Here is a 57,159-nt window from a genome sequence, read left to right on the forward strand (position 1 = left end):
AGGTCTACGTTTCGCGATCCGCGAAGGTGGCCGTACAGTTGGTGCTGGTGTTGTTGCTAAGATCTTCGCTTAATTCTTATAGAATTATCTGAAGATTTGCACACTTCTTCATTTTTTGAAGAACGCACATCTGAGAAAGGGAAGCTTAGGCTTCCCTTTTTCTGTTTTGGTTATAAGCCAATGTCTTTCGGCGTTGTTGCTAAGCTATTGATAGAGTGCAGGAAAGATTTTACGTTTGATGCTTGGCTCAGTGACTCATCTGTAACGCTTTGAATTGTTGCTAGAGTCGTACCTGCGTTATAACGAAATGATCTTATCATTATGTCAATACAACTGGTAACGATAACAATTCTTGTTTATATTTATCTTCTATTAACGGTACTGGAAAGTTTAGATATGTATGTTTGTCTTTGTCATGGTGTTTCAGACAAGAAAATTAGACAGTTAGCCATTGATGAAGGGATCACTGATATCAAGGGGATAAAAAAATGTACGGCGCTGGGTTCGCAATGCGGTAAGTGCATCAAACCAGCCAAAGAAATCCTAGCAGAAACAGAATACCTACAACTCAAACAAGCCAGCTAAGCTATCGCTGAGTCTTTTTTGACAGTTTGCCATTTGGTTCTACATTTAAAAGAGCCAAAGAGGAGGGCTTATGTCATGAAAGGCGATCCAATCATTATCCAACATCTCAACAAAGTTCTCGGTAACGAGCTCATAGCGATCAATCAGTATTTTCTCCACGCTCGTATGTATAAAGACTGGGGACTCAAACATCTCGCGGAAAAGGAATACCACGAATCTATCGATGAAATGAAACATGCGGATCATCTGATAGAGCGCATTCTATTTTTAGAAGGTCTGCCTAACCTTCAGGATTTAGGCAAGCTCATGATCGGTGAAGATACTAAGGAAATGCTTGAATGCGACCTCAAACTAGAGATGGCCGCGATTCCTGATCTTAAAAACGCTATCGCCTACGCAGAAGATGTCCATGACTATGTTTCGAGGGATCTATTCCAAGATATTCTTGAAGATGAAGAAGAGCATGTCGATTGGCTGGAAACTCAATTGGGTCTAATTGATATGTCGGGTATTCAGAATTACCTGCAAGCTCAATATGTTGATGAAGATGACTAGACTCTAACTCGACCTTTTCGGTAGCGAAATATCACACGTGAGGTGTGGCTAATTTCGTTGCCGATCCCTATCACAATTTCTCTTGCTTAAACTGCTTTCTTTCTGTACTATGCGTGCTCCTTAAACTCGGTCAATTATCTTTAGTTCCTTGCTTCCTCTGGACGACCGGGCCATTTGTGGAAGCTGAATAATCCGTAAGGAGCAACCCATGCGTCATTACGAAATCGTATTCATGGTGCACCCAGATCAAAGCGAGCAAGTTGCTGGCATGATCGAGCGTTACACTGGTTCAATCACTGAAGCTGGCGGTACTATCCACCGTCTAGAAGACTGGGGTCGTCGTCAACTGGCTTACCCAATCAACAAGCTTCACAAAGCTCACTACGTTCTAATGAACGTTGAAGCTGACCAAGCTGTAATCGATGAGCTAGAAACTGCTTTCCGTTTCAACGATGCAGTTCTACGTAACATGATCATGCGTACTAAATCAGCGATCACTGAGCAATCTATCATGCTTAAGCAGAAAGAAGAGCGTGCTCCTCGTCGCGAAGAGCGTGCTGAATTCAAGCCAGAAGCAGCTGCTGAGTAATTCAACTTATGACCAATCGAATGGAGCTATCTGGCACCATTGCCAAACCGCCCATTCGTTCTAAAAGCCCTAGTGGTATTGAACACTGTCGATTTTGGTTAGAGCATCGCTCTACCGTTATCGAAGCTGACTTACCGAGACAAGTTTATTGTCGTATGCCGGTAGTAGTCAGCGGGCAAAGGTCACAAGCAGACACTCAGAATTTAGTACAAGGCAGTAGCATTAAGGTAAGTGGTTTTGTCGCTTACCAAACCAGCCGAAATGGCATTGGTAAATTAGTGCTTCATGCCGACAACATTACTCAAATTTAAGATCAGGAGATAGCCCATGGCTCGTTTCTTCCGTCGTCGTAAATTCTGCCGTTTCACTGCAGAAGGCGTACAAGAGATTGATTACAAAGACGTAGCAACTCTTAAAAACTACATCACTGAAGCTGGTAAAATCGTACCTAGCCGTATCACTGGTACAAGTGCTAAATACCAACGTCAACTAGCTCGCGCTATCAAGCGTTCACGCTACCTAGCTCTACTTCCGTACACTGACAAGCATCAGTAATCGGTTCGTTTTATAAAGAGGAATTAAACAATGCAAGTTATTCTACTTGATAAAATCGGTAACCTAGGTGGTCTTGGTGACACTGTAAACGTTAAATCTGGTTACGCTCGTAACTTCCTTATCCCTCAGGGTAAAGCAGTTATGGCTACTAAAGGCAACGTTGAAATGTTCGAATCTCGTCGCGCTGAACTAGAAGCTAAAGTTGCTGAGCAACTAACAGCTGCTCAAGCTCGTGCTGAGAAAGTTGAAGCACTAGAAGCAGTTGTTATTGCTTCTAAAGCTGGTGACGAAGGTAAACTGTTCGGTTCTATCGGTACTCGCGACATCGCTGATGCAATCACTGCAGCTGGCGTTGAAGTTGCTAAGAGCGAAGTTCGTCTTCCTGAAGGCGCACTACGTAACATCGGTGAGTTCGAGATCAGCGTTCAACTTCACTCTGAAGTTTTCGCTACAGTTACTCTACAAGTTGTTGCTGCTGAATAATTCAGTATCAAGACGTATTTTAAAAGCACCTCTTAGAGGTGCTTTTTTTATATCTAAATAAATCAATCCGGCTAAGAAGCTAAATACGGCTGTTTAGAAAATGAACAGTAAGTTGACGGAGAAAATACTGTCCGCCTTTTCTAAGCCTTCGGGAACTTTATCGTGATATTGACGAGAGTGAGAAAGCTTTAACGCGATGTCCTCAGTGATGTTGTTTGTCACGCTAATATCCGTATCTGTGCGGACATTGCTGTGACCAGCAACGGTGGTGATATCTGCTGAGACCGCTAAATTGTCGAGCGCTTGCCATTTGGTATTGATGTTACCGCGAAAAATGCCTTCGCGGACGGTCTCAGGAAAAATGATGTCATCGTCATCAATTTCGTCAAGATTGGGCTCTTGATAGCGAAAACCTGGACCGAACTCGAGCTCTAGCACGAAGGTGTCTGTATTAGAGAACTGATAACCTAGACCACCAGAAAGGGTGTAATCCTTGAAATACGCGCTATACCTAGAGTCGACGCCTTTAAAGCTGCCATAGAGATAGGTTTTGGGGCCTAACTTATAGTCACTTTGAGCGGTATAGGTAGACTGGCGCTTATCTTCCTCACCATTTTTATACAATAGGTAATATTTCCATTCCCCGTTAGTCCGGTGGCGTCCTTCAACGTATTCTGCACTGAGTCGAGAATTCAGCGAGCGCGAGTCAGAATTACCAGTGTGAGCCTGATAACCAAATTCCACCTCACTATTCCATGGTGAAGGAAGATCAATATCCGTTTTACTTAGTCCATTGTCATCGGCATAGACAAACATTGAGCTCATCAAACTTGCACTCATTAGCCAAATTTTAGACACGAACTACCTCGATATTGATGAAAAGAATGGCGCAATAGTAGTTTCAATTGCCCTGTTTACGGTCAGCAATAAGTTAATTCTACATTAGAACCCGACAAACTCACCCAAGGCTACAGACAAAGGCTTCATTCTCGTTATAATTAGCGGTCTATAGCAAGTTGTTGAGCAGACCCATGGCTGAAGCGAAAGTAGATAATCGAAATAAAAAGTTTAGCGACGCACAAGTTGATGCGATAAAAGTCCCTCCACATTCATTGGAGGCTGAACAGTCTGTCATTGGTGGCCTTCTTTTGGATAACGAACGTTGGGATACCGTTGCTGAACGTGTTGTCGCCAAGGATTTCTATAGTCGCCCACACCGATTGATCTTTGAAGCGGTAAAAGCCACGCTAGAAGATAATAAGCCACTCGATCTGATTACTTTATCTGAGTTCTTGGAGCTTCGTGAACAGCTTGAAGATGTTGGCGGCTTTGCTTACCTTGCTGATCTGGTAAAAAATACGCCAAGTGCGGCAAACATCAATGCTTACGCCGATATCGTCGCTGAGCGCGCTTTGGTGCGTGATCTGATTGGGGTGGCAAACGAAATTGCTGATGCTGGCTATGACCCTCAAGGGCGTAGCTCTGAAGACCTGCTTGATCTTGCTGAAAGTAAAGTGTTCGCTATTGCCGAAGCTCGCACCAATGAAAACGAAGGGCCGCAGAATGTTGATAGTATCCTCGAGAAAACGTTAGAACGAATCGAGCTGCTGTACAAATCTCCGCAAGATGGTGTAACGGGTGTTGATACGGGGTTTACTGACCTCAATAAGAAAACCGCTGGTCTTCAAGGTTCTGACTTGGTGATTGTCGCGGCGCGTCCATCGATGGGTAAAACCACGTTCGCGATGAACTTATGTGAAAACGCCGCAATGTCCCAAGAGAAGCCCGTACTTATCTTCTCACTAGAGATGCCCGCAGAGCAGATTATGATGCGTATGCTGGCGTCATTGTCGCGAGTCGACCAGACAAAAATTCGTACTGGTCAGCTAGACGATGAGGATTGGGCGCGTATTTCATCGACGATGGGTATTCTGATGCAGAAAAAGAATATGTACATCGATGACAGCTCGGGTCTAACACCAACGGAAGTGCGCTCTCGTGCTCGTCGTATCGCTCGTGATCATGGTGGTCTTTCTATGATCATGGTCGACTACTTGCAGTTGATGCGAGTCCCTGCCTTGTCAGATAACCGTACGTTGGAAATCGCTGAGATTTCTCGTTCACTTAAAGCGCTTGCTAAGGAACTTAACGTTCCTGTTGTTGCGCTATCACAGCTTAACCGTTCTCTAGAGCAACGTGCTGACAAACGCCCTGTAAACTCGGATCTGCGTGAATCAGGCTCTATCGAGCAGGATGCCGACTTAATCATGTTTATCTACCGTGATGAAGTCTACAATCCGGACAGTTCAATGAAGGGAACCGCGGAAATCATCCTAGGTAAGCAACGTAACGGCCCAATCGGCTCGGTGAGACTCACCTTCCAAGGTCAATGGTCTCGCTTCGATAACTACGCTGGCCCTGCATTTGATATGGATGATGAGTAACGCTATGAGCTACATGAAAGCAGCGACAGCCTATATTGATTTAGACGCGCTTCAACATAACCTGCAGCAGATTAAGCTTCAGGCTCCAAACAGTAAGATCATGGCGGTTGTAAAAGCGAACAGCTATGGTCATGGGCTGCGTCACATAGCGAAAAATGCACAGGGTGCCGATGCCTTTGGTGTAGCGCGAATTGAAGAGGCGCTTCAATTACGTGCGTGTGGTGTAGTAAAGCCCATCTTGTTGCTTGAAGGTTTTTACTCATCTGGTGATTTGCCGGTATTAGTAACAAATAACATTCAAACGGTTGTGCATTGTGAAGAGCAGTTAATCGCTTTAGAGCAGGCGGAGCTTGAAACACCGGTCGTTGTTTGGCTGAAAATTGATAGTGGGATGCACCGTTTGGGCGTGCGTCCTGAGCAGTATGATGAATTCGTCACTCGCCTAAAAGCGTGCAACAACGTCGCAAAACCTCTCCGCTATATGAGCCACTTTGGCTGTGCTGATGAGCTTGACCGTTCAACAACCAATGAGCAAACAGAATTGTTCATGGCTCTGACTGAAGGGTGTGAAGGTGAGCGTTCACTCGCGGCATCTGCGGGTTTACTGGCTTGGCCAGATAGTCAACTCGATTGGGTTCGCCCTGGAATTATCATGTATGGGGTCTCTCCATTTAATGACAAAACCGCTCAAGAGCTGGGGTACCAACCTGTAATGACTCTTAAATCACACTTAATTGCTGTTCGAGATGTTAAAGCTGGTGAAAGTGTCGGTTATGGTGGTGTATGGACCAGTGAGCGAGATACCAAAGTGGGTGTTATTGCCATTGGCTATGGTGATGGTTATCCAAGAACCGCACCGAATGGCACACCAGTCTTGGTTAATGGACGAAAAGTGCCTATTTCAGGTCGTGTCTCAATGGATATGCTGACGGTTGATTTAGGTCCAAATGCCCACGATCTCGTTGGTGATGAAGCTATATTGTGGGGACGAGATCTTCCTGCTGAAGAAGTGGCAAGTCATATCGGTACCATCGCCTATGAACTGGTGACCAAACTTACATCACGAGTTGATATGGAATTTTCGAAGTAGTCTAATGTTGCACAAATTATTGGTAAGACTGGCATTGACTGCCAGTCTTTTTGTTTCTGCCCACTCAATGAGTGCAGAGAAAGATTCCGCCTTCCTGCCTTTCTACTTTAGCACTGAAACTCTCGGTCATACCTTTGGTGTTGCAGGTGTCGCTAAAGGTGTTGGTCAGCCTCAGGCCGCCTTGTTTGGCATGGCGCTCTATTCAGAGAAAGAGAGCTATGTTGGCTTTGTGTCTGCGTTCAATTACGCGTTATCTGATCAGCTTCTTTTTAGCACTCAAATGTATCAGGCTCAATTTAATGATAACCCATACTACTTGGGTGATCAGGGAAGTAATGACTCACAAACAGGGCAAAAAACCATTACGAATGGTTTCGAACAAAACTACCAGTTTGAATTCAAGTACCTGCTGCCATGGGGCAATGTGAAGCAACATGGCTTAATGGGGGCGTTTCAACCGATTCGAGAGGTGAGTTTTGCATCTCCGATTCAATCTGGAGTGAGCTCGGTGACGTTGACTCCGTTTTATTCGTCACGAGAGTTGGATATCTATAACAAGGCTGACAAAGCTAGTGGTTTTAAGCTCAGTTTTGATTGGGACAACCGTGATAGCGTCAGAAACCCCACCAAAGGCTCACATACCTCATTGGATGTTACTGCCGGTGCTGAACGCTGGCAGAGCGAAGATATTTGGACTAAGTGGGAGTTTCAAAATAGCCAGTATTATGCGTTAGGCCCGCTCGGTGAGTGGTTTGATCAGCAAGTATTAGCGTTCGATTTCTATACTGCGGATACGCCAAGCTGGAGTAGCGTTAAACCACCAGAGCAAGATCAAATACGCTTGGGTGGCTTGTATCGTCTGCGAGGTTACACTAGCGGCCGTTATCATGGCCGTTCAGCGGTGCACTATTCTGCCGAGTACCGAGTGCTGCCTGATTGGCAACCCTTAGATGGTATTCCTTTGATTAACTATTACGATCTGCCTTGGTGGCAATGGGTGGTTTTTGCAGAGGTTGGTCGTGTTGCTGATGAATACGATGCCAAGACCTTACATAGCGACATGAAGTGGAACGTAGGCGGTGCTGTTCGTTTTCAAGTGGAAGGTATCGTTGTACGAGCAGAAGTGGCTCAAGGAGCTGATGAAGGCACTTTTCGCGTGATGATTAATCAACCTTTTTAGCTATAACAAGACTCTCTGATACAAATAGCACAGAGAGTCTTATCTTCCAGTATCCCAAGTCAATCGTGGTTTCCTTGAATAGTGGCAATGATGGTTCTTGAGCCACCATAGTCACGATGTTCGCCCAAATAGATCCCTTGCCAAGTTCCTAGCGCTAACCGCCCATTGGTTATTGGAATCATCACACTGCAACCGAGTGTCGACGCTTTAATGTGTGCGGGCATATCATCGTCACCTTCGTAAGTATGTTTGTAGTAAGGGGCTCGCTCAGGAACAAAGTGATTAAAGTGTTTCTCCATATCGTGTCTTACGGTTGGATCGGCGTTTTCATTGATGGTTAAACTCGCTGAAGTATGCTGGATAAATAACTGTAATAATCCGACGGAATAGTGTTTAAGTTGTGGTATTTGTTGTTCAATTTCATCGGTTATTAGATGAAATCCTCTCTTCTTCGCTGAGATTTGAATCGTTTTTTGTGTCCACATAAGCAGGCCTGTTGCAGATTGATGTTGCTCTAGTGTTAAGCTTAATCAAGGTTAGTGGTAGAATCTTACTTGCAATGAAGGTGTTTGTTTAAAGTTCAAGCAGGGAACGTGACCTAACTCAATGTGAGTGAGAAAGCCCTGCGTCATAATTAGCACCTGAAAAAAAATTACAAAGTCTTGTTTTGTGGCAATTTGCCCTAACATACCTAATATTATTATTTGCTAAATCGGGGATTCCACCAGTTTTCGCTAGGCTGTATGGAATAAAACCTACTGTAACATCGGGATAGTAACCATGTTGAAAAATATCAATCCAACGCAAACACAAGCTTGGAACGCGCTAACAGCGCACTTCGAATCTGCACAAGATATGGATCTAAAAGCATTATTTGCTCAAGACCCAGCTCGTTTTGAAAACTTCTCTGCTCGTTTTGGCAGCGACATTCTCGTTGATTACTCTAAAAACTTAATCAACGAAGAAACATTGAAGCACCTATTTGCTTTAGCAAACGAAACCGAGTTGAAAGCAGCGATCGAAGCGATGTTCAGTGGTGAAGCGATCAACAAAACAGAAGATCGCGCAGTGCTGCACACGGCTCTACGTAACCGTAGCAACAAACCAGTTATGGTCGACGGTGAAGACGTAATGCCAGCGGTGAACGCAGTGCTGGAAAAAATGAAGTCTTTCACTGAGCGTGTTATTGGTGGTGAGTGGAAAGGTTACACAGGTAAATCCATCACAGATATCGTTAATATCGGTATCGGTGGCTCTGACCTAGGTCCTTACATGGTGACAGAAGCACTCGCACCATACAAAAATCACCTAAATCTACACTTTGTTTCTAACGTTGATGGCACACACATCGTTGAAACATTGAAGAAGGTTAACCCTGAAACCACTCTATTTTTGATTGCGTCTAAGACATTTACTACTCAAGAAACAATGACTAACGCTCACTCGGCACGTGATTGGTTCCTTGAGTCTGCGGGCGATCAAGCTCATGTCGCTAAGCACTTCGCAGCACTGTCTACGAATGCAACTGCAGTATCTGAGTTTGGTATCGATACCGACAACATGTTCGAATTCTGGGATTGGGTTGGCGGTCGTTACTCACTATGGTCGGCAATCGGTCTGTCTATTGCTCTTGCAGTGGGTTATGACAACTTTGTTGAGTTGCTTGATGGTGCTCACGAGATGGATAACCATTTCTCGTCAACGGAACTTGAAAGCAATATTCCTGTGATTCTTGCTCTGATTGGCCTATGGTACAACAACTTCCACGGTGCAGAGTCTGAAGCGATTCTTCCATACGACCAATACATGCACCGTTTTGCTGCTTACTTCCAGCAAGGTAACATGGAATCTAACGGTAAATACGTTGACCGTGATGGTAATGCAGTGACTTACCAAACAGGCCCAATCATTTGGGGTGAACCAGGTACTAACGGTCAACACGCGTTCTATCAGTTGATTCACCAAGGGACTAAGCTAATTCCTTGTGATTTCATCGCTCCGGCAATCAGCCACAACCCAGCTGGTGATCACCATCAGAAACTGATGTCTAACTTCTTCGCACAAACAGAAGCGTTAGCGTTCGGTAAATCTGAAGAGACGGTAAAAGCTGAGTTTGCAAAAGCAGGTAAGAGTGAAGAGGAAGCGGCAACGCTAGCACCATTTAAAGTGTTTGAAGGTAACCGCCCAACGAACTCAATCTTAGTTAAGAAAATCACACCACGTACCCTAGGTAACCTGATTGCGATGTACGAACATAAAATCTTCGTACAAGGCGTTATCTGGAACATCTTTAGTTTCGATCAGTGGGGTGTTGAGCTAGGTAAACAACTCGCGAACCAAATCCTACCTGAGCTTGCAGATGATTCTGAAATCACGTCGCACGATAGCTCGACTAACGGTCTAATCAATGCGTTTAAGGCGTACAAAGCGTAGAGCGATCTGCGCCCTTCGAAAGAAGGGTATGTTTTGGTATTGATAGTTGCAAACAATGACGCTTTGTTCTGAAAGCTCATTGTTTGAAATATAAAAAGGGTTGGCATAGTTTGCCAACCCTTCAAATTTTCTCGCTTCTCGCTTCTCGCTTCTCGCTTCTCGCTTCTCGCTTCTCGCTTCTCGCTTCTCGCTTCTCGCTTCTCGCTATACCGTCGTATCCACTGTCGGCTGGATCTCTGTGCTGGCCGTAAATTTCTGGCTCAGTAACGCGACGACCTGATCATAGTACTGCATGTTAGGCTTGTTTCCGAGTAGCTTACAGAGCTCGTTTCCAGTAGGCGTAAAGCGATAATAGAGTAGTCGAACCCCTTTGCTATGAGCCTGTAACGAGAGTTGTTTACCTTGGTAGTTGAGTGGAAGAGGTGATTCGAGTTCAATTTCCCCTGATTCCAATTCGGTGCCATGCATGAGCCCTAGTTCAAACAGCACCAACAGACTGGAGTATGGGAGTTGGTAATTGCCAACGTTAATATTGCTGGTGGTATTGCGTTTACCAAAACTGAATATTCCCCCTTGGGCACGGTAGCCGACCAATAACTTTCGGCTGTTATCCCCGCCAAAACTGCAGGCCAATGAAGCGGCTCGCTGTAGAATCTGTGCTTCTTTTGGCGTCATGTCTTGGAGTACTTTCAGCGCTTTCATCGAGGTTGAGCCCGGATTCGTGACCTCGCGTTTGAGTACTTGAGCCCATAAGCGTTGCATAGAGTGGTTGTGAACTTCTTGTGCCATATCGAAGAAGCGGTAGAGCCAGTCTTGGTCGGGATCTCCGGCGGTTTCATCTTTACATGAGATATGTGCCAGTTTCAGGATCTGCTCTAGGTTTTTCTGTCTAAGTTCTTTGCGTTTCCTCTCGCGAATCAAGGCCCGCTCCAGCGTGCTTTTTTCTGGAGTCTCAGCCTGAAGTAACGCATCTAAGCCATAAAGCTGGGCGATATTGAGCACACGGCTCGCGCTGTCTTTGATGTAGCTGGATTTCTTTTCTTGGCGTTGAGTGTGCTCAGCTTGATGCTCTATGACAACGGGCTTATTGCTCTCAGACATGCTATTTCCTTAGCCATCATATGCTTAAAGTTAAGTATTAAATGTACCTCGGAACGGCTTTGCTCGCCAGAAAAAGACTGTGAGCCACTTTATAAAAATATCGCTACCATAAATGATAACAAGTTGTTAAAATTGTTATCGTTAGTTTTGAGGAGCTTATGAAGTATTTCAATGAAGATAAACTGAAGAAGCACCTGTCAATTGCCCTTTTATTACTAGTTTACCTAGCGGTGCTAGGTTATTTGTCTAGCTATTTGGCCTAATTAAAGGCAATTAACAGGCTGCGAATTTTTTTAACACTTACATATCATCGTACTCGGCGATCTCAGTGCCTTGTATGACATATCCTGTTTCTGCCAACTCATGGCTAATGGTTTCTGTTTTTAGTGTCCCAATCACGTAGATAACATCCCACAGTTGTTGAACTGGCGCGCCTTTAGGGAATTTCACATAGATGATTTGATTTGGTGGCGGTGGTGGCACGTGAATACATGCCCCGAAGTACGGGACGAGTAGAAACTCCGTCACCATGTTTTCATCCCCTTCCAGTGGAATGACAAAGCCCGGGATTTTAACCATGCTACCGTTTAGCTCTTGTCGAACTGTGCCAACCTTTGACTGTTTCATTACATCACCGTCATGGTCGACGGCGGGCATGCCATATGCGTCAAACTGGTTGCGCTCACTCTCCGGAATGAGGTCAATCCAGTCGAGAGTCAGAGTATCTTCTGCATGAGCAGTTATGCTTGTGAACGCCACGGAGATCAGCGTTAGAAATAAAATCGTTATCTTCTTCATTGTTAAACTCTAATCGTCATACCATCGCTAAGCGATTGTTTATAAGCTCTTAGTGCGGGAATAAATCCGACTAGGGTACCCGCAAGTTGTACTGCTCCCAGCAACGTCAGTTCATGTGATGAGAGGGCTAATATCTGTAGATTGATGCCGTAGTGTTGCTGGACGAGAGGCGCAGCGAAAGCAAGCGCCGCATAGAGCCCGATGATTCCGATGACTAAGCCGATGAATGTCAGGACACTGGCCTCAAGAATTAACAGACTAAACACATGTCTAGGTCGAGCACCCATCGCTCTTAAGATTGCCATTTCACGTCGCCTTTCTTGCAAGCTGGTGAGTAAGCTTGAAAGCATACCCAGTAGTCCCGCAATAACGACGAATACGGAAACGGCCATCAATGCCTGCTCCGCAACGGACATCATACCCCAAAGTTCATGTAATGCGACTCCAGGTAGGATGGCACTTAATGGTTCTTTGCCGTAGGTGTTAATTTGCCTCTGAAGAGCGAAAGTTTGAATTTTTGATTTCAGACCGATCAGCATTGCGGTGATCTGTTTGGGCTGGAAATCCATAGCATTTAACTGTTCAGCGGTCGGATTGTTGCCTAAATTGGCACCACTTTCCCAGCCAACGTGAATGGCTTCAATGGCTTGTAGAGAAACATGAATTGTTTTATCTACGGGCGTCCCTGTTGGCGCCAATATGCCTACAACTTTAAATGGCAATTTATCGTGGCGGCTGAATGCCACATCGCTTATCCCGTGTGCGATGACCATTTCACTACCGATTGTGTAGTTGAGGGAACGAGCGACCTCTGAGCCAATTACGGCTTCAAATAACCCATTAAACTCTTGCCCGTGTTGAAACGAGAGGTTCTGTTTCTTTCCATATTGGTAGTGAGAGAAATAGTCATGATTGGTCCCTAATACTCGGAATCCCTTATGAGAATCGCCAAGTGAGATTGGGATCGTCCATGCGACCGAGCGGTGCTGGCTAAACTCCTGAAAACTCTTCCAATCAATATTATTAGTGGCATTGCCTATGCGAAAAACGGAATAAAGCAATAGATTGACCTGTCCGGAGCGGCCTCCAACAATCAAATCGGTTCCTGAAATCGTGTTGGCGAAACTGCTTTTTGCTTCTGTCCGAATACGTTCAACTCCGAGTAAGAGAATGACCGAAATGGCTACGGTCAGGATAGACAGTATCGCAGTGACTTTGCGGTTTCGGACACTTTTCCACGCAAGGCTAACGGTTGGTGTCATGAATTCCCTCCTGCCTGATTAATTTGTTCTAGATTGATGGTTCGGTCGAACAGGGGCTCCAGTGTCGGATCATGGCTGACAAACAGAAGGGTCGAACCTGCTTGATTGACTTGCTCTAAAAGCAGTTCGATAAAAGCAGTGCGATTGTTGTAATCAAGCGAAGAGGTCGGCTCATCGGCAATAATAACTTCCGGTTTACCTATTAAGGCTCTTGCTGCGGCTACGCGTTGCTGCTGACCGATGCTGAGCTCGACCACGGGTTTGTTCAGTAGGTTCTCTGGTAAGCGAAGCTTTTTCAACAACTCTTGAGCGTGCAAGGTGATGTCACCTTCAACTTGCTGGCGACGTGAGGAAGAAAACTGACATGGTAGCATGACGTTTTCAATCACGCTTAAATATGGCAATAGATTAAATTGTTGAAAAATATAGCCAATATTATCAGCGCGAAACTTATCGCGTTGGCTACCTGATAGCGCTGAAAGATCTTTTCCCAATACGAGGATCTGACCTGAGGTAGCACAGTTGATGCCAGTCAGTAGCCCTAATAGGGTCGACTTTCCACAGCCACTGGGGCCTTTAATAAAAAGGTGCTCGCCACGCTTAATCGACAGTGAGGGAATACTTATTGTCGCGGCTCGGTTACCTGGCCAGATGAACTCGACTTGATTGAGTTCGACGACAGGCTGATGACTAAGGTTATCCATTCTGGTTTCCAATCATGGGAGTAAGGTGACTTGGCGGAAGCCAAGCCACTTTAGCATTAGAGTGAAATTGTGTTCTGACCTAGGCCAAGCTCCATTGCGGCTTGCTTGCTGTCAGTAAGTACATTCACTTTGATTGATTCTGTGCTTGGAAACTTAGTAAACCATGATGTTTCTATTTCACTGACTGCTGAAATGTTTTCACAGCTGTAGTGGTACTCCACCGTGAACTCCCCATGACCAGCGGCGCCATCTTGGTGATGCTCTTCATGATCGTGTTTGTCATGGTCGTGATGATTCTCATGGTCGTGATGATTCTCATGATCGTGTTTATCGTGATCATGATGCTCTTCATGATCGTGCTTATCATGGTCATGATGTTCTTCATGGCCATGTTGGTCGTGATCGCTGTCGCCTAAAGTGTGGGTGACTGATTGGTGGTTGACTTGACAGCCTGATGCCGAAGCAAAAGTAAAGATGTTATCTGCAAGGCTCAAGCTTGCTACTGCATTTTCAAGCTGCTGTTTTTCCTTATCGTTTGTCGGAGTATGCTCAAATCCAACAACATCCGCGCCCGGTGCCGTAATCTCGATCAGAAGTTCTTTGCCGTCTTGAGCAATATTAAATTCAACCTGACCATGGACATGGGCGCCATGTTGACGGAAACCTTCTTCTGCGTAAGCGAAGGAACTAGTGGCAATAGCGACACCGAGTGCGAGAGGAGTAATCTTGTTCATTATGATTCCTGAAATTATTTTATACAGTATGGTATCCACGCGAACGTGAACGACATTGAGTAGCATGCTTAAAATATAATCAAGAATATGGCGGGGAGCGGGGTTGATAGGCATAAAATTGGGCCTCACAGACTCGCTCTTCTAAGGTAATTTGTGGGCGCTCATGACCAGATTGGGACAATACGCTTGGAGCACTAGAGCTTGCTCCATGCAAACCACTCGCAAATAGCTGGCAGTGATGCTCACTATGGTGAGTGGAAGAAAGTTCGTATTGGTGTTCAATAAACGCAAAGTTTAGCCATAGCAACAGCGCAGCTGCTAGCAGAGCAACCGTTATTGAACGAACTGAAACTGGGCGAGATATCGACACGGCGAGAACAAACAAAAAATGGAATTGTTATACTATAACAATTCCATTCAAAAGGTGAAACCTAACTGCTCGATTGCTAGATGTTTTCTTTGACTAGCTTCAAGACTTGCTCAATCTCAGATTCATCGAGAGCGCCTTCTTTTACAAATAGCACTTTGCCTTGTTTGTCTTGAACAATGATCGCCGATGACTCTTTCGCTAAATCCCAATGACTTGCAACGGCTCCCTCTTCGTCTAGAACCATTGATGACCATGGAAATTCTTTTTTGCTGTCTTCCGCTGACGATTTGACAAACGATCCTGTTCCCCAGATAGCATCATCTTGGTTGATGATAGATGTCGTTTGGTAGCTTTGCTGAGGGAACTTCGCTGCAGTGATCGCTGCCATTAAAGGCGCATTGAGTTCTTTTGAACTGCTACGCCCAGCAATCGCTTGGATGACACGAACTTTACCGGTCATATCCTGCGTTGACCATGTCTGAAACGCAGTATCATCCCCTTGAAGAATGATTTCGCCGTAGCTTTTCACCTCAACCGTTGGAACGGCTTGGCCCAAGGCGATGTTGTGTGCAAAAGCCAAAGCTGGAGAGCATGCAATTGCTAGAGTAAGAAGGGTTTTATTTTTCATTATGTTATTCCTTTTGATTGTGCGAGAAAAAGTATATACCGAAAATTTTGCTTGGGTAGAGAATTGTGCTGAAGTGTGACGAAATGTGATCATTTTGTTAATAAACGCCTATCTATTCATGCCATATTAGGTATAATCCACACAGGTTCTAAGGAATGGAACCAAACCAAGGTTTATCTTGTGTTTAGTAGGAATAGGGGGGGGCTATGCTGCGTGAATTTACTACCTACCGTCCACATCAAGTTGCACGATTTGTTAAAACTTTGTTTAAAGGACAGTTTGTAATCTCAGGTGTGGGGAAATTTAAATTTGATAATGGCAAAGTTTTGTTACCAGACGTGAAAGATTCTCGAAAACTCATGACCTACAAAGAGATTAATCAGGCCATAGCGGCACTACCAGTATAGTGCGCACAGGTAAGTTACTGATTGCCAAATATTAAAAAGTCGCCCTTGTGGCGACTTTTTGCTTTTATTCTTACTGGGGAGGGAAACAGACTCCAGTACCACCCAAACCACAGTAGCCGTTTGGATTTTTAGCCAGATATTGCTGGTGATAGTTCTCTGCATAATAGTACTTACCCGCGGGCAGAATCTCAGTGGTGATCGATTGCACTTCGTCACCCAGTAGAGCTTGGTAAGCCTGTTTGGAAGCACTGGCGGTTTGATACTGTTCGTCACTATATACATAAATAGCAGATCGGTATTGAGTGCCGAGGTCATTACCTTGACGCATGCCTTGAGTAGGATTGTGTTTTTCCCAAAAAGCATGCAACAGTTGTTCAAAAGAGATCACTTGGGTATCAAAGACAACACGAACGACTTCAGTATGTCCTGTCTGACCACTACACACTTCTTCATAAGTTGGATTCGGTGTGAAACCACCAGAATAGCCAACCGATGTGCTGACTACGCCATCGAGTTGCCAAAAAAGTCGCTCTGCTCCCCAAAAACAGCCCATACCAAATAGAACTTGTTCGCAACCTTGTGGAGGTTCAGCGGTCAAACTGGATTGATTGACGAAATGACTATCGTCGATGGTGAGTGGTGTGTTTCTGCCTGGCAGCGCTTCTTGCGCGGTAATCATAGTTTGTTTGTTGAGCATCGTGAGTTTCCTTGCTGTGTATTATGAGATAGACCGCCTAGTTGACTGTTTTCATACAGACTTATTTTTTTTCAGGCGTTATTATTGCCTAACGTTATGGAGATAGATAATTAAGCATGATCATCAAACCTTTACCAGTCCTAATCACCCTAGCTTCACTCACTTTTCCAGTGTGGGCAAATGAGGTTGATCTCAAGATCAATGGTGTCGATGGCGCACTATTGGACAATGTAGAAGCTTATCTATCTTCGATTCCTGAACAAGACTATGAAGTCAGCCTTAGATTTAAAGCACGTTTAGAGCGTAACTTCACTGAATCACTCAATGCACTGGGTTACTACCATCCTAGTTACGACTTTAAAGTCTCTGATGATCAAAAACTGGTGACCGTTAATATTGATCCTGGCCCAGTTACGACCATAGAGCAGTTGGATATCCAGATAACAGGCGAAGCAGAAAATGATCCTGAGTTTCAAGCCTTGATTGAGAAAAGTGGTTTGCAGCAAGGGCGTGCTCTGCAACACAATCATTATGACTCACTCAAAAGTTCAATTCGTAACCTTGCCTTGCAGAGAGGGTATTTCGAAGGCGAGTTTACGCAGAGTCGTCTCGAAGTTGCCCCTAGCCTAAATCAGGCGTTTATCCGACTCCATTTTAATAGTGGTATTCGTTACCATTTTGGTGCGAATGGCATTACTGGAAGCCAAATCGAAGATGATCGCGTTGAGTCACTTTCACCGTACAAGCAGGGAGAACCCTACTTGGTGGCTAAGGTGGGCGAGTACAATCAAAACCTGTCCAATACAGACTGGTTTTCGTCAGTATTTGTGGAACCAGATTTGACTCAATTGGGCGAGGGAAGAGAACTGCCAATGAAAGTCTCTCTCGCGCCTCAGGCGAGAAACCAGCTTGAAACTGGTCTTGGCTATTCGACGGATGTGGGTGTCCGCGGGTCTTTAAAATGGAAGAAACCCTGGGTAAACAGCCGAGGTCATAGCTTTGACAGCAGTTTTTCTCTCTCTGCGCCTGAACAGACGATCACCGCCGGTTATCGCATTCCGCTAGACGACGTATTGAAAGAGTACTACCGAATTCAATATGGTATGAAAAACCTAGATAGCCGTGATACTAAAAGTCTGGAATCCAATCTTGCTTTGGAGAGGCACTGGGTGCTGGATAACGGCTGGCATAGAACACTCTACATAAGATACCTATTGGAGAACTATGAACAGGGCTTACAAGATGACAATGCGCAGTTCCTTTTACCTGGTATCTCCTTTTCACGTAGCCGAATTCGAGGCGGGGCTATGCCAATGTGGGGGGACCGACAGAGCTTAACCGTTGAGTATGGTGACCCTAGTATGTTGTCAGAGACGCGAGTAACGCGTTTGCTGGGTGCGATGACGTGGATTCGCGGTGCAGGTGAAAACCACCGAGGCATTTTCCGTATTGATGGTGGTGCTAACTTTGCTGAAGAGTTTGAGAAACTATCGCCATCTCTACGTTTCTTCGCTGGTGGTGACAACAATTTACGTGGTTATGGCTACGAATCTATCTCGCCAAAAGATGCCAGTGGCGCTTTGACAGGTGCTAAGTATTTAGCGACCAGCTCATTGGAGTATCAATACCGAGTTTATGGTAACTGGTGGGGTGACGTCTTCTATGATGTAGGTGACGCATTTAATGACACTCCGGATCTAAAACGAGGAACGGGCGTTGGTATTCGTTGGGCTTCACCCGTCGGACCAATTAGACTTGATTTTGCCTGGGGCTTAGATGCGGCAAAAGGCGATGAATTCAAGATCCACTTTACCTTAGGACCTGAACTATGACCCATGTTGTAATTAAGTGGTCAAAATGGATATCACTGATCTTTGTTGCATTAATGGTAGTGATCTTACTGGCATTGGGTGGATTGCTTTTTACCAATACCGGATTGAATCTAGCTTTATGGGGAGCTGAGAAATTTGTTCCCCAGCTAACGGTTTCTTCGACTCAGGGAGCGCTATTCCCTCGCTTTACTTTACATGGCGTCGTATTCAAAGATGACGACTTGCATGTAGACACAAAGATTACATCGCTTACTTTGGCCGTAACGCCAACGTGTCTCACTGAACCGAGAGTGTGTATCGATGAATTAGCCATTAAAGGTCTGAATTTTTCGATGCCGCAGTTGCCTCCTTCAACTCCCGATACAGAAACTGCGCCAGAAACGGCAACAACAAACATTACGTCACCCGTTCCAATAAAAGTGAGTTGGCTTAAGCTTGAAGATATTAATCTTGATGTGCTTGGAAACCAGATCTCTTGGCGTTTATTTACGTCGAGCGCTTCTTTTCAGGGTAATCGCTTACGCATTAACACGACCAAGTTTCTCGACCCATTAGTCAAGCTTGCCCCAAGCTCAGATGAAGAAAGTAAAAGTCCCCAAGAGCCGCCAGCATCTCCGGCGACTGAAGAGGCACAAGCGATCACTCTACCAGAGGTGAAATTGCCACTTCAGGTTGAACTGGTGCGTCTCGATGTTGAAAATTTCAAGCTTGATCAAGAGACGCCGATCGTTGTGAACCACCTTGGCCTTGGCGCCAAAGCGAAAGGTTCACAGGTCGTTATCGATACTTTAGAACTCCACATGCCTCAAGTTGAGGTGCAACTAAAGACAGATATTAAACTGAGTGGTGACTATCCGTTGTCGCTTGCACTAGAGGCAACCATCAAAGAAGAAATTGCTGCAGGACAAAAGATAGACCTAAAAGTGTCAGGCAGTGTCGCGGATTTAGGATTAGCGGCGAACTTAACGGGTTTGGCTCAAGCTCAGTTATCTGCTCAATTGCAGCCATTAGAGCCGAATGTTCCTTTTGATATCTCGTTGCTAAAAGCTAAAGCACAATGGCCGATGACTGGGAAAGGTGATTACTTTGTTTCTCTCGACGAGTTAAAGGCTAAGGGTTCATTAGATGGATACCAACTCTCTCTTATCACCGATGTAAAAGGTAAAGATGTTCCTGATGTTGGGGTGTCATTGCAAGGTGAGGGAGATTTGTCTCATGTTAATCTGAGTAAAATCGATGTCGATACACTCGGAGGCTCTGTGTCTGGTGACATGATGGCTGATTGGAGCGCTCCTGTGAACTGGGCCGCTAACTTATCTCTCACTCATATACAACCTGGGCTGCAATGGCCTGAAGCGGAAGGTGATATAAGTGGTGTTATTTCAACAACAGGTGCTCTTACTGATCAAGGTGGCTGGACGATTGAAGTGCCTAAGCTCGACATTGACGGTATCTTGCGCGATTACCCTCTCAATATCGAAGGAGCGCTGAGCGCTAAAGATAGCAAGGGCAACGGTGAGTTAAGTTTGCGCACTACCGGGCTCGTATTGTCTCATGGTCCGAATAGCATTAAAGCAAAAGGTGAATTGGATAAGGAATGGCGTCTTGATTTGGCGATAAACTTTCCTGATTTGATCAAAACCGTTCCCGATTTGCAGGGTAAAGCCGTGGGAAATGTCTTATTGCGTGGTGCGTTGAAAGAGCCGAAAGTTGGCCTTGCGTTAAACGTTTCGGCTGTTGATTGGCAAAAGCAAGCTCAAGTAGAAAAGATTGAGCTCAAAGGTAACGTAACGCCACTGCCCATTCCGAGTGGTCAATTGGCGTTGAAAGTCACTCAAGCTAAATATCAAGACTACCGAGTTGATGATGCCAGTATGAATTTTTCGGGAACACAACAGCAGCATCAGTTGCAGCTTGATGTTATTTCGAATATTGCCTCAACCAGTTTCGCGCTCAATGGTGTTTTGGTGGATAAGCCTGATTTGGTATGGAACGGCACCCTAGAGCGTATGAATATCTCTTCACAGCAGGGTGAATGGCGTCTAAACCAAGCCACCAAGCTGGGCTTTGAGATGGCGACGCAGCAAGTTGCGGTAGCGGCGCATTGTTGGCTTCAAGCGGATTCTAGCTTGTGCCTCGATAAGGATATTAAGGTCGGTCAAAGCGGCGAAGCCGCGTTGAGTCTTACGAGCTTCAACTTTGAGCAGATCAAAGCTTTTCTGCCCAAAGAAACGCTCATCAAAGGTGCCGCTAATGCAAATGTGTGGGCTAAATGGGCTCCGGATAGTGCCCCTCAGCTCAAAGCTTCCGTCGATTTAACTAAGGGACAGGTAACGCAACAACTTGAACAGCCAGTTCAGATTGGTTGGGAGAGTGTTAACCTCAATGCTAACTTAGTCGACAATAAGCTCCAAGCAGACTGGATGCTGGACGTTAGCAACAACGGTGATATTTCAGGTAACGTTACGATTCCTAATGTTTTAGAGAAAGATAAGCAGTTAGATGGCCGCTTTAAATTGAGCACATTTAACCTAGATTTCTTGGCGCCGATCATTGGTGAGTACAGTAAGTTGGAATCCAATATAAGTACGGATCTACAGATCAGCGGTCCAGCATTACATCCGAAAGTGAAGGGGCAGTTTGTTATCGATGATATCTTGCTTCAAGGGGATATTTCACCGGTCGAAGTTGATTCAGGTCGTTTAGCTATTAATTTCGCGGGTTATGACGCTTCATTGGCCGCGACCATCCATACCCCTGATGGGGACTTAGAGGTTTCCGGTGACGCGGATTGGAATGATCTGAAAGATTGGAACTCCAACATTCGAGTCTTTGCAGAGGAGTTATTGGTTAACGTTCCGCCAATGGTGAAGATCAAAGTGCAACCGGATATGACCATTTCTGCTTCGCCTACGGTTGTCCGAGTAGATGGAGACATCGCATTACCTTGGGGACGAATTGTGGTTGAAGAGCTGCCGCCAAGTGCGGTCGGTGTGTCCAAAGATCAGGTTTTACTGAACGATGATCTAGAGCCGATTGAATCGGAAAGTAAAGTTCCATTTGCACTAGAAACCAATATCAATATTAAGATTGGCGATGATTTTAAGTTGTCTGCATTTGGTCTTGAAGGTGGTTTGGTTGGTAAGCTCAATGTTGCACAAAAAGACAAAGGACCATTTGTCACGGGTGAAGTGAACATCACTAATGGTTCGTACCGTTCATTTGGTCAGGATCTGATTATCAATGAAGGCAAGATCTTAATGAATGGTCCTGTTGATCAACCGTATGTGCAGATTTCTGCTATTCGAAATCCGGACAACACTCAAGATGATGTGACGGCTGGTGTTAAGGTGACAGGACCAGCCAGCGAGCCGACAGTGACCATCTTCTCTGATCCTGCAATGCCACAGGCAAATGCACTATCCTATTTGCTCAGGGGACAGGATATTGATGGTGAGGCTGGAGGAAATGCCATGACCACCACTTTGATTGGATTGAGTTTGGCCAAGAGTGGACGAGTTGTCGGTGAGATCGGACAAGCGTTTGGTGTTCAAGATCTCCAGCTTGATACCGCAGGCTCCGGTGATGATTCACAGGTAACGGTGAGCGGCTATATTTTACCTGGGCTACAGGTGAAGTATGGCGTCGGTATTTTTGATTCAGTGGGTGAGTTTACTGTGCGATATCGATTAATGCAGGATCTCTACTTAGAAGCCATTTCCGGCGTCGACAGTGCAGTGGACGTACTGTATCAGTTTGAGTTCAACTAAGAGCGAAGGAAGGCGATGCAACATCTCGTATTTGTATATGGGACTTTACGTCGGGGTGAGAGAAACCATTATCTATTAGCGGACTCTCAATGTCTCGGTAATCATACGACTCCTCCTATTTACAGTTTGTATGATCTTGGTTCGTATCCAGCCGTATCAGATGGACACAGTGCGATTTTTGGCGAAGTGTATCTAATAGATGATCACACTCTTGAGCAGTTGGATTCCATCGAGGATGTTCCGGTCACTTATCGACGGGAGCAGATAGAGACAACATTTGGCCTTGCTTGGGTCTATATCTATCAAGATATTAGCCAATTAGATGTATTAATCGCCTCAGGAGACTGGTGTCAGAAAGTGTAGAAAATCGTTCCAGTCTATATCAAGTAGCGAGGAAACTGCCCACTAAAGGTAAAGGAGGGGAGAATGAGATACATGTTTATACTAGGGTTGTTGTTGCTGGCAGGATGCGCTTCTCAACCCACCCCGCTCAGTAGCGTAGAGAGTGATTGGTTCAATTATGGGCTCTCACGCGGAGACAAGGGTTATATACAGCAATCTGAGAAGCAACTTGCCAAGCTAGATAGTGGCAGCTTTTTTAATCAGGCACTTTATGACGCCTACACCAAAGGTTATGAACAAGGGCGCCTTAATTACTGCGGGCAGAATGCTTATATGCTGGGCGTACGAGGAAGACCTTATCAGGGTGTTTGCGATCAGCTCGATCCCTTCTTTAGTCAAGATTATATGTCAGGGCGAAACTCCACTGCGGGGTCGATGTTCTGACCTAGAAAAAGAGCCGACAATCGTCGGCTCTTTTTGTTTGCAAAGGTTAGTTTTCTTCGCGATTAAGCTCTAAAAACTCTTCGACCTTTTTCACCATGTTTTTCGACCCAACAAAGAAAGGGACGCGCTGGTGAAGCTCGGTAGGTTTGATGTCCATGATTCGGTTTACACCGTCAGAGGCAACCCCGCCCGCTTGTTCAATGATATAAGCCATAGGGTTACACTCGTACAATAGACGAAGTTTACCGCTTGGGTGGCTTTGCGTACTAGGGTAAAGGTAGATACCGCCCTTGAGTAGGTTACGGTGGAAATCAGCAACCAGTGAGCCGATATAACGCGAGGTATATGGGCGATTTTCACTTGGGGCGTTTTCCTGACAGTACTTGATGTATTTCTTCACGCCAAGAGGGAAACGAATGTAGTTACCTTCGTTAATCGAGTAGATGCTTCCATCTTGTGGGATCATCATATTCTCGTGAGAAAGGCAGAACGTACCTAGCGATGGATCGTAGGTAAAGCCATTAACCCCGTTACCTGTTGTGTATACCAACATGGTTGAAGAACCATAGATAACATAACCTGCTGCAACTTGTTTGTGGCCTGGTTGAAGGAAATCTTCTTCTGTCGGTGGTGTGCCGATAGGGGACACACGACGGTAGATTGAGAAGATGGTACCAACAGAAACGTTAACGTCGATGTTGGAAGAACCGTCTAGTGGGTCCATCAAAACAACGTACTTAGCATTTTTGTTGAGTTCTTTATTAAACGCTACCGCTTCATCTTCTTCTTCACTCGCGACACCGCACACTTGATCTCGAGCTTCAAGAGCGGCTTTAAATTTGTCGTTAGCATAAACATCTAGCTTTTGCTGGTCTTCGCCTTGAACATTCGCAGTGCCAACAGCACCAGTAATATCACCTAGGCCAGCTGCGTTAATTTCTCGGTTAACAATTTTGGCCGCAAGACGAATAGAAGAGAGTAGGGATGATAGATCACCGCTAGCGTGGGGGAAGTCCGCTTGCTTTTCAACAATGAACTCGCCAAGGGTGCGCATTCCAGACATGGTTTTTCCTTTAAAAAGTCGCTCAAAAATATGGGGAGGTGGACAGTGTCTATCTCTTACGGATCTTGAATCAGTGCCCGTGTTAATTCTAAAAGTAAGATCTTTTTATTGGTAATGAACTAACTGCTTGAGATCTCAATTTATTTGTCGACTAATCTTCGGCTTGCATTGATGACAGCGTGAGTTTGTGTGGATGAAGAGTAATCAACTGAATGGGTTAACATCATTATTGGTGATCAAAGTGGTTCGCTTTTCAGTGCTTTGTCGCCATAATGAACAGATTATTTTTGCCTAGGACAAAGTCAGTTATGCACATTCATATCTTGGGAATATGTGGCACCTTCATGGGTGGCGCAGCGATACTCGCTCGTCAGCTTGGACACAAAGTGACGGGTAGCGACGCGAATGTTTATCCACCGATGAGTACGTTGCTGGAATCGCAAGGTATTGAAATCATAGAAGGCTTTGACCCGTCTCAGCTTGACCCAGCACCAGATCTGGTTGTTATCGGTAATGCAATGAGTCGAGGTAATCCGTGCGTTGAGTACGTACTAAACAGCCAAATTCGTTACACTTCTGGACCGCAATGGTTACAAGAGTTTCTACTCCATGACCGTTGGGTGCTAGCGGTGTCGGGTACACATGGCAAGACAACGACTTCGAGCATGCTTGCTTGGATCTTAGAGGACTGTGGCTATCAGCCAGGATTTCTTGTTGGTGGCGTACTCGGAAACTTCGGTGTTTCAGCACGTTTAGGCGAAAGTGTCTTTTTTGTCGTCGAAGCAGATGAATACGACAGTGCTTTTTTTGACAAGCGTTCTAAGTTTGTACATTACCACCCACGCACTTTAGTGATGAACAATCTTGAGTTCGATCATGCGGATATTTTTGATGATTTAGAAGCGATTAAGCGACAATTCCATCACCTTGTTCGTACCGTTCCTGGAAATGGTCGTATTCTAGCGCCTAAGCAAGATGCTGAACTGGCAGATGTATTGGAACGCGGTTGCTGGAGTGAGACTGAGTTTAGCGGTGAAGAGGGCGATTGGCAGGCTGAGAAGCTGATTGTAGATGGTTCTCAGTTTAAAGTGTTCTTCCAAGGCGAAGAAGTGGGTATTGTTCGATGGGACTTGGTTGGCGACCACAATGTCGATAATGCCTTGATGGCGATTGCAGCGGCGCGCCATGTCGGAGTGACACCAGATTTGGCCTGTGAGTCATTGGCTAAATTTATTAATACTAAGCGTCGTCTGGAACTGAAAGGCGAAGTGAATGGTGTGACTGTCTACGACGATTTTGCTCATCATCCTACCGCAATTGAACTTACCCTCGGTGGATTACGTAACAAGGTCGGCAAAGAGAAAATTATTGCGGTATTGGAACCACGCAGCGCAACGATGAAACGTGGTGTTCACAAGGAAACCTTAGCGGCATCATTAGCAACCGCTGACGAAGTGTTTCTGTACCAGCCTGACAACATTGATTGGTCGGTGGAAGATGTAGCCAATCAGTGCCACCAACCTGCTCAAGTGAGCGCACAGATTGATGAACTTGTGGAGAAGATCGTAACGAGTGCGAAATCAGGTGATCACATTCTTGTGATGAGCAATGGTGGCTTTGAAGGTATTCACACTAAGCTTGTGGAAAAACTGGCTCAATAACGTAGTTTTAAAGTATGAACAAACAACATCAAGCCATCACTTTAGCTTTTACTGGAGCATCCGGTGCGCCTTACGGATTGCGGCTGTTAGAGTGCTTACTTGCTGCGGACTATCAAGTTTATCTGCTGATTTCGTCTGCCGCACGTGTGGTTCTCGCCACCGAGCATGATCTGAAATTGCCTGCTCATCCTGAAGCCACACAGCAAGCGTTGGTTGACCATTTTAAATGTGACCCAGAAAAACTGGTTGTCTGCGGCAAGGATGACTGGTTTTCTCCTGTTGCTTCGGGATCTGCTGCACCAAAACAGATGGTAGTGTGTCCTTGCTCAGCTGGCAGTGTAGCCGCGATTGCACATGGGATGTCGGACAATCTTATCGAGCGAGCAGCGGATGTGGTGATGAAGGAGCGTGGACAGCTTCTTTTGGTGGTGAGGGAGACTCCGTTTTCGACACTTCATTTGGAAAATATGCTCAAACTGTCGCAGATGGGTGTCACGATTATGCCAGCGGCTCCAGGTTTTTATCATCAACCCAAGTCGATAGAAGATCTTGTCGATTTCATGGTCGCACGTATTTTAGATCATCTCGGCATTGATCAGGGCTTAGTACCGCGTTGGGGATATGATCAACGTAGCTAAGAGTTCCTCTCATCAACTCTAGCTATTGAGTCACATAACTATTACAATTTGTCCGTTACTCATCGGGGAGCGATAGAGGCCATTTATATTGGACTCAGCTGAGATCGAGCTTTGCTCGGGACCCGTGTACCTGAACCAGATAATGCTGGCGTAGGAATTGAGTCTGGACATCCCTAACCACATTGTCCCTCAAGCCTGTGCCGCTCATACAAGGAGAGAGCGAGCAGTGAAAACCACTCTAAATACCATTTCAATCAGTACTCTGGCAGTTGTTAGCCTAACGTCTTTTTCTGCTCTTGCAGCAGACAAAACCTTAACTGTTTACACTTACGATTCCTTCGCCGCGGATTGGGGTCCAGGCCCTACGGTAGAAAAAGCATTCGAAGCTCAGTGTGGCTGTGACGTTAATTTTGTCGCGTTAGATGATGGTGTATCGATACTAAATCGCTTACGCCTAGAAGGGGAAAACAGCAAAGCGGACATCGTTTTGGGGCTAGATAACAACTTAATGGCAGAAGCGAAGAAAACGGGTTTGCTTAGCCAACATAATGTTGATACCAGTGCTGTGACTCTGCCGAATGGCTGGGATGACAAGACCTTTGTTCCTTATGACTTTGGCTATTTTGCTTTTGTTTACAACAAGGAAACATTGGCGAATCCACCTAAGAGCTTGAAAGAGTTGGTTGAATCTCGTGAAGATCTTAAAGTTATCTACCAAGACCCACGCACTTCAACGCCAGGACAAGGTTTAATGTTATGGATGAAGTCCGTTTACGGTGATGACGTTTCTCAGGCATGGCAAAACTTAGCGAAAAAAACCGTTACCGTAACCAAAGGTTGGTCAGAAGCGTACTCGATGTTCCTTGAGGGTGAATCTGATTTGGTTCTTTCATACACTACTTCACCTGCTTATCATTTGATTGCTGAGAACGACGCGAAATTTGCCGCAGCAGACTTCGCTGAAGGTCATTACACTCAAGTGGAAGTGGCAGCCAAAGTTAAGGGTTCAAAAAACGAACAGCTTGCTGATGAGTTTATGAATTTTATCCTCAGTGACGGTTTCCAATCGGCGATGCCAACTGGAAACTGGATGTATCCAGTAACGGGAGTTGCATTACCGAAAGGTTTTGAGACTCTGACAGTACCAAGTAAAGCGCTCGGTTTTAGTGCTGATGAAGTGGCGGATAATCGCAAGTCATGGATTCGTGAGTGGCAAAGCGCATTAACTTTCTAAGGTTGTCTTTTGCGTAACATTCCCAAAATAGGCATTTGGGTCGCGATATTTATCGCGACCTTTGTTATTTCTGCCTTAGGAGCATTGTTGGTCAATGCGCCAACTCTCGATGTGAGTCATGTTTGGAGCGATCCTTACTATCGTCATGTCACCAAGTTCAGCTTCTACCAGTCATTCCTTTCGACCGTGATCAGCGTGGGTTTGGCGATTCCTGTGGCGCACGCGCTATCGCGTCGACAGTTCCCTGGCAAAGCGTTATTACTCAAACTGTTTGCGACCACGCTCGTTTTACCTGTGCTGGTTGGTGTTTTTGGGCTACTGGCTATTTATGGTAATAGCGGTTTAGTGGCTCAGTTATTTGCCAGTTTAGACAGCAAACTTCCATTTTCGATTTATGGATTGAATGGCATTTTGCTTGCCCATGTGTTCTTTAATCTTCCTTACGCAACCCGTCTGTTATTACAAGCTTTAGATTCGATTCCTCAGCAACAGCATAAGCTTTGTGCTCACCTCGGGATGGGGCACTGGGACAAATTTCGTTGGGTTGAATGGCCCCGTATACGACAACAGCTCCCACATGTCAGTGGTTTGGTCTTTATGCTCTGCTTTACTAGTTTTGCAACAGTAATGGCATTAGGGGGAGGCCCAAAATCAACCACTATTGAGCTTGCCATTTATCAAGCGATTAAATTTGATTTCGACCTACAGGCCGGTGCTCTGCTGGCGATCTGGCAGATGATGCTGTGTGGTGTTATGGCTTTGGCTATTCAACGCTTAGCTAAACCCATGGCGGTGACGCCAGGTACCCAGTCTAGATACGTCTATCTAAGTAAAGACACTCGGGTATCTAAGTGTTGGGACTGGGGGTGGATATGTGCTGCGATGTTACTTGTTTTGCCTCCGTTACTGATGGTGGTGTTGAGTGGTCTCAATCAGCAGGCGCTAGTAGTATTTAGCGATGGCCGCTTTTGGTTGGCGTTATGGGCATCGGTAAAAGTTGCAACGCTGGCTAGCTTTGTCGCGGTGATAGCGGGTGTCTCGATACTGATTACTAGCCGTAGGTTAAGGCTCAATAAACGGGAAAAGAGCGCGGATCATATAGAGTTGATCGGGACGATTATTCTTGTCACACCTGGGCTAGTGATTTCAACAGGTGTGTTTCTATTACTGCGCAGTTTCACCGATGTGTTTAGCCTTGCGTTTTTTGTTGTTGTAGCGGTGAATGCCTTGATGGGGCTGCCTTATGTGATAAAAACATTAGCTCAGCCGATGCTGCATATAGAACAGCAATACCAATATGTGTGTGCCAGTCTAGGAATGAAAGGGTGGCAACGTTTTCGGGTTGTCGAATGGAAAGCGCTCAAGAAGCCGCTCTCCCATGCATTTGCAATTAGCTTTATGTTTGCCATCGGTGATCTAAGCGCGATTGCCTTGTTTGGTAGTCAAGAATTTCGCACGCTACCACTCTATCTTTTCCAACTACTTGGTAGCTATCAAATGGACGCTGCGGCGGTAGTCTCCTTAACGTTATTAATGCTCAGTGTCGGTTGTTTTACTGTGATTGAGAAACTGCTTAAAGCGAATTCAAAGGTAAATTATGTTAGCGCTGACTAAAGTCGATTATTACTACCATAATGAGTTGTTTCATTTTGATGTGAGTGTCGCACAAGGTTCTATTGTGGCTTTGATGGGGCCTAGTGGTGCAGGTAAATCGACACTGTTGGCCTTAGTTGCGGGCTTTATTGAGCCTAGCAGTGGGCGGATTGAAGTAAACGGTGTCAATCTTGTGGGGCAAGAACCTCACCAACGTCCTTTTGCTATGTTGTTTCAAGAACATAACTTATTTGCTCATTTAACGGTAAGGCAGAATATTGCATTGGGCTTACATCCCGGCTTGAAATTGACTGCTGAGCAGAATAGACAGGTGGAACAAGCGGCTAAGCAAGTTGGCGTTGAGGAGTATCTTGAACGTCTACCGGAGCAACTCTCTGGTGGTCAACGTCAGCGAGTTGCGTTGGCTCGTAGCTTCGTCCAGCCTCATCCTATCTGGTTACTTGATGAACCTTTTTCAGCTCTCGACCCGATTCTACGAGAGGAAATGCTGGAACTGGTTAAAACGTTAGCAAAAGAGCGACAAATCACCGTATTGATGGTGACTCATCATATTAGTGATGCCAGAGCAATCGGTAGTGATTTTATCTATGTTGCTAATGGCAAAGTGGAAGTGACGGGCAAGATAACGGAGTTATCCTCACAGCATCAAAATGTATCGTTTAGTGATTTTGTTAGAGCAGGGGAATAGCTCTAACAAAAAGGCCGATGGATGACATCGGCCTTTAGAGTGCGTTTAATTGAAGAGGCTAATTAGCTCGCCGCTTCATTTAATGCTTTTAACATTTGAAAAATTTCGCGAGATGCCTTTGGTGGTTTATTCGCTGATTTTTCTTTAGTTGCCTGACGCGCTAGCTGACGAAGACGCTGACGATCCGCCTCTGGATAAAGTTCTACTGCATCATTGATAGCAGCATCACCTTTCTCGATGATACGGTCGCGCAACAGCTCAAGTTTGTGTAACTCTGCGGTTGCTTGAGAGTGTTTGTTTCGTACTTTATCCAATGCAGCTTGTAGCGGCTCTGGATCTTCTAAACGCATCAGTCTACCAATGTACTGAAGCTGACGACGACGAGCTTCGTTTTTAAAACGTTGCGCGTCTTTGATTGCGTCTGCAAGGTCTTCACTGAGTGGAAATTTTTCAAGCACCGAAGGTTTCAGGCTAACGAGTTCTTCACCCAACTTTTGAAGCTCGTCCATATCGCGTTTCATTTCGGTTTTACTAACCCAAATGATCTCTTCTTCCTCTTCCCATGGCGCTTTTTGATTCTTACGTGCCATCTTTCTGCCTTATTTGAACATCTATTTCTCTATTTTAACAAGAATCGTGGGGAGAAAGCGAAATTCTTGTTATTCTAATAGCAATTGATTTTGAGAAATTAAGTAAATATGGACGTAAGACAGCAAGTTGCTCAACAAAGAGTTGAGCTAGAAGCAGCAGTGGCAAAAGCGCTGGAAATGGCAGCAGAGAAATCTGATGCTGCAGAAGTGGCCATAAGCAAGACGACGGGCTTGAGTGTATCGACTCGTATGTGCGAAGTGGAGAACGTCGAGTTTAATAGTGATGGCGCTCTCGGTATTACGGTATATCGCAATCAACGAAAAGGCAGTGCATCAACATCTGACTTGAGTGAAAAGGCGATTCAACAAACCGTACTTGCTGCGCTTGATATTGCTCAGTACACATCGGTAGATCCGTATGCAGGGCCAGCGCCTAAAGAGTTGATGGTTAAGGAAATACCAGATCTTGATTTGTTCCACCCTGATACGCCTGATCCTGATGTTGCTGCTCAAATCGCGATTGCTGCTGAGCGACAGGCTTTGTCTTACAGCGATAAGATTAAACAGAGTGATGGTGCAAGCTATGACAGCCACTATGGCTTGAAAGTTTATGGTAACAGCCACGGCCTATTGGCAAGTTATGCATCTAGCCGACACAGTACGAGCTGCTGTGTGATTGGTCAGGGGCGTAATGGCGAAATGGAACGTGATTACAGCTATACCGTCGCTCGCCATAAAGATGATTTATGGACGCCAGAAGTGGTTGGACAGAAAGCGGCGGAGAAAACGGTCAGCCGTCTCGATGCACAAAAACTGAAAACAGGTAAATACCCAGTTATGTTCGCTGCTGACGTTGCTACTGGATTGCTAGGGCATCTCGTGATGGCGATCAGTGGAGGCAATCTTTACCGTAAATCGTCATTCTTACTTGATCATCTTGGCAAACAGATTCTTCCTGAGTGGTTTAGTGTCTCGGAGCGCCCTCACGTTCTTCGAGGTCTTGCCTCGACGCCATTCGATAGTGAAGGGGTTTTCACTCAAGATCTTGAAATCATTACCGATGGTGTACTTGCAACATATCTTCTTACTAGTTATGCAGCACGTAAGATGAACATGACACCGACAGGCCATGCTGGTGGCATCCATAACTGGTTTGTAAAATCGACAGGTCAGAACTTCGAGCAAATGCTGAAAAAGCTAGGCACGGGGTTATTGGTCACCGAAGTAATGGGTCAAGGCGTGAATGTTGTCACTGGAGATTACTCTCGAGGCGCTGCGGGTTTCTGGGTTGAAAACGGTGAAATTCAATATCCTGTGTCTGAAATCACCATTGCGAGCAACTTGAAAGAGATGTTTAACCAGATTGTTGCGGTGGGCAATGATGTTGAAACTCGCTCCCAAATCCAGACTGGGTCTATCTTGCTTGAATCGATGAAAGTCGCGGGCGAATAAGGTAAAGCTTTGAGCTTGAAGGGTTGGTACCGTGTGCCAACCCTTCAACATTTTCTCGCTACTTTTCAAACAACTCCGCATGTAGTTTTTGAATGGCGAGACGTGATACGGATTCGTTGACCAAGAAACATAAATTGTGCGGGCTGGCGCCGTAACAAATCATTCGTAGGTTCAAGTCCTCCAAAGTACCAAATACCTGCTTCGCGTAACCTTTACTTTCACTCATGTTATTGCCGATCAGAGCGACGACACTGAGATTATGCTCAACCTCTACACTACAAAGCTCTTCCAGTTCCAGACGCGCTGATTCGGGTAATTGTGGTGCGCCACCCGATGTTCCCGTTTGATCTAGAGTTAGGGAAACACTGATCTCTGATGTCGTGATGAGATCGACAGATACCTTATGCTTTGCCAGTATTTCGAATACTTTTGCCAAAAAGCCGTACGCGTGGAACATTTGTGCACTGCGCAGCGTGACCATGGTTTGGTTGCTGCGCAAAGCCAATGCGCGGAATAGTGGTGAGCTTTCGACTTGATGACGTATCCAAGTGCCGCCCTTCTCTGGCTCTTTCGATGAACCGACGAAAACAGGGATATCGTGGCGCAAAGCTGGTACAAGTGTTGATGGGTGCAGGATCTTGGCACCAAAGTTTGCCATCTCTGAAGCTTCACTAAAACTGATCTCTGGGATTGGCGATGCTTTTGGCGCGATTCGTGGATCAGTGGTGTAAATACCTGGAACGTCTGTCCAGATTTCCAGTCCTGATGCCTCTACGGCTTCGGCAATCAGTGCCGCACTGTAGTCACTGCCACCTCGGCCTAATGTCGTGGTGTTACCTTCGTCATCGGAACCGATAAAGCCTTGTGTGATCACAACAAAATCTTGGCATAGAGGAACGAGCAACTGTTTCGCTAATGCGCTGATCTGTTCCAATACTGGTTCTGCTTTTCCAAAATGGCTGTCTGTACGAAGAACATCACGAATATCAAAACGAACCGCATTGATGCCGCGTTCTTTCATCAGTTGGGTCAGCAGATGTGTTGACATCAGCTCACCACAAGCCACAAGGTGGTCGGTAAGTTTGTGGCTAGATTGAATAGAGGCCGCTTCAGCCAAGCTAGTAATCGTATCGAGGATTGAATAAACCTCAGCCGCAGTCTGAGTTGCGTCTTCTAGTTGGTTTAGAATGGCGTCGTGAATTTCAGCGAGTTCACTAAGAACTTGATTGCGTCGAGTTTGGTCTTGAACGCCGTTGGCAAGTTCAACTAATAGGTTAGTCACACCAGAACACGCGCTGCTTACAACGAGTTTGGTGTTTGGATTGCTTTCGATAATTGCAGCACAGCGGCTCATCGCCTCAAAGTTAGCGACACTTGTCCCACCAAATTTAGCTACATTAAAACTGCTCACAGCATTTCTCCCAAGGCTTCCTGAAATAAAAAATTTTGGTAGCTATACCAACATCCAATGTTTTGCTTTGATGAAGAGATTCGAGCGAAAGAGAGGTCTATATTTGAATGATTTACCTCAGAAGCTCATCATCAGACAGGGCTGATGACAGTTGCAGGGATTCAACCCTAACAACCGATAGACCCAAACCGACAATTTGAATCCATCTCGGCACTGCTCCCCCTCAAAGCGTTGTATTGGAGTTGTGGCTCCACAACACATCTACCTGGGCAGTGCTCCTCTTCTGCAAAATAATTTGCTATGTGGCATAAATATCCACCACATAGTCTGCATTGAACGTGTTTCTGTGAGTTATGTCAATGACTATCTGTAACTTTATGGCATTTATAATTTAACAAACTTGTGACACTGGTTTGACCTCACGACTTTGGGCTAATTGTCGCAGAGCCAGAATTGGATTAAGGTGGTTTGATGAGTAAAGATAGAACGAAAAATATAATTCAAAAGGAGCTGCCAATGACGATTCAAAGTTTTATTCCTCCCCACCGTATTCTTATGGGCCCTGGCCCTTCAGATATCTCACCACAAGTTTTACAAGCCTTGAGTCGTCCAACCGTTGGGCATTTAGATCCATTGTTTGTCGCGATGATGGACGAGCTTAAATCACTACTTAAATATGCATTTCAGACGGAAAATGAGTTTACCATTGCAGTCTCTGCGCCGGGCAGCGCGGGAATGGAAGCCTGTTTTGTTAACTTAATCGAAGCTGGCGAGAAAGTGATTGTTTGCCGAAATGGTGTGTTTGGCGAACGTATGCGTGAAAACGTTATTCGTGCTGGTGGTGTCGTCGAAGTGGTCGATGATGAATGGGGGGCACCTGTATCTATCGATAAAGTCGAGCAGGCATTGAAAGCAAACCCTGATGCTAAGGTGCTAGCGTTTGTTCATGCAGAAACTTCCACTGGAGCATGCAGTGATGCAGAAGCTTTGGGTAAGCTCGCTAAGCAATATGGCGTGCTAACTATTGTTGATGCAGTGACTTCACTTGGTGGCGTGCCACTTAAAGTGGATGAGTGGCAGCTTGATGCTGTGTATTCGGGAAGTCAGAAGTGTCTTTCATGTGTGCCTGGATTGTCTCCCGTGACTTTTTCACCAGCAGCTATTGAGAAGATTCAGTCACGTACGACGCCAGTGCAAAGTTGGTTCCTTGATCAAAGCTTAGTGTTGGGCTATTGGAGCGGAGAAGGTAAACGCAGTTACCATCATACAGCGCCAGTAAATAGCTTGTATGCACTTCATGAAGCATTGTTGATCCTGAAAAATGAAGGGTTGGAAGCTGCATGGGCTCGTCACCGTGCTATGCATGAAAAGTTGAAACAAGGCTTAGAAAAGCTTGGCTTTGAATTTGTCGTAGAGGAAGCCTCTCGCCTTCCTCAGCTCAACGCAATCTATGTTCCTCAAGGCATTGATGAGGCAAAAATTCGCGCCCACCTTCTAGACACCTACAATTTAGAGATTGGTGCCGGTCTAGGTGCTTTGGCTGGCAAAGCATGGCGCATTGGTTTGATGGGCTATGGGGCTCGTGCCGAGAATGTGGCTCTGTGTTTACGAGCACTTGAAGAGGCTCTTACTCAGTAACAGCCCTCTCTATTTAAGGCGACCGCGGGTCGCCTTTTTTATTGGGGCAGGTTTGTTGAGTCTGCTTTTAGTGCATCTATGTCTGGTGGAATATAGTGAACTTCGGAGAAATCTATGTCGGGGAACAAAAACTGAGCTTCGCTACGAATTTGCTCTGCTTTGATCGCTTCCCCTAAGCCCAAATATGCCAAGATGAGGTTGTTGTAAAAAGCAGGTCTAGGTTTGTCTCGAATGATTTTCAGTGACCAGTCAACATAAGCTTGAATGAGTTCATCTTGCTGCGTCATCAAACCAATATTGAGAAACGTGCTGTAGATGTCCCAGTCATATCTGTCTTGCCACACCACTGTGTTAGATACCTGATTAAGAATATCAGGGTTCTTTGGTTGAGAACGCTCAAAACCAGTAAGCACATAATTGGTATGAAGCGTAGTGGTTAAGTAAAACCCAGAGACGATGGGCATGACCAGACTTAAAACACGCAGCGTGCTTTGGGAGATGATACTCAACGAAGCTTGTCGATAGCGACACGCGCGTTGATCAACCCAGTAGAGCAGAATGATGAATGTGATCCAGTGAATCGCCGAGTGATAAAAAGGGTATTCCAGCTGACTGTGCAACACTATGGGCACGAATAGGGCAAACATAGCTAAACGAGTCCCTTTCTTCGCCTGATATAGGCGTGCCAGAACGAAGACGGCAGCAAGAAGAATCGCAAGTAGCGGCAACAAGCCCCCCTCAACACCCCAATACAAGAGTTCGTTATGTGGGTGATCCATTGAAGCTAACCCAGGCTTATAGCTGAGATTGAGTTGATGCTGGCGGGCGGTGTAAACAAGATATTCAGGCTCGAATCGACCGTAGCCGTAGCCAGTAAATGGCTTCTCAATCAGCATGTCCAATGCTTGTGGGAAAGTATATTGTCTTTGGCTTTGCAGATGCATTTTTTCAAGAGCAATTGGCTCTTGTTCTGATGGGATCGTCAAAGAACTAAATCCTAGGCCTACCCCGAATAAAATAGATACAGTCCAACCTATAAATCGCTTTTTAGTTGCAAAGCGATAAACATAAGGCAGAACCAGCAGCGTTGATAAAAGCGCAGCTAACCATCCTGTACGTGAACCAAGCACGATAAGCAGCGGCACGCAAAGTAGCGGCATGAGACAGAGTAACGTTACTTCGCTAATGTGGCGTTGGTATTTGGTTGGCTGGCGAGTGAGTAAATAGCCTGAGAGAGCTAAGCCTGTAGCAAGGAAGCTCGCCATCACATTGGGTTGCTGAAAAATCCCATATGGACGATTTATTTCGGTGTCATAGCCGAAAATATTGCCCGGTTGTAGAAGAAAAAATTGAGCCCAACCGAACAGGGATTCAATAAAAACAGCAATCGTAATAAACCAGAGTAAACGTTGTTTCTGCTTATTACTGAATCGAAACTGTTGCAGGACAAAAAAGAGTAAGAAACCAGCCCAAAGCCCCGCTAACCTAATGGCGACGAGAGCCGGCTTAGACCCTGCATAAAGGATGGGCACAGTCATCATTACACAGCAAATAAATAAGCCAATAGTGAGCTTGTTGTATCTTAGGTAGCCCGTAGTGCCTAATTGGTATAAACCGATAGCGAGGGAAACACTGATAGCCAGCCAAGTTGTTGCGTTGAAGGACAAGGCGAGGCCTGAACCACCAGGATTCGGCATATAAAAATGCATAGCCACGAGAAATACAAATCCTAGCGATACTAGGAAAGGCTTGATTAATGGGAGTTTAGGCGCCTTGATCTCAAGTTCTGTCCCTGTTACGTGTACCGTCGCCATAAATCATAACACCTCAAATAAATAGACCAGTGATGCAAGGTCACTGGTCTATCAATCTCACAATTAGTGATTATTTTAACATAGGTTTTAGGAATCTAGCAGTATGAGAGCCTTCGATAAGTGCCACATCTTCTGGTGTCCCTGTGGCGATAATTTCACCACCACCTTGACCACCTTCAGGACCGAGGTCAACAATCCAGTCGGCGGTCTTGATGACGTCTAGGTTGTGTTCGATGACAACCACTGTGTTGCCATGGTCACGTAAACGGTGCAATACATTCAGCAGTTGCTGAATGTCATGGAAATGAAGGCCTGTCGTTGGCTCATCGAGAATGTAGAGCGTTTTTCCCGTATCTCGCTTCGACAGTTCACGTGCCAGTTTGACTCGCTGAGCCTCGCCGCCAGATAAAGTGGTGGCAGCTTGTCCTAAACGGATGTAGGAGAGTCCCACATCCATCAAGGTTTGTAGCTTACGGGCGATAACCGGAACCGGATCGAAGAACTTGCGAGCATCCTCAACCGTCATCTCCAGTGCTTCATCAATGGTTTTTCCTTTATAGCGCACTTCTAATGTTTCTCGGTTATAACGTTTCCCTTTACACACATCACATGGAACATAGACATCTGGAAGGAAGTGCATTTCAACTTTAATTACCCCATCTCCCTGGCACGCTTCGCAGCGACCTCCTCGCACGTTAAAGCTGAAGCGTCCTGGTTTATAACCGCGAGCACGTGATTCTTGAGTACCAGCGAATAGCTCACGTATTGGCGTAAAAATCCCAGTGTAAGTCGCTGGATTTGAACGAGGGGTTCGTCCGATAGGGCTTTGGTCAATATCAATCACCTTATCAAAATGCTCTAACCCTTTTATTTTTTTGTATGGAGCAGGGGTTGCAGTCGTTGCTCCATTGAGTTGCGTATGAGCAATTTTAAAGAAGGTGTCGTTAATCAGGGTCGATTTACCTGAACCCGAAACCCCAGTGATACAGCTAAATAGACCCACCGGAATTTCTAGAGAAACGTCTTTCAGATTGTTACCCGATGCGCCAATCAACTCGACAACTTTTTTCGGGTCTCTTGGGGTACGAGTTTGAGGTAGCGCAATCTGTTTAGCACCACTAAGGTACTGACCAGTCAAAGAATCTGGGTTGGCAAGGATTTGCTCCATGGTACCTTCTGCCACTACGTTACCACCATGAACGCCTGCCCCTGGACCTATGTCTATGACGTGGTCAGCCATGCGGATAGCATCTTCGTCATGCTCGACAACTAATACGGTATTTCCTAGGTCGCGCAGATGTGTGAGCGTTTTAAGCAGGCGTTCATTATCTCGCTGATGTAGACCAATTGAAGGTTCATCAAGAACATACATGACGCCCACAAGCCCAGCGCCAATTTGGCTAGCAAGTCGAATACGCTGTGCTTCTCCCCCTGAAAGCGTTTCCGCACTGCGGGATAAGTTGAGGTAATTCAGTCCGACATTCACAAGGAATTGTAGACGGTCGTTAATCTCTTTCATTACCTTATCGGCGATTTGTGCTCTTTGCCCTGACAGGGTTAGACCTGCGAAGAACTCCACTGCTTCAGCAATACTTAACTCAACGATTTCGGGGAGGGTGGTATCACCAATAAATATATTGCGGGCTTCCAGTCTTAGGCGGCTACCATCACAACTTGAACATGTTTTTGTCGAAATGTATTTCGCCAGATCTTCACGGACTGCATTCGATTCAGTATCACGATAGCGACGTTCAAGGGTATTGAGAATGCCCTCAAACGGATGACGCTTCACGCGAATATCACCACGATCATTGATGTACTTAAATTCGACTTCAGTTCTACCTGAGCCCGTTAAAATAATGTCCCGGGTCTTTTTCGGCAGAGAATTAAACGGTGCGTGCAGATCGAACCCATAGTGATCTGCAAGTGATGAAAGCATCTGGAAGTAATAGTAGTTTTTCTGATCCCAACCGCGAATAGCGCCCTGAGCCAAACTTAATGAATCATCAACAATGACTCGAGCTGGGTCGAAATATTGCTGTACACCTAAACCATCACAGGTACCACACGCGCCAGCTGGGTTATTGAATGAGAACAAGCGTGGTTCAAGCTCTTGCATGCTATAGCCACAGTGTGGGCAGGCAAAGTTAGCTGAAAAGACAATTTCCTCACCGTCTCCATCCATTGAAGTAACCACTGCAATGCCGCCAGAGAGTTCAAGGGTAGTTTCGAACGATTCAGCCAGTCGTTGCTGAAGATCATCACGGACTTTAAAGCGGTCTACGACTACTTCAATGGTGTGTTTTTTATGCAGCTCAAGGGTCGGAGGATCGGAAAGATCACAGGTTTCTCCATCGATACGAGCCCTGATAAAACCTTGTGCCGCCAAATTCTCCAGTGTCTTGACGTGTTCGCCTTTACGTTCTTTGACGATAGGAGCGAGTAGCATCATTTTTGAGCCAGTAGGAAGTTCTAAAACCTTGTCCACCATCTGAGAGACGGTCTGTGCCGTTAGAGGCGCTTTATGCTCTGGGCAGCGAGGTTCACCTACTCGCGCGTAAAGGAGTCGAAGGTAATCATAGACTTCCGTAATCGTACCTACGGTAGAGCGCGGGTTATGTGACGTTGATTTTTGCTCAATCGATATCGCAGGAGATAGTCCTTCGATGTGGTCGACATCGGGCTTTTCCATCAGGGATAAGAACTGACGAGCGTACGCAGAGAGTGACTCGACATATCGACGCTGACCTTCTGCATAGAGTGTATCGAAAGCTAAAGATGACTTACCGGAACCAGAGAGACCAGTAATCACAATCAACTTGTCACGTGGAATCGTTAGGTTAATGTTTTTTAGGTTATGGGTGCGGGCACCACGGATTTCAATCTGGTCCATCTTGATTACTCTATGCAAAAACAAGTCGGCTAAGTATTACATAGAGTGAGAAATGTGCAAAGAAAATACTGGATAAAAAAACAGTAACAAAAAGGCAGCTACCGATAGCTGCCTTAATCTTTGTCACAGTTGGGTTATACGTCTTCTTTGGTGGTATGTTGCTTACCAAGTTCAGACTTTTTTGTGTCTTTCAGATAAAGATTCTCAAAACAGTAATTCGTTGCTTCGATGTAACCCTCAACGCTTCCGCAATCGAATCGTTGACCTTTGAATTTGTATGCCAGAACACAACCTGCTTTGGCCTGTTTAAGCAAGGCATCGGTGATTTGGATCTCGCCACCTTTGCCAGGCTCGGTATTTTCAATCAGCTCAAAAATATCGGGCGTAAGAATATAACGGCCAATGATGGCTAAATTACTTGGTGCTGTTCCTGGCTCAGGTTTTTCAACCATGTCATCAACTCTGAAAATGTCGTCTTTGATCATTTCACCGGAAATCACACCATACTTGTGAGTTTCGCTTTCTGGCACTTCCTGAACGGCAACGATAGAACAGCGGAACTGCTTGAATAGGGCGACCATTTGAGCGAGAACACCTTCTTGTTCATTGACACACAGGTCATCGGCGAGCACGACGGCAAAGGGTTCGTCACCAACCAGTTCTTTGCCAGTAAGGATGGCATGGCCAAGGCCTTTCATCTCACGTTGACGAATGTAAGTAAAGTTGGCGGTTTCAATAATGTCACGAATATCGATCAATAAATCTTCTTTATTGGTGCCGCTGATCTGATGTTCTAGCTCATAGTTTTTATCAAAGTGATCCATGATGGAGTGTTTGCCACGTCCAGTGACGATGCACATTCCATTAATACCAGCTTGGATTGCTTCCTCGACACCATATTCAATCAGTGGTTTATTGACCACTGGCATCATTTCTTTTGGCATTGATTTCGTTGCTGGTAGAAAGCGTGTGCCGTAACCGGCGGCAGGGAAAAGACACTTCTTGATCATGATTAAACCTTTCCATTTTTCTACTGAATTCCTGACTGGCGCAACAATACCATGCTTTAACTGAATAGATAATGAATACGCCAGTATTCGTATTGAATTCGTATTAACTATGTGACTCAGGAGTTGGGATTCATATGTTGTCTAGCCCACGAAGCGGCCTGAGCACGATTTTTTACACACAATTTTTTGAAGATCTTTTGCAGATGAGACTTGACGGTAAATTCACTAATAAACATATCTTCAGCAATTTGTATGTTAGACGCTCCAGAGATCAGACAGCGCAAAATTTGCAGCTCACGAATCGTAAGATCAACCGTTGCGGGCGCGGTCTGACTGTCGACGACACTACGATAATAATAGAGTAGCTGTGCACATACTTTACTTGGCAAGCAATTCTCGCCATTGATGATATCTTTGCAGCGTTTGGCGATGTACTCGATAGAATCCTGTTGATAGAAGAGACCTTTAAGGTGACCAAAAGCAAGAACTTCATCGGTTGAAAGCGGATGTGTCACATTGAAAACGATCGTTTCAAATGACTTATCGGCTAGTGGAAGATTGCGAATCTGGCTTTTGAGTCTGGTATAAGCGTAGTGATCAATTAATAAAATTCGGTGCTTGTGCTGTTGAAGTGCGATGAGCAGATCATTAGGTTGCATTCGAGGTATGGTCAATTCTAACTGTTGCTCAAGCTTATCAATAAATGGATTGGCGGCATTGACGTCTTCAGATAAAAAGTGAATGGTTCTGGTATATATTTTTTTGTTCATTTTTTAAATCCTGTGTGTTTGCATTAGTGCACACATAGATTGCTGCAACGAGACCATCAGTGCGAATCGAGGTGTGCAGTTTGCGTTAAAATTCATGACAAAAAGTAATTTATGAATTACTCAGGAGAAGGAGAGCTGAAGTGGGGTCTAAAAAAAGACTTAGAGTTGTTTGACTTAGAGCGACGACGATACATTGTCAGTCGAGGAATTTGTCCCGAGCGTAAAGCGTGTTATCCTATTGCGCTATTTATCTATCATTACCAATTTAGACGGAGCGAAACATGGCTAGCCGTGGAGTTAACAAAGTTATTTTAGTAGGTAATCTGGGTTCAGACCCAGAAATACGTTACATGCCTAGCGGCGGTGCAGTAGCAAATATCACTATCGCAACGTCTGAATCGTGGCGCGATAAGGCGACTGGCGAGCAGCGTGAGAAAACGGAATGGCACCGTGTTTCGTTATTTGGCAAACTTGCGGAAGTAGCGGGTGAGTATCTTCGCAAAGGTTCTCAAGTTTATGTTGAAGGTCAACTTCAGACGCGTAAATGGCAAGATCAAAATGGTCAAGACCGTTACACAACTGAAATCGTTGTTCAGGGCTACAATGGCGTAATGCAAATGCTTGGTGGTCGTGCTCAAGGTGGTGCTCCTGCACAAGGTATGGGTCAATCACAGCCACAACAAGGTGGTTGGGGACAACCGCAGCAACCTGCAATGCAACAACAGCCTGCATATCAGCAACAGTCACAGCCACAACAAGCTCAGCCTCAGTACAATGAGCCACCAATGGATTTTGATGACGACATCCCATTCTAAGTGCTTGTTATTGAAAAAAAGCCGCGCAAGTCGCGGCTTTTTTATATAGTAAATAATATCAAATACGAAATCCCCCTAAGTGCTGGGTAAGGAATGCTAGCTAAGTGACTGTTTATCTATTAGCATCCTGAAAATTTTGAATCATACGCTGAGAAAAGGAATTCTTTATCCATGAGGTACACGCCTACCTTAAAATTGAGTACTCGACTCGTTGCCTTTGTGACTGTCATTGTCACGAGTGCGATGTTTATTCTATTTCTTGGTGGGACGCTGTCGTTTAAACGACTGGGTCAAGAGTATCTAGAGCACTCCTTGAAAGGCATTGTTGAAGTTGTCGATAAAGAGATGGAAGACCCAGATGCGGCCTATTCTCTACAGCGATGGATGCCTAAAATGCTTCAAGCCTCGAACATTGTCGAGATGGAGTTGCACTCGTCTTACGGGGTGATTTATCGATTCAAAGACACAACCTCCAAAATAGACGCCTCTCTGCTATACCAGACTCAATACACTTTGGAGCGCAATGACGGCTATAGCATTCGCTTTAAAGCGGTCCCACCGTATATTGGTTATGGATACTCAATGCAAGCACTGTGGTCGATTACCTTAGCTGTTGCACTGATCGTCTTCTGTCTGCATCGTGGTCTTCAGTGGCTTAAGGATCAACTGCATGGCTCTGAGCTGCTTGAAGAGCGTGGCCGAATGATATTAGCGGGTCGAGTGGAGGAGTATGCGCAAGGCGATGTCAAAGAGTGGCCTTATACTGCCAGTGAAGCACTCGATCGACTTATAGAAGAACTTCAAGATGCGCGTCAGGAGCGAAGTCGTTTTGATACCTTTATCCGCTCGCAGACCTTCTTGGATCAGTTAACGGGGGCGGCCAATCGAGTGCTATTCGATAGTAAATTGGAAGCGGCTTTGTCTGAGCATGGGTCCCATGGTGGCGTTTTGATCATTCGGGTAGATGATTGGGAAGCGATTCAAGTTGAGCAAAGTAAGCAGGTGGCGAACGACTTTCTCATTGAAGTGGGTGAAGGACTGAATAACGTGATACAGAGATATCCAGATGTGATTCTTTCTCGTTACTACAGTTCGGATTTTGCTATTTTTGCGCCTAATTTGTCGACTAAAGAAGTGTCCAATATGGCTGGCCATTGTTTAAAACAGTTAGCCAAACTTGATCCTCCTTCTCCCCTTGAAACCGATAATTGGGTGCATATTGGTGTCAGTATGTACCGTGAGGCAGAGAGCCAAGGGCGAATTATTGATGAAGCTGAAACTGCGTTAAAAAGTGCACAATTACAAGGCATCAATACTTGGAGTCGTTTTCAAAAACACATTGAAGCAGATGAAGAGCGAGGCAGTGTCCGTTGGCGAACGTTATTCGATGTGGTGCTAAAACCTGAGAACCTGTACATATTCTCCCAGCCTTGTTATCTCCTGAACCAACAGCAAGATAAGAAAGTTGACCATTTTGAGCTGTTTGCACGCATTAATGACCCGGATAAGGGAGTGATTAAGGCGTCGCGATTTAATTCAGCAATAGAATCTGTGGGCTACGAAGCTCGACTTGATACGGCGACAATCACAACAATTAGACGCTACCTCGCTCAGTCAAATGATTCAGCAACTTACGCCATCAATTTGCATGTTGTTCCATTTGCCGATCGAGGTTACTTCAAGTGGTTCAGAGATGAACTCCTGCAATTGCCGTCGGAGCAAAGAGCGAGGCTAATATTTGAATTTGCTGAAGCTCGTTTGGTTAAGCATCTGGATTACATGCGTCCAGTGAGCAAGATGATTGCTGGTTTAGGGTGCCAAGTGGCAGTAGGGCAAGCTGGCCGTTCAATCGTCAGTACCCATTACCTTAAAGAGCTACCGGTTAGCTATTTGAAGCTCCATCGAAGTCTCATTAAAAAGATCGATCAGCGGCATGAAAACCAGTTGTTTGTCCGCAGTCTACTGGGTGCATGTGATGGACTTAAAACTCAGGTAATCGCCGTTGGTGTCGATAATAAACAAGAGCATAAAACGATTTTAGATTTGGGCGTGCACGGTATACAGGGTCGCTACTTATGTGCAGAGAAACAGATGCTGCCACTTGAAGCTAGCAGCATGAATGTCAGTCCATCTTCGAACAAAGTACAAGCTGGTCGGCGCAATCGCTGGAGAAGAACATAGAGCAGAATGAACATTCAATCACTGATTAGCAAATTTAAGCGCAGTAACGAAACGGCAAAGCGTCTGAGCGTTGTTGTTCAGCCGAGTGCACTCTATTTTTCATCATTGCCTGGTGTTGAGCTAGCATTATCGGTTCCTTATCAGGGGGCTACGTGGCATGAAACATTATTGGATGCTTTGCGAGATGCGAATGTGTCAGGGGTTGTGCTTGATGTCGTGCTCAACTCCAACCTGTACCAAACCTACCAGATAGAAAAGCCAAGTGTTCCAGAGAACGAACTTGCTGGGGCTTTGCCATTCCTACTCAAAGATCTTGTTAGCGAGCGAGTGACCGATATTGTGGCAGACGCTGTGGCTCTGCCTAACAGCAGTAAACTGCAAGTCTACGTATTTTCGCGTAGTGCAGTAGTCAACTTATATTACGGTCTCAAATCACTCAACATAGAGTTGTCGAGAATTATGGTTGAGGACGAAGTCTGGGGTCATGCGAGTGAGAATAAAAACTTCTTATTACTTCAACGCAGCAGGCAAAGTCAGTTCAGAGTCAGTGCATTTGTTGAGTCGCAATGTGCATTCCAACGTACGATACGAGGCATTGCCTCACCATTGACGGGTGTTGCAAGTAGCCTCTTACAGTTAGATGGTATCGCGCTAGAGTTGCAACGTTCGATTGATTACCTTTCGTCACAGTTACGCAGTGTTTCTTTGCACCAAATGTACATCTGTTGTGATGATGAAGAGCAGCAGCAAATCGTTGACGCTTTAAACGATACGCTTAGTGTCAAAGTCTCACAGCTATCGGAGTTGGGACAGCAATCAGGAGAAATTCTGGTTGGAATCGTTCAAAGTTTACAAAATGCACAGATCAACCTGTTCCCAGAAGATCTCAAAACAAAGAAAGACTATTTCACCCTACGCAATGTTGCTCTCATCTGGGGAGTGTTAAGTGTTTTTCTATTGCTCAGCAGCGCCGCATTGATGTACCAGAAAACTCAGTTAACTCAAGAACTGCAATTATATCGATCACAGGTTGCAGAGTTTGAAAAACAAACCGCGGTGTTGAACCAACGCCTTAGTCAGCATAAACCGACCCCTGCCAAAGTTGCGGCGGTAGCAAGGTTAAAGCTAGAAATAGAAGCGAAGCGAAACTCTCTCAAAGCGGTCAGTGAGTTTGATGAAACACAGCAAGTCGGTTATTCCGGTGTGATGCGTTCTTTGGCGGCTTTAGGTCGCAACGATATTTCGTTGAGTGAGATCTCGATTGATGCCGCCACGCTTGATCTGGTTGGTTTAGCCAGAAATCCCCAAGCGATCCCTAATTGGGTCAATCAATTCAAATCTGAGTTAGACCTCGTAGGGAGGACGTTTGAAAAACTCAAAATAGGTCGCAATGAACAAGGCATTATCACGTTTGAACTAAAGACGACTCAGGAGAGCGAATAATGCAGCAGTATTGGCAACAGTGGCAAGACAAGTTTGCTCAGTTAAGTCAGCGGGAGAAGTGGCTGGTCGCTCTATGTGGCGTCGTGGTGTTTGGACTAGGAATATATGTTGTATTGGTTGAGCCGATCTTAAAAAACAATCAAGCGGTGATGAAACAGATCACTGCCACTAAGCTCGATGCACAACGTTTAGAAGCCGACATATTATTAATGACGGCTAAACTTAAAAAGGATCCAGACCAAGAACTCAATCTGGAGTTCAAGCGTTTGATGTCTGAAAGCCAGAGTCTATCTGAGCAACTTGCAGAGATCGTTGAGAATCTGATTTCACCGAGCGAAATGGCGCTACTGCTAGAAGATGTCTTATCAGGGACAAAAGGTTTAAAGCTGGTCGCGCTCGAATCAATGCAAGCTGAGCCAATAGTAAGTAATGAACAATCTGAAACCCTGTCCAGTTACTACTTACATCCAGTCAGACTCGAAGTGACGGGGAACTATTTCGCCATCGTTGAGTATTTAGAAACGCTAGAAAACTTACCGATGAAATACTACTGGCGAAGCTTTCGATATACGGTTGAAGCGTATCCTGAAGCCCGTTTAGTTCTTGAAGTGTATACCCTAGGTTCCAGACAGGAGTTTATTGGTGGATAGAAAGTGGCTGTTTGCAGTATTCATGCTCATTTCAACGACTGTTTGGTCAGCACAAGATCCTACAGCGCCTCTGGGTTGGGAAGCTCAACGGCCGACGGGTGAGAAACCGAAGCAAAAGGTGCGTCCACCCCTACCAGAGCTTCAAGCTATCGTCTGTTCTGGTGAGCAACATTGTCTGGCGACTCTTTCTGGTCAGGTAAGGGGGATGGGTGAAAAAATTAATGGCTACCGAATTAATCAAGTTCAGTCAGATGCTGTCATTTTGTCTCTCGGTGAACAGCAATGGAAATTAGAACTCTTTTCTATGGAAATTAAACAGTAAGGTCAGTGGAAACATATGCGTAAACTCGCTATCGCAATTACGATTACATCTATATTGGCTGGTTGCTCCATGGGACATCGCGATCCGATAGAAGCGAAAAGCACTCTCAATCAAGCGATCAATGAGCAAAATAGCCGCAGCCTTGAAACTCTGCCGCCTTCTGTTGAGGCTGACTTGATGCCGGAACTTGCCAATGACGACATGACAGAAAACAAGACCATAAAACGTTTTCGAATCAAGGCCAATGGCGTCGAAGCAAAAGCTTTTTTTACCAGCTTGGTTAAAGGAACGGAATTTAGCGCCGCTATCCACCCCAAGGTGACAGGCTCTATCACAGTTAATCTGAGTGATGTTTCTCTTGATGAAGTGTTATCTGTAGTTCAAGACATGTATGGCTACGAAGTCACTAAGTCAGGTAACGTAATTCAGGTTTATCCTGCGGGGTTACGAACGGTCACTATTCCGGTTGATTACTTACAGTTCAAGCGTTCTGGTCGTTCACTTACCTCGATTTCAACCGGTACGATTACGAATACCGATAACAGTTCGTCGAACAACTCATCCAATTCTAATTCAAACTCGAACTCGAACTCATCTAGCAGTAACTCGACTAACTCTAACTCTACTCGAGGTGGGACGGAGATTGAAACGACTAACGAAAGTGATTTTTGGCCTCAGTTAGAAAGTGCGGTTTCACAACTTATTGGTTCTGGCAATGGACAAGGTGTTGTGGTGAGCCCTCAGGCGAGCGTGATTACCGTCAGAGCTTATCCTGATGAGATTAGAGAAATTCGTAACTTCTTAATGGTCTCCCAGCAACGTATGCACCGACAAGTTATTTTGGAAGCAAAGATTTTGGAAGTGACCTTGAGTGATGGCTATCAACAAGGAATAAACTGGTCGAAAGCCTTTACATCAAACGGGACGAATTACACTTTAGGTCAAGGCTCCACGGTCAAAGACTCGAATGGTTTGCCTTTACCTCTGCCTGGCTTAGATGCGATAGGCACCTTGTTAGGCGGTCAGTCTAATTTAGTTATTTCGAGCGGTAGTTTTGAAGCTGTATTGAGCTTTATGGCAACTCAAGGTGATCTGAATGTTCTTTCAAGCCCTCGGGTGACGGCCTCAAACAATCAGAAAGCGGTTATCAAGGTAGGTACGGACAGTTATTTTGTCACTGATTTCTCTGCCAATACGGATTCGAACAGTTCGACATCGAATACCACAACAGACATAGAGCTAACGCCTTTCTTCTCCGGTATTTCGTTAGATGTTACGCCGCAGATAGATGACCAAGGTAATGTGTTATTGCACGTTCATCCTGCTGTGATTGATGTGACTCAAGAGCAGAAAGAAATTGATTACGGTTCGAGACGCCTAACCTTGCCGTTAGCAACAAGCTCGATTCGTGAATCTGATTCGGTGATTCGTGCTCAAGATGGCGATGTCGTAGTAATTGGTGGCTTAATGAAGTCGAACACGGTTGAGCAAGTGTCAAAAGTGCCATTTTTAGGTGATGTACCTGCATTAGGGCATCTGTTCCGCAATACGACTCAACTGACGCAAAAAACCGAATTGGTGATTCTTTTGAAACCATCAGTCGTTGGTATCAACACTTGGCAAAAAGAGCTGGAACGTTCTAGAGATTTGCTGCAAGAGTGGTTCCCTGACGGGCAGTAGTATATATGTACCTCGAACACTTTGGTTTTGAGCACTTGCCGTTTCATCTCACGCCAGACACAGAATTGTTTTTGGGGTTAGAGCCTCATTATGAGGCGATTCAGACAGTCATGGCGGCATTAGCCATGGGGGAAGGGCTAATCAAAGTGACAGGGGAAGTGGGCACAGGTAAAACCATGATATGTCGAGTCATGGCAAAGCTGTTTGAACCCCATATCCAATTGGTATTTGTCCCTAATCCCGCTTTGGATGGAGAGCAGTTGCGAGCGGCGGTCGCCAGTGAACTGGGTATCGATAATAGTGAGTCTGCATCGATTGTTGATGATATTCAGGGGCGTCTGATTGAGTTGACGGCGCAAGGTAAGCAGGTCGTTGTCTTGATTGATGAAGCACAAGCGCTTAGTGATGATGCTTTGGAAGTGTTGAGGTTGTTCGGCAATCTAGAAACTGAACGGTGTAAGCTGTTGCAAACGGTACTATTTGGTCAGCCTGAACTAGATGAACGTCTGTCGCAGCATCACTTACGTCAGTTTCGCCAGCGTATTACTTTTAGTGCTCAGTTACGCGGACTGACTCTTGACGAGACCGTTGCTTACATTGATAACCGACTAAGCAAAGTCGGTGGTCAAACTTGTCTATTTTCTCTCAATCATAAGAAGGCGATATGGCGAGCAAGCAAAGGTTATCCAAGATTGATTAATCAAATCTGCCATAAAGCACTGCTGTTGGCTTGCAGTCAACAGCTAGCGATTGTCACTAATCGACAATTATTTGCTGCCATTCATGACACTTATGACAGTTGTAAACCTAAATTTAAGAGCCCGCTATTGTGGGGGTGGAGTTAAATCATGAGTGCAATTAATAACGCGCTTGCCAAGTTAGCTAAAGAGTCGTCATCGAAAGTGACACTTACCAAAGCTGATATCGCCCCAGTGAAACAACGTCCTGTTTTGCCATGGGCGGTAGGAAGTTTTGCGCTGAGTTTAGCGGTTGGTGGCTGGGCAATATCTCAGCAAGCACCGATGAGCGATGGACTTGAGACCATTGAATTTGCGAGCGAGCAAATTGAGGTTGCTTCACCCACTCAGAAAGTGACGTCCAATCACTCCGCCCTGTATCGGACGGATAGCCAAGATAAGCCGTCACAGCCAGCCATAGAAACACAAAAGGCGAGTAAAATAACGCCTCATCCAGAGCAAGCTTCGACTGTTTTGCTGGCTCAAAATAAAGTGACAAGCAACCAAGCATCTCAAATTAAACAGGCTCAATTAGGTGAAGTGGTCATTGAACAAGTCGATTTAACGCCACAGCAGTTGTCGGATAAAGCACGACAGCGCGCAAAAAAAGCACTGGATGGCAACAATCTTTCAGAAGCACTCAATCATTATAGTGAAGCATTGCGTTATACACCGGCCGATGCCTCAGTCAGAAAACGCTTATCTGCGCTTTATTACGGCAAAGGAGAAGTAAGAAAAGCCGCTGAAATTTTGCAAAAAGGTATAGCCCTCAACCCAGAGGATTCTGATTTGCGCTTAGCTTTGGCAAGAATGCTGATGAAAGAGCAGCAGAACAGCGTGGCTTTAACGGTAGTCAGTGCTCTACCAAAATCTGCCTCAGTGGAGTATTTAGCTTTACGAGCTGCTTTAGCGCAAAAAGAAAAGCAAGATGAGATGGCTCTGCAAAGTTATCAGCAGCTAGTTGCCATCGAGCCTGATAGTGCTCGCTGGTGGTTAGGACTGGCTATTCAACAAGAGCGAGCTTTTGATTTAGCGTCAGCAAAAAGCGCCTACCATGAAGCCTTGACTAAGCTTGGACTCTCTAGCCAGTCGCAGCAATTTATCCGAGACCGACTAACTCTGATTAGCCGTTTAGAGGAATCCAGCAGTGAAAATTAAATTAAGAAAGCGCTTGGGTGATTTGCTAGTCGAAGAGGGCATTATCACTGAACAACAAGTTGAGCAGGCGCTAAATGCACAGCAATCAACGGGTCGAAAATTAGGTGCGACATTAATCGAGTTAGGATTCTTAAGTGAGCATCAGATGCTGACATTTTTGTCTCAGCAACTTGATATTCCCTTGATCGATCTCAGTCGAGCCAATGTCGATATCGATGCGGTCCAACTTCTGCCTGAAGTGCACGCTCGCCGTTTGCGGGCATTGGTCATTGGTCGTCAAATGGATACCTTGCGAGTCGCAATGAGCGATCCTGCCGACCTGTTTGCTCAGGAGGCGCTACTCGGTCAATTGTCGCAATACGCGATCGAGTTTGTTATCGCACCAGAAAAACAACTGGTGGACGGGTTTGACCGTTACTATCGCCGAACTAAAGAAATTGCTTCGTTTGCAGAGCAGTTACAGGCGGAGCATCAGGTAACCGAAGCCTTCGATTTTAATATTGAAGGTGAAGACAGTGACGAAGTGACAGTGGTTAAGCTGATCAATTCACTGTTTGAAGATGCCATCCAAGTGGGAGCATCGGACATCCACATTGAACCAGATTCGAATGTTCTGCGCCTACGCCAGCGTATCGATGGTGTCTTGCATGAAACATTGCTCAATGAGGTCAACATTGCCTCAGCGTTAGTGCTGCGTCTAAAACTAATGGCTAACTTAGATATTTCTGAAAAGCGTTTGCCGCAAGATGGACGCTTTAATATCCGAGCCAAAGGGCAATCGGTAGACATTCGTATGTCGACTATGCCAGTGCAATACGGTGAGTCGGTGGTTATGCGTCTGCTCAATCAGTCTTCTGGCGTGAGAAAACTAGAAGAGTCAGGTTTGCCCGATGATCTACTCGTCAGGTTAAGGCGTCAATTACGTCGACCTCACGGCATGATATTAGTGACTGGCCCAACGGGTTCGGGAAAAACAACGACTCTCTATGGTGCACTCAGTGAACTCAATGAGCCAGGTAAAAAAATCATTACTGCTGAAGATCCCGTTGAATACAGGTTACCGCGAGTCAATCAGGTTCAAGTTAATCCTAAGATAGACCTCGATTTCTCTACTGTGTTGAGAACATTTCTACGTCAAGACCCAGATATCATCTTGGTCGGTGAGATGCGTGATCAGGAAACGGTCGAAATTGGCCTTCGCGCTGCACTTACCGGGCATTTAGTGCTAAGTACATTGCATACCAATGATGCGGTCGATAGTGCGCTACGCATGATGGACATGGGGGCGCCAGGTTATCTTGTTGCGAGTGCGGTTCGTGCGGTCGTCGCTCAGCGATTGGTGAGAAAAGTGTGCCCAGATTGTAAAACGGAAGATGAGCTTGATGTGGCAGACAAGCAATGGATCGCTCAACGCTTCCCTAATCAAGTTGAAAGTCATTTTGTTAAAGGTCGTGGTTGCCAAAACTGCAACCTAACGGGTTATAGAGGACGTATTGGCGTGTTTGAAATGCTTGAGCTTGAGCAAGACATGATGGATATGCTTCGAGCAAATGACGCCGTAGGCTTTTCGCGCGTGGCACGTAACGCACCTAACTATAAACCGTTGCTTGCTTCTGCCATGGAGTTAGCTCTGCAAGGCATTGTCAGTTTGAGTGAAGTGAAGACCTTGGGAGAAGGAGACTCTTCAGGTTCTGCACAGGCGATCTACATCTAGGAATCACTATGCCACATTTTCGATATCAAGGCAGACACTCAGATGGCTCGGCGACGTCTGGAACGATAGAAGCACCGACTCAGGATGCGGTAGCCGAACAGTTGCTGAATAAGGGGATCATTCCGACCCGTATTCAGGCTGGTGGTGGTCAGGCTGCGTTCAGTATTGATGTTAAAGCATTGCTCACTCCAACGATTCCTTTGGAAGTGCTGGTCATTTTTTGTCGTCAGCTATACAGCTTGACTAAAGCCGGAGTTCCATTGCTGCGTTCGATGAAAGGGCTGAGTCAAAATAGCGCCAACAAGCAACTTCAGGAAGCGCTTGAAGCGGTCACTCAAGAGCTAACCAACGGTCGCAGCTTGTCGAATTCAATGCAGATGTATCCTAAAGTGTTTAGCTCACTGTTTGTCTCTATGGTTCATGTCGGTGAGAACACAGGTCGTCTTGATCAGGCCTTGCTGCAACTGGCGAACTACTATGAGCAGGAAGTTGAAACACGCAAGCGCATTAAAACAGCGATGCGTTACCCGACGTTTGTGATCAGTTTTATTGTGGTCGCGATGTTTATTCTCAACGTTAAAGTGATCCCTCAGTTTACCAGTATGTTCGCTCGTTTCGGTGTGGATCTGCCACTGCCAACGCGAATCCTCATTTCAACGTCAGAATTCTTTGTTAACTATTGGTTGGTACTGGTCGCTATCATGATAGGTGCTTTATTTGCCCTGAAAGCTTGGATCGGGACTGCCAATGGTCGTGAGAAGTGGGATAAGTTTCGCTTGAGAATGCCTGTGGTCGGAGAGTTGATCAATCGAGCGCAACTGTCACGATTTTCAAGAACCTTTGCCTTAATGCTCAAGGCGGGGGTACCGCTCAATCAATCATTGGCTTTATCTGCGGAAGCGTTAGGAAATCGATTTCTAGAGAATCGACTTCTTGAGATGAAATCCTCAATTGAAGCGGGCAGCCCTATTTCATCGACAGCAATTAATAGCGGCATCTTTACACCATTGGTTATTCAGATGATTTCTGTGGGTGAGGAGACGGGTCGAATAGACGAGCTACTACTGGAAGTCGCTGACTTCTATGACAGAGAAGTGGACTATGACCTAAAAACACTAACTGCACGCATCGAGCCAATACTATTGGTGATTGTCGCCAGTATGGTGTTAGTGCTGGCGCTCGGTATCTTCCTGCCAATGTGGGGAATGCTTGATGCTATCAAGGGCTAATGCGGCACTGTTCCTTCGGCGCTCAAGATTAATTACTTGGTTGCTGGTGGTGATGGTTCTGACACTTAGCTTGCTACTCGCGTGGCAGAACGTAGAAGTTAAGGCCAACGACTCTGCTTTTTTGCTGGCGACTCAAAGAGTGGTTGAACGAGCGAGTTACTTTAAGCAGCAGTGGTTATTGGCAAAGAGAAATACGCCGTTAGAGATTGATGGTAGGGTGTTGAACTACACTAATAGTGGATGGATTGAACCGCTTGATAGTGACCGACAGAATAGCTGTATTTTTTGGTTAGAGGTTCTATACCCAGAGAAAGAAATTCTAGGTAAAGAACCATGGAAGATAGTCGATGATTCGATAGGCACCAGCTACAGTTGTAGCTATTTTTATCAGCAGGGTAGAGTGTTCACTATCAATCTGATCGGTAACAAGTTTTCTGCTAAAGTTGGATTCTTAGCTGAGTCTCATAATTGAAGTATGGCTTCTAGCAGAAGTAAGAAAATTCCGTATAATACGGTGTACTAAATAGTAGGTTATTAATTTATGGCTAACAAACAGTCTGGTTTTTCATTGGTCGAGTTGGTCGTGGTCATTGTCGTAGTAGGTTTACTTGCCGTGGCGGCGTTACCGCGCTTTTTAGATGTGACTGATGAAGCAAAAAAAGCCAGTGTTGAAGGTGTTGCCGGTGGATATGCGACAGGCGTGTTATCGGCTAGAGCCCAGTGGGAAGCAGAAGCGAGACCTTCGGTGACCATTGATGGTACAACTCGCAATACAGTGAACTATGACGGTGTTGATTTTTGGCTTACAAGTTCTGACCAAGCCGGTGGTGATTTTAGAGATGGCTATCCGTATGCCATCAACAGTGGTGACAATAGTTTTCCTGCCGGCCTGACCAATGATATTTGTATCGAACTCATGTCTAACCTACTTCAGAATCCACCAAGAGTGGGCACTGTTGCCCAAGCTAATGCAGATTCTAACATTAAGTATTCAGCCCAAGCTGATGACGCAACCTCGACTTGTACCTATATTCAAAAAGAAGGGAATAGTGAGCATCAGTTTGTTTATGAAATTGAAACGGGTCGTGTGACCGTAACTTTGCAGTAATGCGCGTACAACAAAATAGAGAGATTTGAACGATGAAAAGACAAGGCGGTTTCACTCTGATTGAACTTGTGGTGGTCATTGTTATTCTGGGAATTCTTGCCGTAACAGCTGCACCGCGTTTTTTGAACTTACAAGATGATGCTCGACAGGCAACCTTAGAAGGATTTCGAGGAGCAGTTGCTGGCTCTATGGGGATCTCATATGGGCGCGCAGCGATCGAAGGTATTGAGAGAGTTCGTTGGGTAGAAACAACTTCGGAAAATGTTATCGGTGGCGTACAGCATTCGTTTGGGTATCCTATTGCGGATAATACTGACGGTATTGGTGAAACAATAGAGCAATCAGGTGAGTTCGTTGTTCTTAGCACAACAGGTACCAACGGTACCGATGCGACAATTGTTTATGGTATTGCTAACTATAACGGCGCTTGTGTTCGCTACACTGAGGCAACGGCAGCGGATGTGGCGGCAACAGTGACATTGGTTGTACCTGGACAAGGTGGGGAAGCGGCGACTGCGTGTGATGTACCAGCACCTGCTGCAGGCTAACGATACAAATTAGCAAAAAGGCCAGCAACGCTGGCCTTTTTCTTACGTTATACCCTCATCTTTCAGTCCTCATCACGCAGCTCTTTTGCACCAACTGATATACTTTAAAAGTCTCCCTTCACGGTACTAGGCATGATTAAGTCGAAGTTCTCTGGTTTTACATTAGTTGAGTTGATTATTGTCATCCTACTTATTGCGATTGTTTCTGCGTATGCTGCCAGTCGTTATGCTGGTACTTCCGGCTTTTCTCCCTTTGTTGCTCAAGAGCAGGTAATTTCGGTTATTCGTCAGGTTCAGGTTAACCGCATGCAATCGAATATTGATGTCGATGCGGTGGTGGGGAATACCAATTTTTCTTTACGTTTAATGAATGACTGCATTGGTTCGCAAGCCGCTTGTGCACTACGCGATGATAGTCGCAGTGACTGGGTGGTCATCGCAGGGGTGACTTTTACCTCTAACGTTGGCAACTTGGTCAATTTTGATTTGTTAGGAAATCCCGATGGCGTTGCAACCCCGGTAAACATCGAGATGCGATCTACAGACGGGACTTGTGCAGGTGTCGAAATAAATGCCATTGGTTACGTTTCGCCGAGGGGGTGCTAATGCAGCGATACCGCGGTTTTACCTTGATTGAAAGCGTAATCGTTATTGTCGTTATGGGATTAGCGATGGTGACCATTGTTAGTTTTTTGGTTCCACAAATCAGTCGTTCGGCAGATCCTTATTATCAAGCACGCGCAGCGGCGTTAGGGCAAAGTGTGATGTCCTCCATTTTGGCGCGTGGATTCGATGAAAACAGCGATTTGAGCGGTGGCTTTACACGTTGTAATGAAGTGGTGACCAATCCTTGTACTGCGCAAGATGATTTCGGTGCGGAAGAGGATCAAGGGGTAGACGCCAATGCGATTCGACCTGATCTCTACAATGATGTTGACGACTTCAACGGATGTTGGGTGCAACAGCCGCTCAATGGTTGCCGAGATTTAAACCTATTATTGGGTGATACCAGCTACCGAAATTTTCGGCTTGATATTAAGGTAACTTATGCTGATGGAACCAGTTTAAAGAAAATTAATCTCGTCGTCTCTGCGGCCAACCAGACGCCGGTAACCTTGGATGCCTATCGAGGTAACTACTGATGAGAGTCAAAGGTTTTACGCTAATTGAAATGGTGATTACGCTAATTATTGGCGCAATTCTCGTGCTGGGTATTGCTGGGTTCGTTGAGCTGGGGGCGAGAGGCTATTCGGATACGGTCGAACGTCAGCGATTGCAAACTCAGGCGAAATTTATATTGGAGAAAATGTCGCGAGAGATTCGCCATGCGGTGCCTAACATGCTTAGTAGCAACAACGTAATTGCACAGTCCACTAGCTGTATCTCTTTTTTTCCGATTCTGGACTCGGGTTATTATGCGGTTTCAGGGGACGATATTCAGTTTGTTATCGGCCAGCAAGGCGTCACTACGGACGATCTGGACCAACTGACTTTGGTCATTAATCCTACCGAAGCAAATCCGACCAACAATGTATTCCCACTGACCAATGTCACTAGCAGCAACAATACCTTTTTAATTCCAGATGCCGCGTCTTCTTTAGTTGGGAATTCAGTGTCGAATCGTCATTACATCTATAATCCTAATGGTCGCGTCGATTACTGTTTGGCAGGTGGTCAACTGCGCAGAGCCGTGAATGGTAATAACGATTTACCCTTATCAGACATCGGTGTAGATGGAATGCTCGATTACATTCCTGCAACCGTTCAAACCAATGGTATTGTTGATATCGATATTGCTTTTAGTAACTTACAGGGTGATGAATCAAGTAATTTTCAGCAGCAGATACAGGTGCTAAATGTTCCTTAGAAAGCAGCGTGGTAATTTGTACATCGTGGTGATTTTTGTACTTGTTGTGATGGGGTTTCTGGCAACAAGTCTTAGTCGTATCAGTTGGTCTAACAGCGACAGTCATTCCAAGGATGTGATGGGAACTCAGGCTGCGTTGTTGGCTCACTCTGGCAATGAGTGGGCACTAAAAGAGATCTATAACATCGCAGGGGCGGGTTCAGTGGCCACTGAATGTGCGGCGATAGA

General features: G+C 45.5%; 57 protein-coding genes, 1 pseudogene and 2 riboswitches (1 of these 60 only partly in view). Of the genes and pseudogenes, 40 read left to right on the forward strand and 18 right to left on the reverse strand.

Going from position 1 to position 57,159, the window contains the following annotated elements; translation table 11 throughout:
- A pseudogene (locus tag ACQEXP_RS13980) lies at positions 1 to 73 on the forward strand (elongation factor Tu); the annotation flags it as partial.
- A 97-nt stretch (positions 74 to 170) separates the two neighbouring features.
- Here ACQEXP_RS13980 and ACQEXP_RS13985 read toward each other — a convergent pair.
- Positions 171 to 320 carry a hypothetical protein gene (locus ACQEXP_RS13985; protein WP_426970528.1) on the reverse strand — a complete coding sequence of 50 codons (150 nt, stop codon included), beginning with the start codon at positions 318 to 320 and terminating at the stop codon, positions 171 to 173.
- Between the two features lie 76 nt (positions 321 to 396).
- On the opposite strand from ACQEXP_RS13985, the gene ACQEXP_RS13990 reads away from it, so the two are divergent.
- The 6 genes from ACQEXP_RS13990 (at position 397) to rplI (ending at position 2,767) form a co-directional block, all read left to right on the forward strand.
- Positions 397 to 585, forward strand: coding sequence for a bacterioferritin-associated ferredoxin (locus ACQEXP_RS13990; protein WP_269377905.1), 189 nt, complete (start codon positions 397 to 399; stop codon positions 583 to 585).
- A gap of 75 nt (positions 586 to 660) precedes the next feature.
- A complete protein-coding gene (bfr, locus tag ACQEXP_RS13995) occupies positions 661 to 1,140 on the forward strand; it encodes a bacterioferritin (protein WP_138971617.1) in 480 nt (159 codons plus the stop codon).
- A gap of 208 nt (positions 1,141 to 1,348) precedes the next feature.
- Positions 1,349 to 1,729, forward strand: coding sequence for a 30S ribosomal protein S6 (gene rpsF / locus ACQEXP_RS14000; protein WP_331417681.1), 381 nt, complete (start codon positions 1,349 to 1,351; stop codon positions 1,727 to 1,729).
- Positions 1,730 to 1,737: 8 nt separating this feature from the next.
- Positions 1,738 to 2,040, forward strand: coding sequence for a primosomal replication protein N (gene priB, locus ACQEXP_RS14005; protein ID WP_426952015.1), 303 nt, complete (start codon positions 1,738 to 1,740; stop codon positions 2,038 to 2,040).
- Positions 2,041 to 2,056: 16 nt separating this feature from the next.
- On the forward strand, positions 2,057 to 2,284 hold the full coding sequence (rpsR, locus tag ACQEXP_RS14010) for a 30S ribosomal protein S18 (RefSeq protein ID WP_000090472.1): 228 nt from the start codon (positions 2,057 to 2,059) through the stop codon (positions 2,282 to 2,284).
- 30 nt (positions 2,285 to 2,314) lie between these two features.
- On the forward strand, positions 2,315 to 2,767 hold the full coding sequence (gene rplI / locus ACQEXP_RS14015; protein WP_138971615.1) for a 50S ribosomal protein L9: 453 nt from the start codon (positions 2,315 to 2,317) through the stop codon (positions 2,765 to 2,767).
- 93 nt (positions 2,768 to 2,860) lie between these two features.
- On the opposite strand, the gene ACQEXP_RS14020 is transcribed toward rplI, so the two are convergent.
- A complete protein-coding gene (locus tag ACQEXP_RS14020; RefSeq protein ID WP_419723657.1) occupies positions 2,861 to 3,583 on the reverse strand; it encodes a DUF481 domain-containing protein in 723 nt (240 codons plus the stop codon).
- Positions 3,584 to 3,798: 215 nt separating this feature from the next.
- Between ACQEXP_RS14020 and ACQEXP_RS14025 the strand changes: the two genes are divergently transcribed.
- The 3 genes from ACQEXP_RS14025 to ACQEXP_RS14035 all read left to right on the forward strand — a co-directional run bounded on the left by ACQEXP_RS14025 (position 3,799) and on the right by ACQEXP_RS14035 (position 7,481).
- A complete protein-coding gene (locus tag ACQEXP_RS14025; RefSeq protein ID WP_138971614.1) occupies positions 3,799 to 5,211 on the forward strand; it encodes a replicative DNA helicase in 1,413 nt (470 codons plus the stop codon).
- A gap of 13 nt (positions 5,212 to 5,224) precedes the next feature.
- Entirely contained in the window at positions 5,225 to 6,301 is a 1,077-nt protein-coding gene (alr, locus tag ACQEXP_RS14030; RefSeq protein ID WP_269378002.1) for an alanine racemase, read from the forward strand.
- A 67-nt stretch (positions 6,302 to 6,368) separates the two neighbouring features.
- On the forward strand, positions 6,369 to 7,481 hold the full coding sequence (locus tag ACQEXP_RS14035; RefSeq protein WP_426970620.1) for a BamA/TamA family outer membrane protein: 1,113 nt from the start codon (positions 6,369 to 6,371) through the stop codon (positions 7,479 to 7,481).
- A gap of 59 nt (positions 7,482 to 7,540) precedes the next feature.
- Here ACQEXP_RS14035 and ACQEXP_RS14040 read toward each other — a convergent pair whose 3' ends face one another.
- Entirely contained in the window at positions 7,541 to 7,966 is a 426-nt protein-coding gene (locus ACQEXP_RS14040; RefSeq protein ID WP_138971612.1) for a secondary thiamine-phosphate synthase enzyme YjbQ, read from the reverse strand.
- A gap of 295 nt (positions 7,967 to 8,261) precedes the next feature.
- Here ACQEXP_RS14040 and pgi point away from each other — a divergent pair, with 295 nt between their 5' ends.
- Positions 8,262 to 9,914, forward strand: a complete 1,653-nt coding sequence (gene pgi / locus ACQEXP_RS14045; RefSeq protein WP_269377912.1) for a glucose-6-phosphate isomerase — start codon at positions 8,262 to 8,264, stop codon at positions 9,912 to 9,914.
- Positions 9,915 to 10,118: 204 nt separating this feature from the next.
- Here pgi and ACQEXP_RS14050 read toward each other — a convergent pair whose 3' ends face one another.
- The 7 genes from ACQEXP_RS14050 to ACQEXP_RS14080 all read right to left on the reverse strand — a co-directional run bounded on the left by ACQEXP_RS14050 (position 10,119) and on the right by ACQEXP_RS14080 (position 15,511).
- Entirely contained in the window at positions 10,119 to 11,015 is an 897-nt protein-coding gene (locus ACQEXP_RS14050) for a TIGR03899 family protein (protein WP_426970530.1), read from the reverse strand.
- 300 nt (positions 11,016 to 11,315) lie between these two features.
- Positions 11,316 to 11,813, reverse strand: a complete 498-nt coding sequence (locus tag ACQEXP_RS14055; protein ID WP_426970532.1) for a DUF3299 domain-containing protein — start codon at positions 11,811 to 11,813, stop codon at positions 11,316 to 11,318.
- 2 nt (positions 11,814 to 11,815) lie between these two features.
- Entirely contained in the window at positions 11,816 to 13,075 is a 1,260-nt protein-coding gene (locus ACQEXP_RS14060; RefSeq protein ID WP_426970534.1) for an ABC transporter permease, read from the reverse strand.
- Positions 13,072 to 13,779: an ABC transporter ATP-binding protein gene (locus ACQEXP_RS14065; RefSeq protein ID WP_426970535.1), complete on the reverse strand. Its 708-nt coding sequence runs from the start codon at positions 13,777 to 13,779 to the stop codon at positions 13,072 to 13,074. Before ACQEXP_RS14065 ends, ACQEXP_RS14060 begins: the two co-directional genes overlap by 4 nt.
- A 56-nt stretch (positions 13,780 to 13,835) precedes the next feature.
- Complete coding sequence (zrgA, locus tag ACQEXP_RS14070; RefSeq protein WP_426970537.1) at positions 13,836 to 14,513, reverse strand: zinc uptake protein ZrgA; 678 nt, start codon at positions 14,511 to 14,513, stop codon at positions 13,836 to 13,838.
- Between the two features lie 79 nt (positions 14,514 to 14,592).
- Entirely contained in the window at positions 14,593 to 14,883 is a 291-nt protein-coding gene (locus ACQEXP_RS14075) for a DUF2607 family protein (protein WP_269377918.1), read from the reverse strand.
- Positions 14,884 to 14,959: 76 nt separating this feature from the next.
- A complete protein-coding gene (locus tag ACQEXP_RS14080; protein WP_269377919.1) occupies positions 14,960 to 15,511 on the reverse strand; it encodes a YtfJ family protein in 552 nt (183 codons plus the stop codon).
- A 206-nt stretch (positions 15,512 to 15,717) separates the two neighbouring features.
- Between ACQEXP_RS14080 and ACQEXP_RS14085 the strand changes: the two genes are divergently transcribed.
- The gene (locus ACQEXP_RS14085) at positions 15,718 to 15,918 is read left to right on the forward strand and encodes a DUF1107 family protein (protein WP_269377920.1); all 201 of its coding nucleotides are present in this window, start codon (positions 15,718 to 15,720) and stop codon (positions 15,916 to 15,918) included.
- Between the two features lie 70 nt (positions 15,919 to 15,988).
- On the opposite strand, the gene msrA is transcribed toward ACQEXP_RS14085, so the two are convergent.
- Positions 15,989 to 16,615: a peptide-methionine (S)-S-oxide reductase MsrA gene (gene msrA, locus ACQEXP_RS14090; RefSeq protein ID WP_269377921.1), complete on the reverse strand. Its 627-nt coding sequence runs from the start codon at positions 16,613 to 16,615 to the stop codon at positions 15,989 to 15,991.
- 116 nt (positions 16,616 to 16,731) lie between these two features.
- Here msrA and tamA point away from each other — a divergent pair, with 116 nt between their 5' ends.
- The 4 genes from tamA (at position 16,732) to ACQEXP_RS14110 (ending at position 23,003) form a co-directional block, all read left to right on the forward strand.
- The gene (gene tamA / locus ACQEXP_RS14095) at positions 16,732 to 18,447 is read left to right on the forward strand and encodes an autotransporter assembly complex protein TamA (protein WP_426970539.1); all 1,716 of its coding nucleotides are present in this window, start codon (positions 16,732 to 16,734) and stop codon (positions 18,445 to 18,447) included.
- Positions 18,444 to 22,217 (forward strand): autotransporter assembly complex protein TamB, encoded by a 3,774-nt coding sequence (gene tamB, locus ACQEXP_RS14100; protein WP_426970541.1) that lies wholly within the window; start codon positions 18,444 to 18,446, stop codon positions 22,215 to 22,217. The genes tamA and tamB overlap by 4 nt, the downstream gene beginning before the upstream one ends.
- A gap of 15 nt (positions 22,218 to 22,232) precedes the next feature.
- Complete coding sequence (locus ACQEXP_RS14105; protein ID WP_426970543.1) at positions 22,233 to 22,580, forward strand: gamma-glutamylcyclotransferase family protein; 348 nt, start codon at positions 22,233 to 22,235, stop codon at positions 22,578 to 22,580.
- Positions 22,581 to 22,643: 63 nt separating this feature from the next.
- The gene (locus ACQEXP_RS14110) at positions 22,644 to 23,003 is read left to right on the forward strand and encodes a DUF2799 domain-containing protein (protein ID WP_426970545.1); all 360 of its coding nucleotides are present in this window, start codon (positions 22,644 to 22,646) and stop codon (positions 23,001 to 23,003) included.
- A gap of 46 nt (positions 23,004 to 23,049) precedes the next feature.
- Here the strand turns inward: ACQEXP_RS14110 and fbp are convergent, their stop codons facing one another.
- A complete protein-coding gene (gene fbp / locus ACQEXP_RS14115) occupies positions 23,050 to 24,066 on the reverse strand; it encodes a class 1 fructose-bisphosphatase (RefSeq protein WP_269377926.1) in 1,017 nt (338 codons plus the stop codon).
- A 308-nt stretch (positions 24,067 to 24,374) separates the two neighbouring features.
- Between fbp and mpl the strand changes: the two genes are divergently transcribed.
- From mpl to thiQ, 5 genes are all read left to right on the forward strand, one after another.
- Complete coding sequence (mpl, locus tag ACQEXP_RS14120; protein ID WP_426970546.1) at positions 24,375 to 25,727, forward strand: UDP-N-acetylmuramate:L-alanyl-gamma-D-glutamyl-meso-diaminopimelate ligase; 1,353 nt, start codon at positions 24,375 to 24,377, stop codon at positions 25,725 to 25,727.
- Between the two features lie 14 nt (positions 25,728 to 25,741).
- Entirely contained in the window at positions 25,742 to 26,365 is a 624-nt protein-coding gene (locus tag ACQEXP_RS14125; RefSeq protein WP_426970548.1) for a flavin prenyltransferase UbiX, read from the forward strand.
- Positions 26,366 to 26,418: 53 nt separating this feature from the next.
- Positions 26,419 to 26,539: riboswitch (TPP riboswitch) on the forward strand.
- Between the two features lie 52 nt (positions 26,540 to 26,591).
- Entirely contained in the window at positions 26,592 to 27,599 is a 1,008-nt protein-coding gene (gene thiB / locus ACQEXP_RS14130; RefSeq protein ID WP_426970550.1) for a thiamine ABC transporter substrate binding subunit, read from the forward strand.
- A 9-nt stretch (positions 27,600 to 27,608) separates the two neighbouring features.
- Entirely contained in the window at positions 27,609 to 29,213 is a 1,605-nt protein-coding gene (gene thiP / locus ACQEXP_RS14135) for a thiamine/thiamine pyrophosphate ABC transporter permease ThiP (RefSeq protein WP_426970551.1), read from the forward strand.
- The gene (gene thiQ, locus ACQEXP_RS14140) at positions 29,197 to 29,901 is read left to right on the forward strand and encodes a thiamine ABC transporter ATP-binding protein (RefSeq protein WP_269377931.1); all 705 of its coding nucleotides are present in this window, start codon (positions 29,197 to 29,199) and stop codon (positions 29,899 to 29,901) included. Before thiP ends, thiQ begins: the two co-directional genes overlap by 17 nt.
- A gap of 62 nt (positions 29,902 to 29,963) precedes the next feature.
- Here thiQ and yjgA read toward each other — a convergent pair whose 3' ends face one another.
- Complete coding sequence (yjgA, locus tag ACQEXP_RS14145; RefSeq protein WP_426970553.1) at positions 29,964 to 30,491, reverse strand: ribosome biogenesis factor YjgA; 528 nt, start codon at positions 30,489 to 30,491, stop codon at positions 29,964 to 29,966.
- A 108-nt stretch (positions 30,492 to 30,599) separates the two neighbouring features.
- Between yjgA and pmbA the strand changes: the two genes are divergently transcribed.
- Positions 30,600 to 31,943, forward strand: a complete 1,344-nt coding sequence (gene pmbA / locus ACQEXP_RS14150) for a metalloprotease PmbA (protein WP_426970555.1) — start codon at positions 30,600 to 30,602, stop codon at positions 31,941 to 31,943.
- A 58-nt stretch (positions 31,944 to 32,001) separates the two neighbouring features.
- On the opposite strand, the gene lysC is transcribed toward pmbA, so the two are convergent.
- On the reverse strand, positions 32,002 to 33,354 hold the full coding sequence (lysC, locus tag ACQEXP_RS14155; protein ID WP_426970557.1) for a lysine-sensitive aspartokinase 3: 1,353 nt from the start codon (positions 33,352 to 33,354) through the stop codon (positions 32,002 to 32,004).
- A gap of 113 nt (positions 33,355 to 33,467) precedes the next feature.
- A riboswitch (Lysine riboswitch) is annotated at positions 33,468 to 33,645 on the reverse strand.
- A gap of 225 nt (positions 33,646 to 33,870) precedes the next feature.
- Here lysC and ACQEXP_RS14160 point away from each other — a divergent pair.
- Positions 33,871 to 34,992, forward strand: a complete 1,122-nt coding sequence (locus ACQEXP_RS14160; RefSeq protein WP_426970558.1) for a pyridoxal-phosphate-dependent aminotransferase family protein — start codon at positions 33,871 to 33,873, stop codon at positions 34,990 to 34,992.
- A gap of 38 nt (positions 34,993 to 35,030) precedes the next feature.
- Here ACQEXP_RS14160 and ACQEXP_RS14165 read toward each other — a convergent pair whose 3' ends face one another.
- The 4 genes from ACQEXP_RS14165 to ACQEXP_RS14180 form a co-directional block, all read right to left on the reverse strand.
- Positions 35,031 to 36,806: a PglL family O-oligosaccharyltransferase gene (locus ACQEXP_RS14165; RefSeq protein ID WP_426970560.1), complete on the reverse strand. Its 1,776-nt coding sequence runs from the start codon at positions 36,804 to 36,806 to the stop codon at positions 35,031 to 35,033.
- A gap of 70 nt (positions 36,807 to 36,876) precedes the next feature.
- Entirely contained in the window at positions 36,877 to 39,699 is a 2,823-nt protein-coding gene (uvrA, locus tag ACQEXP_RS14170; protein ID WP_426970562.1) for an excinuclease ABC subunit UvrA, read from the reverse strand.
- Positions 39,700 to 39,833: 134 nt separating this feature from the next.
- Positions 39,834 to 40,709 (reverse strand): UTP--glucose-1-phosphate uridylyltransferase GalU, encoded by an 876-nt coding sequence (gene galU / locus ACQEXP_RS14175; protein WP_269377938.1) that lies wholly within the window; start codon positions 40,707 to 40,709, stop codon positions 39,834 to 39,836.
- A gap of 116 nt (positions 40,710 to 40,825) precedes the next feature.
- Positions 40,826 to 41,479, reverse strand: coding sequence for a LuxR C-terminal-related transcriptional regulator (locus ACQEXP_RS14180; RefSeq protein ID WP_426970564.1), 654 nt, complete (start codon positions 41,477 to 41,479; stop codon positions 40,826 to 40,828).
- Between the two features lie 281 nt (positions 41,480 to 41,760).
- Here ACQEXP_RS14180 and ACQEXP_RS14185 point away from each other — a divergent pair, with 281 nt between their 5' ends.
- From ACQEXP_RS14185 to ACQEXP_RS14265, 17 genes are all read left to right on the forward strand, one after another.
- Positions 41,761 to 42,294: a single-stranded DNA-binding protein gene (locus ACQEXP_RS14185; protein WP_269377940.1), complete on the forward strand. Its 534-nt coding sequence runs from the start codon at positions 41,761 to 41,763 to the stop codon at positions 42,292 to 42,294.
- A 171-nt stretch (positions 42,295 to 42,465) separates the two neighbouring features.
- Positions 42,466 to 44,475 (forward strand): RNase E specificity factor CsrD, encoded by a 2,010-nt coding sequence (gene csrD / locus ACQEXP_RS14190; RefSeq protein ID WP_426970566.1) that lies wholly within the window; start codon positions 42,466 to 42,468, stop codon positions 44,473 to 44,475.
- A 6-nt stretch (positions 44,476 to 44,481) separates the two neighbouring features.
- Positions 44,482 to 45,918 (forward strand): MSHA biogenesis protein MshI, encoded by a 1,437-nt coding sequence (locus ACQEXP_RS14195; RefSeq protein WP_426970568.1) that lies wholly within the window; start codon positions 44,482 to 44,484, stop codon positions 45,916 to 45,918.
- Positions 45,918 to 46,568 (forward strand): type II secretion system protein GspM, encoded by a 651-nt coding sequence (gspM, locus tag ACQEXP_RS14200; RefSeq protein ID WP_426970570.1) that lies wholly within the window; start codon positions 45,918 to 45,920, stop codon positions 46,566 to 46,568. The genes ACQEXP_RS14195 and gspM overlap by 1 nt, the downstream gene beginning before the upstream one ends.
- Entirely contained in the window at positions 46,561 to 46,890 is a 330-nt protein-coding gene (locus ACQEXP_RS14205; RefSeq protein WP_426970572.1) for an MSHA biogenesis protein MshK, read from the forward strand. The genes gspM and ACQEXP_RS14205 overlap by 8 nt, the downstream gene beginning before the upstream one ends.
- 15 nt (positions 46,891 to 46,905) lie before the next feature.
- Positions 46,906 to 48,570, forward strand: coding sequence for a pilus (MSHA type) biogenesis protein MshL (gene mshL, locus ACQEXP_RS14210; RefSeq protein WP_426970574.1), 1,665 nt, complete (start codon positions 46,906 to 46,908; stop codon positions 48,568 to 48,570).
- Positions 48,571 to 48,575: 5 nt separating this feature from the next.
- Positions 48,576 to 49,415, forward strand: coding sequence for an ExeA family protein (locus ACQEXP_RS14215; protein WP_426970576.1), 840 nt, complete (start codon positions 48,576 to 48,578; stop codon positions 49,413 to 49,415).
- 3 nt (positions 49,416 to 49,418) lie between these two features.
- Positions 49,419 to 50,465: a tetratricopeptide repeat protein gene (locus ACQEXP_RS14220; protein WP_426970578.1), complete on the forward strand. Its 1,047-nt coding sequence runs from the start codon at positions 49,419 to 49,421 to the stop codon at positions 50,463 to 50,465.
- The gene (locus tag ACQEXP_RS14225; protein WP_426970580.1) at positions 50,455 to 52,179 is read left to right on the forward strand and encodes a GspE/PulE family protein; all 1,725 of its coding nucleotides are present in this window, start codon (positions 50,455 to 50,457) and stop codon (positions 52,177 to 52,179) included. The genes ACQEXP_RS14220 and ACQEXP_RS14225 overlap by 11 nt, the downstream gene beginning before the upstream one ends.
- A gap of 8 nt (positions 52,180 to 52,187) precedes the next feature.
- Complete coding sequence (locus ACQEXP_RS14230) at positions 52,188 to 53,408, forward strand: type II secretion system F family protein (RefSeq protein WP_426970582.1); 1,221 nt, start codon at positions 52,188 to 52,190, stop codon at positions 53,406 to 53,408.
- Positions 53,392 to 53,880 carry an MSHA biogenesis protein MshF gene (locus ACQEXP_RS14235; RefSeq protein WP_426970583.1) on the forward strand — a complete coding sequence of 163 codons (489 nt, stop codon included), beginning with the start codon at positions 53,392 to 53,394 and terminating at the stop codon, positions 53,878 to 53,880. Before ACQEXP_RS14230 ends, ACQEXP_RS14235 begins: the two co-directional genes overlap by 17 nt.
- Positions 53,881 to 53,949: 69 nt before the next feature.
- A complete protein-coding gene (locus tag ACQEXP_RS14240) occupies positions 53,950 to 54,516 on the forward strand; it encodes a prepilin-type N-terminal cleavage/methylation domain-containing protein (RefSeq protein ID WP_269377951.1) in 567 nt (188 codons plus the stop codon).
- A gap of 32 nt (positions 54,517 to 54,548) precedes the next feature.
- Positions 54,549 to 55,064 carry a type II secretion system protein gene (locus tag ACQEXP_RS14245; RefSeq protein WP_426970585.1) on the forward strand — a complete coding sequence of 172 codons (516 nt, stop codon included), beginning with the start codon at positions 54,549 to 54,551 and terminating at the stop codon, positions 55,062 to 55,064.
- Positions 55,065 to 55,196: 132 nt separating this feature from the next.
- A complete protein-coding gene (locus ACQEXP_RS14250; RefSeq protein WP_426970587.1) occupies positions 55,197 to 55,670 on the forward strand; it encodes a prepilin-type N-terminal cleavage/methylation domain-containing protein in 474 nt (157 codons plus the stop codon).
- Positions 55,670 to 56,206 carry a type IV pilus modification PilV family protein gene (locus ACQEXP_RS14255; protein ID WP_426970589.1) on the forward strand — a complete coding sequence of 179 codons (537 nt, stop codon included), beginning with the start codon at positions 55,670 to 55,672 and terminating at the stop codon, positions 56,204 to 56,206. The genes ACQEXP_RS14250 and ACQEXP_RS14255 overlap by 1 nt, the downstream gene beginning before the upstream one ends.
- Positions 56,206 to 56,931, forward strand: coding sequence for a PulJ/GspJ family protein (locus tag ACQEXP_RS14260; protein WP_426970591.1), 726 nt, complete (start codon positions 56,206 to 56,208; stop codon positions 56,929 to 56,931). The genes ACQEXP_RS14255 and ACQEXP_RS14260 overlap by 1 nt, the downstream gene beginning before the upstream one ends.
- A protein-coding gene (locus tag ACQEXP_RS14265; protein ID WP_426970592.1) for an MSHA biogenesis protein MshP crosses the window boundary here: on the forward strand, positions 56,921 to 57,159 show its 5' portion. 181 nt of this gene lie beyond the right edge of the window; the window shows 239 of its 420 coding nt (coding positions 1-239); the start codon lies at positions 56,921 to 56,923; its stop codon lies beyond the right edge, outside the window. Before ACQEXP_RS14260 ends, ACQEXP_RS14265 begins: the two co-directional genes overlap by 11 nt.

It is taken from the genome of Vibrio sp. TRT 1302 (assembly GCF_050113875.1).
In the GTDB taxonomy this organism is placed as follows: Bacteria; Pseudomonadota; Gammaproteobacteria; order Enterobacterales; family Vibrionaceae; genus Vibrio.

Coding starts and splice junctions, on each gene's coding strand:
- mshL (WP_426970574.1), top strand. CDS start 46,906: ATGCGTAAACTCGCTATCGCAATTACGATTACATCTATATTGGCTGGT.
- uvrA (WP_426970562.1), bottom strand. CDS start 39,699: ATGGACCAGATTGAAATCCGTGGTGCCCGCACCCATAACCTAAAAAAC.
- ACQEXP_RS14025 (WP_138971614.1), top strand. CDS start 3,799: ATGGCTGAAGCGAAAGTAGATAATCGAAATAAAAAGTTTAGCGACGCA.
- ACQEXP_RS14055 (WP_426970532.1), bottom strand. CDS start 11,813: ATGAAGAAGATAACGATTTTATTTCTAACGCTGATCTCCGTGGCGTTC.
- ACQEXP_RS14080 (WP_269377919.1), bottom strand. CDS start 15,511: ATGAAAAATAAAACCCTTCTTACTCTAGCAATTGCATGCTCTCCAGCT.
- ACQEXP_RS14185 (WP_269377940.1), top strand. CDS start 41,761: ATGGCTAGCCGTGGAGTTAACAAAGTTATTTTAGTAGGTAATCTGGGT.
- ACQEXP_RS14195 (WP_426970568.1), top strand. CDS start 44,482: ATGAACATTCAATCACTGATTAGCAAATTTAAGCGCAGTAACGAAACG.
- ACQEXP_RS14105 (WP_426970543.1), top strand. CDS start 22,233: ATGCAACATCTCGTATTTGTATATGGGACTTTACGTCGGGGTGAGAGA.
- ACQEXP_RS14110 (WP_426970545.1), top strand. CDS start 22,644: ATGAGATACATGTTTATACTAGGGTTGTTGTTGCTGGCAGGATGCGCT.
- pgi (WP_269377912.1), top strand. CDS start 8,262: ATGTTGAAAAATATCAATCCAACGCAAACACAAGCTTGGAACGCGCTA.
- ACQEXP_RS14020 (WP_419723657.1), bottom strand. CDS start 3,583: ATGTTTGTCTATGCCGATGACAATGGACTAAGTAAAACGGATATTGAT.
- tamA (WP_426970539.1), top strand. CDS start 16,732: ATGATCATCAAACCTTTACCAGTCCTAATCACCCTAGCTTCACTCACT.
- rpsF (WP_331417681.1), top strand. CDS start 1,349: ATGCGTCATTACGAAATCGTATTCATGGTGCACCCAGATCAAAGCGAG.
- ACQEXP_RS14050 (WP_426970530.1), bottom strand. CDS start 11,015: ATGTCTGAGAGCAATAAGCCCGTTGTCATAGAGCATCAAGCTGAGCAC.
- ACQEXP_RS14040 (WP_138971612.1), bottom strand. CDS start 7,966: ATGTGGACACAAAAAACGATTCAAATCTCAGCGAAGAAGAGAGGATTT.
- ACQEXP_RS14230 (WP_426970582.1), top strand. CDS start 52,188: ATGCCACATTTTCGATATCAAGGCAGACACTCAGATGGCTCGGCGACG.
- ACQEXP_RS14065 (WP_426970535.1), bottom strand. CDS start 13,779: ATGGATAACCTTAGTCATCAGCCTGTCGTCGAACTCAATCAAGTCGAG.
- tamB (WP_426970541.1), top strand. CDS start 18,444: ATGACCCATGTTGTAATTAAGTGGTCAAAATGGATATCACTGATCTTT.
- ACQEXP_RS14215 (WP_426970576.1), top strand. CDS start 48,576: ATGTACCTCGAACACTTTGGTTTTGAGCACTTGCCGTTTCATCTCACG.
- ACQEXP_RS14085 (WP_269377920.1), top strand. CDS start 15,718: ATGCTGCGTGAATTTACTACCTACCGTCCACATCAAGTTGCACGATTT.
- ACQEXP_RS14035 (WP_426970620.1), top strand. CDS start 6,369: ATGAGTGCAGAGAAAGATTCCGCCTTCCTGCCTTTCTACTTTAGCACT.
- galU (WP_269377938.1), bottom strand. CDS start 40,709: ATGATCAAGAAGTGTCTTTTCCCTGCCGCCGGTTACGGCACACGCTTT.
- bfr (WP_138971617.1), top strand. CDS start 661: ATGAAAGGCGATCCAATCATTATCCAACATCTCAACAAAGTTCTCGGT.
- ACQEXP_RS14255 (WP_426970589.1), top strand. CDS start 55,670: ATGCAGCGATACCGCGGTTTTACCTTGATTGAAAGCGTAATCGTTATT.
- thiQ (WP_269377931.1), top strand. CDS start 29,197: ATGTTAGCGCTGACTAAAGTCGATTATTACTACCATAATGAGTTGTTT.
- yjgA (WP_426970553.1), bottom strand. CDS start 30,491: ATGGCACGTAAGAATCAAAAAGCGCCATGGGAAGAGGAAGAAGAGATC.
- alr (WP_269378002.1), top strand. CDS start 5,225: ATGAAAGCAGCGACAGCCTATATTGATTTAGACGCGCTTCAACATAAC.
- priB (WP_426952015.1), top strand. CDS start 1,738: ATGACCAATCGAATGGAGCTATCTGGCACCATTGCCAAACCGCCCATT.
- ACQEXP_RS13985 (WP_426970528.1), bottom strand. CDS start 320: ATGATAAGATCATTTCGTTATAACGCAGGTACGACTCTAGCAACAATT.
- mpl (WP_426970546.1), top strand. CDS start 24,375: ATGCACATTCATATCTTGGGAATATGTGGCACCTTCATGGGTGGCGCA.
- ACQEXP_RS14235 (WP_426970583.1), top strand. CDS start 53,392: ATGCTATCAAGGGCTAATGCGGCACTGTTCCTTCGGCGCTCAAGATTA.
- csrD (WP_426970566.1), top strand. CDS start 42,466: ATGAGGTACACGCCTACCTTAAAATTGAGTACTCGACTCGTTGCCTTT.
- ACQEXP_RS14165 (WP_426970560.1), bottom strand. CDS start 36,806: ATGGCGACGGTACACGTAACAGGGACAGAACTTGAGATCAAGGCGCCT.
- rplI (WP_138971615.1), top strand. CDS start 2,315: ATGCAAGTTATTCTACTTGATAAAATCGGTAACCTAGGTGGTCTTGGT.
- pmbA (WP_426970555.1), top strand. CDS start 30,600: ATGGACGTAAGACAGCAAGTTGCTCAACAAAGAGTTGAGCTAGAAGCA.
- ACQEXP_RS13990 (WP_269377905.1), top strand. CDS start 397: ATGTATGTTTGTCTTTGTCATGGTGTTTCAGACAAGAAAATTAGACAG.
- ACQEXP_RS14125 (WP_426970548.1), top strand. CDS start 25,742: ATGAACAAACAACATCAAGCCATCACTTTAGCTTTTACTGGAGCATCC.
- gspM (WP_426970570.1), top strand. CDS start 45,918: ATGCAGCAGTATTGGCAACAGTGGCAAGACAAGTTTGCTCAGTTAAGT.
- ACQEXP_RS14260 (WP_426970591.1), top strand. CDS start 56,206: ATGAGAGTCAAAGGTTTTACGCTAATTGAAATGGTGATTACGCTAATT.
- ACQEXP_RS14220 (WP_426970578.1), top strand. CDS start 49,419: ATGAGTGCAATTAATAACGCGCTTGCCAAGTTAGCTAAAGAGTCGTCA.
- ACQEXP_RS14060 (WP_426970534.1), bottom strand. CDS start 13,075: ATGACACCAACCGTTAGCCTTGCGTGGAAAAGTGTCCGAAACCGCAAA.
- ACQEXP_RS14180 (WP_426970564.1), bottom strand. CDS start 41,479: ATGAACAAAAAAATATATACCAGAACCATTCACTTTTTATCTGAAGAC.
- ACQEXP_RS14250 (WP_426970587.1), top strand. CDS start 55,197: ATGATTAAGTCGAAGTTCTCTGGTTTTACATTAGTTGAGTTGATTATT.
- zrgA (WP_426970537.1), bottom strand. CDS start 14,513: ATGAACAAGATTACTCCTCTCGCACTCGGTGTCGCTATTGCCACTAGT.
- ACQEXP_RS14240 (WP_269377951.1), top strand. CDS start 53,950: ATGGCTAACAAACAGTCTGGTTTTTCATTGGTCGAGTTGGTCGTGGTC.
- msrA (WP_269377921.1), bottom strand. CDS start 16,615: ATGCTCAACAAACAAACTATGATTACCGCGCAAGAAGCGCTGCCAGGC.
- rpsR (WP_000090472.1), top strand. CDS start 2,057: ATGGCTCGTTTCTTCCGTCGTCGTAAATTCTGCCGTTTCACTGCAGAA.
- ACQEXP_RS14160 (WP_426970558.1), top strand. CDS start 33,871: ATGACGATTCAAAGTTTTATTCCTCCCCACCGTATTCTTATGGGCCCT.
- fbp (WP_269377926.1), bottom strand. CDS start 24,066: ATGTCTGGAATGCGCACCCTTGGCGAGTTCATTGTTGAAAAGCAAGCG.
- ACQEXP_RS14245 (WP_426970585.1), top strand. CDS start 54,549: ATGAAAAGACAAGGCGGTTTCACTCTGATTGAACTTGTGGTGGTCATT.